Origin of the sequence: Dickeya sp. ws52, from assembly GCF_007210685.1 — a bacterium.
GTDB lineage: Bacteria > Pseudomonadota > Gammaproteobacteria > Enterobacterales > Enterobacteriaceae > Dickeya > Dickeya chrysanthemi.
Genome location: NZ_SZVX01000015.1, coordinates 57,672 through 115,342 on the forward strand (window position 1 = coordinate 57,672; position 57,671 = coordinate 115,342).

Annotated in this window: 51 protein-coding genes and 1 pseudogene (2 of these 52 cut by a window edge); 16 read left to right on the forward strand and 36 right to left on the reverse strand. The window is 54.3% G+C overall.

Annotated features, from left to right (window positions below; all coding sequences use genetic code 11):
- A protein-coding gene (locus FDP13_RS15090) for a DNA adenine methylase (protein ID WP_143839807.1) crosses the window boundary here: on the reverse strand, nt 1-854 show its 5' portion. Its footprint begins 40 nt before the window's first position; only the first 854 of its 894 coding nucleotides appear in the window; it begins with the start codon at nt 852-854; its stop codon lies off the left edge, out of view.
- Between the two features lies 1 nt (nt 855).
- Nucleotides 856-1,107, reverse strand: a complete 252-nt coding sequence (locus tag FDP13_RS15095; RefSeq protein WP_196808444.1) for an HTH domain-containing protein — start codon at nt 1,105-1,107, stop codon at nt 856-858.
- Between the two features lie 278 nt (nt 1,108-1,385).
- Here FDP13_RS15095 and FDP13_RS15100 point away from each other — a divergent pair.
- From FDP13_RS15100 to dinD, 3 genes and pseudogenes are all read left to right on the forward strand, one after another.
- Nucleotides 1,386-1,696: pseudogene (locus FDP13_RS15100) on the forward strand (helix-turn-helix domain-containing protein).
- A gap of 77 nt (nt 1,697-1,773) precedes the next feature.
- Nucleotides 1,774-1,947 carry a host cell division inhibitor Icd-like protein gene (locus tag FDP13_RS21935; protein ID WP_143839841.1) on the forward strand — a complete coding sequence of 58 codons (174 nt, stop codon included), beginning with the start codon at nt 1,774-1,776 and terminating at the stop codon, nt 1,945-1,947.
- 150 nt (nt 1,948-2,097) lie between these two features.
- Nucleotides 2,098-2,934 carry a DNA damage-inducible protein D gene (gene dinD / locus FDP13_RS15110; protein ID WP_143839808.1) on the forward strand — a complete coding sequence of 279 codons (837 nt, stop codon included), beginning with the start codon at nt 2,098-2,100 and terminating at the stop codon, nt 2,932-2,934.
- Nucleotides 2,935-3,234: 300 nt separating this feature from the next.
- On the opposite strand, the gene aguA is transcribed toward dinD, so the two are convergent.
- The 5 genes from aguA to FDP13_RS15135 form a co-directional block, all read right to left on the reverse strand.
- Entirely contained in the window at nt 3,235-4,332 is a 1,098-nt protein-coding gene (aguA, locus tag FDP13_RS15115; protein WP_143839809.1) for an agmatine deiminase, read from the reverse strand.
- 3 nt (nt 4,333-4,335) lie between these two features.
- Nucleotides 4,336-5,220 (reverse strand): N-carbamoylputrescine amidase, encoded by an 885-nt coding sequence (aguB, locus tag FDP13_RS15120; protein WP_143839810.1) that lies wholly within the window; start codon nt 5,218-5,220, stop codon nt 4,336-4,338.
- Between the two features lie 311 nt (nt 5,221-5,531).
- Complete coding sequence (gene pfkA, locus FDP13_RS15125) at nt 5,532-6,494, reverse strand: 6-phosphofructokinase (RefSeq protein ID WP_015848311.1); 963 nt, start codon at nt 6,492-6,494, stop codon at nt 5,532-5,534.
- A gap of 246 nt (nt 6,495-6,740) precedes the next feature.
- Nucleotides 6,741-7,643, reverse strand: a complete 903-nt coding sequence (gene fieF, locus FDP13_RS15130) for a CDF family cation-efflux transporter FieF (RefSeq protein ID WP_015848312.1) — start codon at nt 7,641-7,643, stop codon at nt 6,741-6,743.
- A gap of 128 nt (nt 7,644-7,771) precedes the next feature.
- Nucleotides 7,772-8,242, reverse strand: coding sequence for a 2TM domain-containing protein (locus tag FDP13_RS15135; RefSeq protein WP_143839811.1), 471 nt, complete (start codon nt 8,240-8,242; stop codon nt 7,772-7,774).
- Between the two features lie 216 nt (nt 8,243-8,458).
- Between FDP13_RS15135 and FDP13_RS15140 the strand changes: the two genes are divergently transcribed.
- Nucleotides 8,459-8,899 carry an NUDIX hydrolase gene (locus FDP13_RS15140; RefSeq protein WP_143839812.1) on the forward strand — a complete coding sequence of 147 codons (441 nt, stop codon included), beginning with the start codon at nt 8,459-8,461 and terminating at the stop codon, nt 8,897-8,899.
- A gap of 10 nt (nt 8,900-8,909) precedes the next feature.
- Here the strand turns inward: FDP13_RS15140 and FDP13_RS15145 are convergent, their stop codons facing one another.
- From FDP13_RS15145 to FDP13_RS21820, 9 genes are all read right to left on the reverse strand, one after another.
- Nucleotides 8,910-9,305 carry a tail fiber assembly protein gene (locus tag FDP13_RS15145; protein ID WP_015848315.1) on the reverse strand — a complete coding sequence of 132 codons (396 nt, stop codon included), beginning with the start codon at nt 9,303-9,305 and terminating at the stop codon, nt 8,910-8,912.
- Complete coding sequence (locus tag FDP13_RS15150; RefSeq protein ID WP_143839813.1) at nt 9,302-10,660, reverse strand: phage tail protein; 1,359 nt, start codon at nt 10,658-10,660, stop codon at nt 9,302-9,304. Before FDP13_RS15150 ends, FDP13_RS15145 begins: the two co-directional genes overlap by 4 nt.
- Nucleotides 10,661-11,201: 541 nt before the next feature.
- Nucleotides 11,202-12,317, reverse strand: a complete 1,116-nt coding sequence (locus FDP13_RS15155; RefSeq protein ID WP_143839814.1) for a phage tail protein — start codon at nt 12,315-12,317, stop codon at nt 11,202-11,204.
- 287 nt (nt 12,318-12,604) lie between these two features.
- Nucleotides 12,605-13,225: a tail fiber assembly protein gene (locus FDP13_RS15160; RefSeq protein ID WP_143839815.1), complete on the reverse strand. Its 621-nt coding sequence runs from the start codon at nt 13,223-13,225 to the stop codon at nt 12,605-12,607.
- Nucleotides 13,225-14,205, reverse strand: a complete 981-nt coding sequence (locus tag FDP13_RS15165; protein WP_143839816.1) for a phage tail protein — start codon at nt 14,203-14,205, stop codon at nt 13,225-13,227. Before FDP13_RS15165 ends, FDP13_RS15160 begins: the two co-directional genes overlap by 1 nt.
- Before the next feature lie 287 nt (nt 14,206-14,492).
- Entirely contained in the window at nt 14,493-15,650 is a 1,158-nt protein-coding gene (locus FDP13_RS15170; RefSeq protein WP_143839817.1) for a phage tail protein, read from the reverse strand.
- A gap of 256 nt (nt 15,651-15,906) precedes the next feature.
- Nucleotides 15,907-16,284 carry a tail fiber assembly protein gene (locus tag FDP13_RS15175; RefSeq protein WP_015848322.1) on the reverse strand — a complete coding sequence of 126 codons (378 nt, stop codon included), beginning with the start codon at nt 16,282-16,284 and terminating at the stop codon, nt 15,907-15,909.
- Nucleotides 16,285-16,292: 8 nt separating this feature from the next.
- Nucleotides 16,293-17,552 carry a phage tail protein gene (locus tag FDP13_RS15180; protein WP_143839818.1) on the reverse strand — a complete coding sequence of 420 codons (1,260 nt, stop codon included), beginning with the start codon at nt 17,550-17,552 and terminating at the stop codon, nt 16,293-16,295.
- A gap of 453 nt (nt 17,553-18,005) precedes the next feature.
- Nucleotides 18,006-19,283, reverse strand: a complete 1,278-nt coding sequence (locus FDP13_RS21820) for a phage tail protein (protein WP_234424419.1) — start codon at nt 19,281-19,283, stop codon at nt 18,006-18,008.
- 359 nt (nt 19,284-19,642) lie between these two features.
- On the opposite strand from FDP13_RS21820, the gene FDP13_RS15190 reads away from it, so the two are divergent.
- A complete protein-coding gene (locus tag FDP13_RS15190) occupies nt 19,643-20,131 on the forward strand; it encodes a hypothetical protein (RefSeq protein WP_033576729.1) in 489 nt (162 codons plus the stop codon).
- A 226-nt stretch (nt 20,132-20,357) separates the two neighbouring features.
- Here FDP13_RS15190 and cpxP read toward each other — a convergent pair whose 3' ends face one another.
- Entirely contained in the window at nt 20,358-20,930 is a 573-nt protein-coding gene (cpxP, locus tag FDP13_RS15195; protein ID WP_033576730.1) for a cell-envelope stress modulator CpxP, read from the reverse strand.
- Between the two features lie 176 nt (nt 20,931-21,106).
- Between cpxP and cpxR the strand changes: the two genes are divergently transcribed.
- The 4 genes from cpxR (at nt 21,107) to FDP13_RS15215 (ending at nt 26,358) form a co-directional block, all read left to right on the forward strand.
- Nucleotides 21,107-21,805 (forward strand): envelope stress response regulator transcription factor CpxR, encoded by a 699-nt coding sequence (gene cpxR / locus FDP13_RS15200; RefSeq protein ID WP_015848325.1) that lies wholly within the window; start codon nt 21,107-21,109, stop codon nt 21,803-21,805.
- A 16-nt stretch (nt 21,806-21,821) separates the two neighbouring features.
- On the forward strand, nt 21,822-23,192 hold the full coding sequence (gene cpxA / locus FDP13_RS15205) for an envelope stress sensor histidine kinase CpxA (RefSeq protein WP_027713508.1): 1,371 nt from the start codon (nt 21,822-21,824) through the stop codon (nt 23,190-23,192).
- Nucleotides 23,193-23,425: 233 nt separating this feature from the next.
- Complete coding sequence (locus FDP13_RS15210; RefSeq protein ID WP_033576732.1) at nt 23,426-25,615, forward strand: hypothetical protein; 2,190 nt, start codon at nt 23,426-23,428, stop codon at nt 25,613-25,615.
- Entirely contained in the window at nt 25,585-26,358 is a 774-nt protein-coding gene (locus FDP13_RS15215; RefSeq protein WP_143839819.1) for a DUF3142 domain-containing protein, read from the forward strand. The genes FDP13_RS15210 and FDP13_RS15215 overlap by 31 nt, the downstream gene beginning before the upstream one ends.
- 16 nt (nt 26,359-26,374) lie before the next feature.
- Here FDP13_RS15215 and FDP13_RS15220 read toward each other — a convergent pair whose 3' ends face one another.
- Complete coding sequence (locus FDP13_RS15220; RefSeq protein ID WP_143839820.1) at nt 26,375-26,932, reverse strand: hypothetical protein; 558 nt, start codon at nt 26,930-26,932, stop codon at nt 26,375-26,377.
- Nucleotides 26,933-27,022: 90 nt separating this feature from the next.
- The gene (locus FDP13_RS15225) at nt 27,023-27,487 is read right to left on the reverse strand and encodes a tRNA (cytidine(34)-2'-O)-methyltransferase (RefSeq protein ID WP_143839821.1); all 465 of its coding nucleotides are present in this window, start codon (nt 27,485-27,487) and stop codon (nt 27,023-27,025) included.
- A gap of 169 nt (nt 27,488-27,656) precedes the next feature.
- On the opposite strand from FDP13_RS15225, the gene FDP13_RS15230 reads away from it, so the two are divergent.
- The gene (locus FDP13_RS15230; protein WP_143839822.1) at nt 27,657-27,938 is read left to right on the forward strand and encodes a DUF2756 domain-containing protein; all 282 of its coding nucleotides are present in this window, start codon (nt 27,657-27,659) and stop codon (nt 27,936-27,938) included.
- Nucleotides 27,939-27,995: 57 nt separating this feature from the next.
- Here the strand turns inward: FDP13_RS15230 and FDP13_RS15235 are convergent, their stop codons facing one another.
- From FDP13_RS15235 to ugpB, 6 genes are all read right to left on the reverse strand, one after another.
- Entirely contained in the window at nt 27,996-28,952 is a 957-nt protein-coding gene (locus tag FDP13_RS15235) for an AEC family transporter (protein WP_143839823.1), read from the reverse strand.
- Nucleotides 28,953-29,137: 185 nt separating this feature from the next.
- Nucleotides 29,138-29,881 (reverse strand): glycerophosphodiester phosphodiesterase, encoded by a 744-nt coding sequence (gene ugpQ, locus FDP13_RS15240; protein ID WP_143839824.1) that lies wholly within the window; start codon nt 29,879-29,881, stop codon nt 29,138-29,140.
- Nucleotides 29,878-30,954, reverse strand: coding sequence for a sn-glycerol-3-phosphate import ATP-binding protein UgpC (locus tag FDP13_RS15245; RefSeq protein ID WP_143839825.1), 1,077 nt, complete (start codon nt 30,952-30,954; stop codon nt 29,878-29,880). The genes ugpQ and FDP13_RS15245 overlap by 4 nt, the downstream gene beginning before the upstream one ends.
- Nucleotides 30,955-30,960: 6 nt before the next feature.
- Nucleotides 30,961-31,809 (reverse strand): sn-glycerol-3-phosphate ABC transporter permease UgpE, encoded by an 849-nt coding sequence (ugpE, locus tag FDP13_RS15250; RefSeq protein WP_143839826.1) that lies wholly within the window; start codon nt 31,807-31,809, stop codon nt 30,961-30,963.
- A gap of 26 nt (nt 31,810-31,835) precedes the next feature.
- Nucleotides 31,836-32,723 (reverse strand): sn-glycerol-3-phosphate ABC transporter permease UgpA, encoded by an 888-nt coding sequence (gene ugpA, locus FDP13_RS15255; protein WP_015848336.1) that lies wholly within the window; start codon nt 32,721-32,723, stop codon nt 31,836-31,838.
- An 88-nt stretch (nt 32,724-32,811) separates the two neighbouring features.
- A complete protein-coding gene (ugpB, locus tag FDP13_RS15260) occupies nt 32,812-34,131 on the reverse strand; it encodes a sn-glycerol-3-phosphate ABC transporter substrate-binding protein UgpB (RefSeq protein ID WP_143839827.1) in 1,320 nt (439 codons plus the stop codon).
- Between the two features lie 781 nt (nt 34,132-34,912).
- On the opposite strand from ugpB, the gene FDP13_RS15265 reads away from it, so the two are divergent.
- The 4 genes from FDP13_RS15265 to FDP13_RS15280 all read left to right on the forward strand — a co-directional run bounded on the left by FDP13_RS15265 (nt 34,913) and on the right by FDP13_RS15280 (nt 43,196).
- Nucleotides 34,913-36,598 (forward strand): methyl-accepting chemotaxis protein, encoded by a 1,686-nt coding sequence (locus FDP13_RS15265; RefSeq protein WP_143839828.1) that lies wholly within the window; start codon nt 34,913-34,915, stop codon nt 36,596-36,598.
- A 569-nt stretch (nt 36,599-37,167) separates the two neighbouring features.
- Nucleotides 37,168-38,847, forward strand: a complete 1,680-nt coding sequence (locus FDP13_RS15270) for a methyl-accepting chemotaxis protein (RefSeq protein ID WP_143839829.1) — start codon at nt 37,168-37,170, stop codon at nt 38,845-38,847.
- Nucleotides 38,848-39,514: 667 nt separating this feature from the next.
- Nucleotides 39,515-41,143 carry a methyl-accepting chemotaxis protein gene (locus FDP13_RS15275; protein ID WP_143839830.1) on the forward strand — a complete coding sequence of 543 codons (1,629 nt, stop codon included), beginning with the start codon at nt 39,515-39,517 and terminating at the stop codon, nt 41,141-41,143.
- Nucleotides 41,144-41,570: 427 nt separating this feature from the next.
- Nucleotides 41,571-43,196, forward strand: a complete 1,626-nt coding sequence (locus FDP13_RS15280; RefSeq protein ID WP_143839842.1) for a methyl-accepting chemotaxis protein — start codon at nt 41,571-41,573, stop codon at nt 43,194-43,196.
- Nucleotides 43,197-43,295: 99 nt separating this feature from the next.
- On the opposite strand, the gene FDP13_RS15285 is transcribed toward FDP13_RS15280, so the two are convergent.
- Nucleotides 43,296-44,201, reverse strand: coding sequence for a cell envelope biogenesis protein TolA (locus tag FDP13_RS15285; RefSeq protein WP_143839831.1), 906 nt, complete (start codon nt 44,199-44,201; stop codon nt 43,296-43,298).
- A 693-nt stretch (nt 44,202-44,894) separates the two neighbouring features.
- On the opposite strand from FDP13_RS15285, the gene FDP13_RS15290 reads away from it, so the two are divergent.
- Nucleotides 44,895-46,532, forward strand: a complete 1,638-nt coding sequence (locus FDP13_RS15290) for a methyl-accepting chemotaxis protein (protein ID WP_143839832.1) — start codon at nt 44,895-44,897, stop codon at nt 46,530-46,532.
- Nucleotides 46,533-46,611: 79 nt separating this feature from the next.
- Here the strand turns inward: FDP13_RS15290 and FDP13_RS15295 are convergent, their stop codons facing one another.
- The 6 genes from FDP13_RS15295 to FDP13_RS15315 form a co-directional block, all read right to left on the reverse strand.
- Complete coding sequence (locus FDP13_RS15295; protein WP_027713524.1) at nt 46,612-47,796, reverse strand: PLP-dependent aminotransferase family protein; 1,185 nt, start codon at nt 47,794-47,796, stop codon at nt 46,612-46,614.
- A gap of 85 nt (nt 47,797-47,881) precedes the next feature.
- Complete coding sequence (livF, locus tag FDP13_RS21690) at nt 47,882-48,583, reverse strand: high-affinity branched-chain amino acid ABC transporter ATP-binding protein LivF (protein ID WP_015848347.1); 702 nt, start codon at nt 48,581-48,583, stop codon at nt 47,882-47,884.
- 6 nt (nt 48,584-48,589) lie between these two features.
- Entirely contained in the window at nt 48,590-49,360 is a 771-nt protein-coding gene (livG, locus tag FDP13_RS21695; RefSeq protein ID WP_199886344.1) for a high-affinity branched-chain amino acid ABC transporter ATP-binding protein LivG, read from the reverse strand.
- Nucleotides 49,357-50,631 (reverse strand): high-affinity branched-chain amino acid ABC transporter permease LivM, encoded by a 1,275-nt coding sequence (locus FDP13_RS15305; protein ID WP_143839833.1) that lies wholly within the window; start codon nt 50,629-50,631, stop codon nt 49,357-49,359. The genes livG and FDP13_RS15305 overlap by 4 nt, the downstream gene beginning before the upstream one ends.
- Complete coding sequence (gene livH, locus FDP13_RS15310) at nt 50,628-51,554, reverse strand: high-affinity branched-chain amino acid ABC transporter permease LivH (RefSeq protein WP_027713527.1); 927 nt, start codon at nt 51,552-51,554, stop codon at nt 50,628-50,630. The genes FDP13_RS15305 and livH overlap by 4 nt, the downstream gene beginning before the upstream one ends.
- Nucleotides 51,555-51,632: 78 nt before the next feature.
- Nucleotides 51,633-52,745 carry a branched-chain amino acid ABC transporter substrate-binding protein gene (locus tag FDP13_RS15315; RefSeq protein ID WP_027713528.1) on the reverse strand — a complete coding sequence of 371 codons (1,113 nt, stop codon included), beginning with the start codon at nt 52,743-52,745 and terminating at the stop codon, nt 51,633-51,635.
- Nucleotides 52,746-53,148: 403 nt separating this feature from the next.
- Here FDP13_RS15315 and panM point away from each other — a divergent pair, with 403 nt between their 5' ends.
- Nucleotides 53,149-53,568: an aspartate 1-decarboxylase autocleavage activator PanM gene (gene panM, locus FDP13_RS15320; RefSeq protein WP_015848352.1), complete on the forward strand. Its 420-nt coding sequence runs from the start codon at nt 53,149-53,151 to the stop codon at nt 53,566-53,568.
- Between the two features lie 150 nt (nt 53,569-53,718).
- On the opposite strand, the gene rpoH is transcribed toward panM, so the two are convergent.
- The 4 genes from rpoH to ftsY all read right to left on the reverse strand — a co-directional run.
- On the reverse strand, nt 53,719-54,576 hold the full coding sequence (gene rpoH, locus FDP13_RS15325) for an RNA polymerase sigma factor RpoH (protein ID WP_015848354.1): 858 nt from the start codon (nt 54,574-54,576) through the stop codon (nt 53,719-53,721).
- 376 nt (nt 54,577-54,952) lie between these two features.
- Nucleotides 54,953-55,918, reverse strand: a complete 966-nt coding sequence (gene ftsX / locus FDP13_RS15330; protein WP_027713529.1) for a permease-like cell division protein FtsX — start codon at nt 55,916-55,918, stop codon at nt 54,953-54,955.
- Nucleotides 55,908-56,576, reverse strand: coding sequence for a cell division ATP-binding protein FtsE (gene ftsE / locus FDP13_RS15335; RefSeq protein ID WP_033577134.1), 669 nt, complete (start codon nt 56,574-56,576; stop codon nt 55,908-55,910). Before ftsE ends, ftsX begins: the two co-directional genes overlap by 11 nt.
- Before the next feature lie 5 nt (nt 56,577-56,581).
- Nucleotides 56,582-57,671 carry the 3' portion of a signal recognition particle-docking protein FtsY gene (gene ftsY, locus FDP13_RS15340; protein ID WP_143839834.1) on the reverse strand. It continues 269 nt past the right edge of the window, so only the last 1,090 of its 1,359 coding nucleotides appear in the window; the start codon falls outside the window, past its right edge — the gene reads right to left on this strand; the stop codon is at nt 56,582-56,584.

Genomic DNA, 57,671 nt, shown 5'->3' on the forward strand with positions numbered 1-57,671 from the left:
AACTCACTCCGCTCAATTAGGGCTGGAGATAGGTACAGGGATTCAATAGTAATATCATCTCTACCTAAAAGAGTTGCCTGGCTTGATCTGCCAGCATGAATCTCTATTCTTGTGAGTCCGAGGGCTATTGGCAGTTCATTGCCATAAGCTCTATCTCCGCATGTCCCGTCAAATGATAGGAGATAAGGAATACCGCGTTGATTGAGATTGTTAAGTCCATCGATTAAACTTTCCATGTCTAACAAGTATGCGTACCGAGGATCTTTTTTATTACTTGTTCCTTGCCAAGGTGGGTCCATATAAATAACATCATTAGATGTTGCATCTTCGAGTGTTTCCATGAAATCACCTGAGCGAAATTCAACCTTTCCAGCCAATAATCGAGATGCTTTATCCACTTCTGTCCTTACACGATCTGGCTTTGTTCCTAATCTCCGATTATCGGGAGACTGATTGAATTCACCCTGTGCATTGAACCTAATAGCATTTTTTACACAGCGAGCTACTAAATAAAGAAACTTAACAGGATCGTTATCAAGATTGAATTGAGTGCGGATTTTAGAAAAGAACGCCTTAGGATCATGAATCTGAGCATTCCACAGACTCTCATATTCATTAGAAACTTTCTCAGGAGAATCAATGATAGCCTTCCACAGATCAATTAGTGGTTCGTATTTATCACCTATGACATACCCATTCGCGATTTCCTGACTCGCCGCAGATAAGGTGATCGCAGCTGAACCAGCAAAAGGCTCAAAAAATCGTCCTTCCACCTCAAAGTTAATATTATTTAAGATTTCTCCTGCTATTTTTCTTTTACTTCCTTGGTAAGGAATTACATGAGGCACTCTCATTTTACATAGCCTTTTTATTTACTGAGTAATACTGTGTACCACCACGTTTATTTACTGTGAATATTGGTGTTTGACCTTTTTCTCTTCTCCTCTTTTCACGTCTATAAACTATCGAATAAAGTGATTTTTCCGGAGTTTTTCCTGTTAGACTTGTATTATCGATAACATTAATTGCTTCGACTATCTCAGTCAAATTAAGAGGTTGCGTGGCAGACTCTAAAACTTGGATCATAAGTTGTTCATTACGACTCATATTTCTGTCCCAAGGCATATCCAAACCATCTTGCTTAGCAATTCATGAGAACAAACTAGCATGCAATTGCATGCCAGGTCTACTATTTGCCGAAAAGAACCTTATAACAGGCGGCATGGCCGCAGAAGGGCAGACGGCCATGCCGCTCTGGATATACAGCGTGAGATTGGCTACTCGCAGACAGGTATGTCTACATACACCAGCATAAAACAATGCCTCAACCATAACTACGATAATCGTAGTATCTAAAACCCCTCATGATTACGAATATCGTAGCCATGAATACTTCCCAGCAACGCCACGATGTTTTCAGTCAACGACTTAAGCAAGCCCGGCTTGCAAAAGGTTTGTCACAGAAAAAACTCGGCATCGCTGCCGGAATTGATGAATTCGTGGCAAGCACCCGTATTAACCGCTATGAAAAAGGCGTAGCATCGATACCGCTCAGCAGCTCGCAGACGCACTTGATGTCCCACTGGCATTCTTCTATACCGCAGATGGCCAACTGGCTGAATTGATGCTGGCGTTTTGGGAGATGCCGCCAGAAAAACGGGCAGAGATTTTGGCGTTAGCGCAAACGGGTCAATGATATCCGCTCATCCAGAAAAGAGCGCCCTTAACGGTGGATGGCGCTAAAACGGCGGGTTTACAGCAGTCCGGAAGACGCTGGAGCAACATCGCCGCCAATTTACATGGTGCTTTCCGGCGCTGGGTATTTCATCGCAGAGCATTGTTCACATTGTCGCGTTTAACGAACGTGAAGCACAGGAACAATTCCCGGTTGACTACGTTATTGTTTTTGCCGACTACCTACCGATTCAGGAGGTGTGCCATGCCTAATCACCCCACTACATTCTCATGGCTGACTCCTGATTGTGGGATGGCTCTATCATGCAACAATCATGATGTGAGATATTGAGCAAGGTAACCAGCAGCAGTACCAATGACAGCAACCATCCTTGAACATCATGCAGATACATGGAGTGAGCAATGAATGAACACCACCAGCCTTTCGAGGAAATTAAGCAGGTTGATGACGAAGGGGCGGAATATTGGTCAGCTAGAGAATTAGCAAAGCTGCTGGATTACTCAGAGTATCGACATTTCACCCCTGTTTTAGAACGAGCTAAAGAAGCATGTCTAAACAGCGGACACAATATTGATGACCATTTCGAGGATGTCCTCGGTATGGTCAAAATTGGTTCAGGTGCGCAAAGAGAGTTAAAGGATATCAGGCTTTCTCGATACGCTTGCTACTTGGTAGTTCAAAACGGAGATCCTACAAAACCGGTAATAGCGGCAGGGCAAACATACTTTGCAATACAGACCAGACGGCAGGAACTGGCAGATGATGAGACATTCAAGCGGCTCCGTGAGGATGAAAAGCGTCTTTTTCTCCGGAACGAACTGAAAGAACATAATAAACAGTTAGTTGAAGCAGCGCAGCAAGCTGGGGTAGAAACAACTTTAGACTTCGCAATCTTCCAGAACCACGGGTATCAAGGGCTATACGGTGGATTAGACCAGAAAGCCATACATCAGCGTAAAGGGCTTAAAAAGAGCCAGAAGATACTTGATCACATGGGCTCAACTGAATTAGCCGCTAATCTGTTCAGGGCAACCCAGGCCGAAGAGAAGCTCCGCAGGGATAATGTTAAATCAAAGCAAAAAGCTAATGAAACTCACTTTGAGGTGGGACGGAAAGTAAGACAAACAATCAAAGAGCTAGGGGGTACTATGCCAGAGAACCTGCCAGTTCCAGAAAAAAGCATTAAGCAATTAGAATCTAACGCCAAAAAACCGGATAAAAAAATAATCAAAAATTGACCTGCATTCTGTTTGACGGTGTACACATAGGCGTGCCCGTAGAAAAAACGCATTAACAAGAATCCAGCAACCACGCGGTATCGAAATGCCCCCTCTATTACTGGCGTAACAAATCGAAAGCAGAGGGGAACCGGTGCCGGGAACAGAAAAACCAGAAACCAGTAAGGTCAATGATATCCGCTCATCCAGAAAAGAGCGCCCTTAACGGTGTATGGTGCTAAAACGGCGGGTTTACCGCAGTCTGGAAGACACTGAAGCAACATCGCCGCCCCCATCATACGGCAGGGGGCGGCGATGAGATTAGCGGTGTGCCGCCGGGATTTGCTGGGTAATACAGTGGATGTTGCCGCCGCCCAACAGGATTTCGCGTGCCGGTACGCCGCTTATCAGGTAGTCGGGGAACATCTGTTGTAACAGCGTATGCGCCTCGCCGTCGGTGCGTTCGTCCAGCAGCGGATAAATAATCTGCTTATTGCTGATCAGGAAATTGACGTACGACCCCGCCAGCCGAGACCCGGCGTTACGTTCAATCGCGTTGCCTTCGGTCACGCCCGCCGCTTCTTCCGGCGTGGCGTACAGCGGGCCCGGTGCCGGCAGTTTCCAGATTTTCAGCGACCGGCCTTGTGCGTCCTTCGCTTGCGACAACACCTGATACGCCGCCTGAGAGCGGGCGTACTGCGGGTCGGCTTCGTCGTCCGTCCAGTGCAGCGCCACTTCGCCGGGGCGGATAAAACAGCACATGTTGTCGATGTGGCCGTCGGTTTCGTCGTTATAGACACCTTCTTCCAGCCAGATAAACGCCGACACGCCGAGATAATCCCGCAGGTGTTGCTCAATCTGCGCTTTGCTCAGATGCGGATTGCGGTTCGGGTTCAGCAGGCACTCGGCAGTGGTCAGCAACGTGCCTTCGCCGTCGGTGTGGATGGAGCCGCCTTCCAGAATCAGCGGGGCGGCGTAGCGCGCATCGCCATGATGCGCCAGCACCTGCGCCGCGACTTTCTCGTCACGGCGCCAGTCTTCATACAATCCGCCCAGCACGCCGCCCCAGGCGTTGAATTGCCAGTCTACGCCGCGGCGTTCACCGGCCTCGTTCAGCACCACGGTTGGCCCGGTGTCCCGCACCCAGGCATCATCGCTTTCTATCTCCACCAGCGTCACGCCAGCCGGCATCACGCTTTTGGCCAGCGCCATCTGGTCACGCGGCACGCCCATGATAACGGGTGTGGTCTGCGCAATGGCGGCGGCGACGGCGGCAAAAGTGCGCTGGGCCGGAATGGCATCGCCTTGCATACGCCAGTTGTCGCGGCGATACGGCCACAGCATCCACACGGCGTCGTGCGGCGCCCATTCCGCCGGCATGGCGAAGCCGTCTTGCAACGGCGTGGTCAGTTCAGACATCACTTATCTCCAGGTCTTGCCGTCAGAGGTGCCGATGACGCCGTACATGTCCGGACGACGGTCGCGGAACAGGCCCCACGACGCACGTTGGGCTGCAATAGCTTGTAAATCAAAGGTATGTACCAGCACCGCTTCATCGGTCTTGTTGGCTTGCGCCACCAACGCACCGGTTTGATCGGCAATGAACGACGAGCCGTAGAAGGTCATTTCCAGACTGTCGATGTATTTGCTGGCTTCGGTGCCGATACGGTTGGAAGCGATAACCGGAACCAGGTTGGCGGCGGCATGGCCCTGCTGTACGCGGGTCCAGTGCGGCTGGCTGTCGATGTCCGGGTACGCCGGTTCGGAACCGATGGCGGTCGGGTAGAAAATCAACTCGGCGCCTTTGAGCGCCAGGCAACGGGCGGTTTCCGGGAACCACTGATCCCAGCAGATGCCTACGCCCACTTTAGCGTAGCGGGTTTGCCACACTTTGAAGCCGGTGTCGCCCGGAATGAAGAACTGTTTTTCCTGATAGGCCGGGCCGTTAGGAATATGGGTTTTACGGTACACATCCAGCACGCTGCCGTCGGCGTCAATCATCACCAGCGAGTTGTAGTAAGCGTTATTGGCGCGTTCGAAGAAGCTCAGCGGCAACACCACTTCCAGTTCGGCCGCCAGGGCGGAAAAGTGTTTGATAAGCGGGCTGGTTGCCAGTTCCTGCGCCAGCGCGTAATGCTCCGGGCTCTGGTCGATGCAGAAATAAGGCGCGGCAAACAGTTCCTGAATCAGAATGATTTGTGCCCCCTGAGCATGTGCCTGACGCACCAGCCTTTCGGCGTTTTCGATATTTTTTGGCAAATCCCAGGTGCAGGCCATCTGCGTGGCGGCAACGGTAACTTTTGTCATGCGAAAACCTCAATAATTTCTGTATGGGTGCTCATGCCTGCGCCACCAGCGGTGTGGGGAATAGCAAGAGACGGGTAAAAAGTGTAGGTAAACAACTCACCCGGCGCCCGGCGAACCAACGCCATCAGGCGTTGTCACCCAGAGCGGCGACATTATGCCAGCGAATGATGACGGTGAGGATGTGCGTTTCTCCTCGCCATCAACGACTGACGCACACGGCTCACCGAAAGGCGTCGTTTTCTGTTTCCCAATAAGAAATCCCGCCCAAAAGAGCGGGATTTGCGTGTTCAGCCCGGCATACCGGGCCGGCATCAGAACAGCTTCTTGGCGGTATTCAGCCAGTCGCCTTTGAACGGACGCTTCATGTTCTCGATGGCGTCGATAATATCATGGTGGACCAGTTTTTCATTCTGGATCCCGACGCAACGGCCGCCGTAGCCCTGCTGCAACAGTTCGATGGAATACGCGCCCATGCGGGAGGCAAGAATGCGGTCATACGCTACCGGCGAACCGCCGCGCTGGATGTGCCCCAGCACGGTGGCGCGGGTTTCGCGTTCGGTTTCCGCTTCAATATAGTGCGCCAGCTCATCCACGTCGCACACCAGCTCGGTAATCGCCACAATGGCGTGTTTTTTCCCTTTGGCGATACCGGCTTTGATCTCTTCCACCAGGTCTTCTTTTTTGAAATCGACTTCCGGCAACACGATGAACTCACAGCCCCCGGCGATCGCCGCGGCCAGCGTCAGGTCGCCGCAATGACGCCCCATCACTTCCACAATGGAAATACGCTGATGGGAAGAGGAGGTATCGCGCAGGCGGTCAATCGCTTCCACTACGGTTTCCAACGCGGTGAAGTAACCGATGGTGTAATCGGTGCCCGCCACATCGTTATCAATGGTGCCCGGCAAACCGATGCAGGGGAAACCCATTTCGGTCAAGCGCTTGGCCCCCATGTAGGAACCGTCGCCGCCGATAACCACCAGCGCGTCCAGATCACGCTTTTTCATGTTTTCCACGCACACCTGGCGCACCGCTTCTTCGCGAAACGCCGGGAAGCGGGCAGACCCGAGGAAAGTGCCGCCACGGTTGATCACATCCGATACGCTGTAGCGGTCCAACTGCACCATGCGGTCTTCGTACAAACCCAGATAGCCGTCATAAATGCCGTATACGTCCAGGTTTTCCGCTAACGCGGCACGCACCACACCACGAATGGCCGCATTCATCCCCGGCGCATCGCCACCGCTCGTCAGTACTCCGATTTTTTTAATCATGACAACCTCTGGATTTGTAGATGTAAATTCGCAGATTTTTCTATCTTAAGATGTAAAGCTCACAGGACAACGCCTGATTGTTTATCAACATAGTATAACAAATACACCTAGCTGAATTGATTCAGGTCAGGCATCAAGCCCCATAAAAATCTATTGCCTATCACATTTTTACAACACTTTTTGATACCGGCGGTGTTCCCCGCCGTGTTATTCGTCGCTCACAGCACACGGACGCGTACTCCGGTTCTACAGTATCCAGCGGCCACGCTGTTCCTGCGGCACCACCGACACCGGGTCCTGGTGAATGATAATGTCTGAACCGGGGAAACGTTTGAGCAACGCCTGCTCCAGCTCGTCCGCAATTTGATGTGATTCAACCAGCGGCAGGTTATCCGCCATTTCAAGATGCAACTGGATAAAGCGAGTCGGACCGGAACGGCGGGTGCGCAACTGATGTGCGCCGCTCACGCCCGGCCACGAAGACACAATATTGACGATTTCCTGTCGTTCCTCATCCGGCAGAGCCCTATCCAGCAACATCTGAATCGCCTCGTAAGCCATCCGTAGCGCGCTACCTAAAATATAGACGCCAATCCCCAGCGCGAATACCGCATCGGCCCAATTGATACCCTTCCAGCTTAATACTAACGATAGCAAAATAGCGCCATTCATCAGGACGTCGGACTGGTAGTGCAACATATCCGCCCGCACCGCCTGGCTATGCGTTTTGCGAATCACCCAACGCTGGAAGCTCACCAACAGGCCCGTCACCACCAGCGCGATAATAGTAATCCACATCCCCAGCTCAGGCCCTTGCAACGGCTGCGGGTTAATCAGATGTTGGGTGCCGGTCAATAATAAAAACAGCGCCGAACCGGAAATGAACATGCTCTGCGCCAATGCCGCCAGCGACTCGGCCTTGCCATGCCCGAACGCATGTTCCGTATCGGCGGGTTGCAGCGAATAGCGCACCACCAGCAGATTGACCAGTGACGCCGCGATATCCACCAGCGAATCCACCAGCGACGCCAGCAAACTGACCGAACCGGTGTACCACCAGGCGTACACCTTCATACCAAACAGCGATAACGCCGTGGCGGTAGCCAGAAAAGCGGCTGTCGTCACCAGACGCGCGTAATGAGAATTCATACACTATTCCATTCAAATGAGGGGGCCAGTATACCGAATTCCGCACGTGGGAAACCGTGACACTTTATTTCCATTTTGGCGTGACTACCGGTTTTCCGGCATCAGCACGGCGTTCAGCGACGACAAACTCAAGGCTTGCGCAGTATTTTCTGCAGCCGCTCCTGTTCCCAGCGCGACCAGCGATCGCGCAGCCAGAAAATCCGCGCCGCCCGCAGCGCCAGCACACCGCCCCAAATCAGCAACGGCCATAAAAACCAATGGGTTTGCGGATTAACCAGCAGATTGGCGACAACCAGCAGGCTATTCACCAGTACAAACAGCAGCAGACTGCGCCAGAAACGGCTTTCCTGCCCGACCCGCGTTCTGGCTTGTTCAATGCGTTGCGCCAGCGACTCGCCGCTCGCCGCCTGCTCGCCGTCTTCCGTCATCAGCGCCGCCACGTTGATGCCGAATGCCGCAGCAAGCGCGCTGAGCGTTTCCAGACTGGCGCGCTCCCCGTTTTCGATCCGCTGGATGGTTCTGACGCTCAACGCAGACAGTTCAGCCAGTTGTTCCTGAGACCAGGCGCGGGCAAGACGCTGTGATTTAATTGCATTCATGATGTACTCCTGTTTAATGGAAACCTGTCGGCAGACTGCTGCAACGCCCCGAGAAACACCACGACAGCAACCTGACGGCAACCCGACAAGTCCCCGACACACTCCGGAAATCCCGCCGTCACGCCCACGTCACCGCCCCACATCGACATGGCGCAGAGAATTAAGGGAAAATATAAGGGAAAATAGTAAAGGCTCAGATATACACCGGGAACCCTTATGAAACGACGACCTGCTTCACGCCTGCTGATTCTTGATCCTGAACAACGGGTGCTGTTATTTCTGTTCCATCATACTCAGGATGCCCTTGCCGGGCAGCGCTATTGGGCAACGCCGGGCGGCGCAGTGGAGGAGGGAGAAACCTTTGAGCAGGCGGCGGTGCGGGAGCTGTGGGAGGAGACCGGCATTCGCCGTCAGGACCCCGGCCTTTGCCTCGCCACCCGCACCTTCACCATGACGATGCCCAACGGAGACACCGTACTGGCCGATGAACGGTTTTTCGTCATCCCTATCACCGACAGCGCCATCCACACCGATGCCTGGACGGCGCATGAACGGGAAGTGATGCGGGAGCATCGCTGGTGGAGCCGCGATGAACTGCTCGCCACGCAGGATAAGGTCTACCCGGAACAGTTGGTTGAAATGCTGTGGCCGGGCTGAAATCGTCTGGTTACGCCGTAGGAGGAACAGGCCAGGTGATATCGGGTGCGCTCTGCGCATCAATGGCGTCAACCTGTTTCATATACTCACGCCAACGCACTAAGCGGCTTTTCTCATCATCAGAAATTACGCCCAGCATAAGATCGGTTTGCCAGTTTGCTATCATTTTTTGGGCTTCTGACAATAGCTGCGTTTTACGTAGCGTGGCGTCCGCAATATATTCATCACGGCGTTTCTCAGGTGGAGTAAACACGCCGTCAGAATACAAATAGCCGACACCGACACGCTCTGATGAAATATCGATTAACGCGCCATTCTGCGGCTTCCAGTCAGCCCCAACATCGCTATCCCAGACTACGGTATTAATCACCACCCCGTTTTCGATTACCGCGTATACCTTACTCATGCCGAATACTCCACAATCATAATGACGCCATTACCACCATTACCGCCTTTAGCATCGGCACCAGCAGGCACCGAATATCCGCCACTACCACCAGCACCATCCACGCTGTCAAATCCGTTGATCGAAGCATTGTGTGCAATTGGCGGCGCACCGAATGAAAAAACAGAATCACCGCCGGCACCGGATTCATAACCGCTATTAAAAAACATCGCGGGCGTGCCTGAGCCGCCAAAACCCGCGACCAGATTCCCACCGAATGCATTACCCCCACCGCCGTTACCCATCAGAACAGACATACCGATTGCAATCGCGATACCGTTAGCTCCCCTCGCTCCCCCGCTCGCCGTCATTAACGTTCCAAATTTCGTCGCACCACCAAACCCCGGCTCATTTTTTCCATCTACACCTCCCATACCGCCTGCGCCGACCTCCAGATAGATCAACGCAGGAATATCACCTTTATGGTAAAAAGATCGTGCCCAGCCGCCCGCACCACCGCCAGAGCCTGCCGAGTGATAATTCTGTGGTGATGCCGCCGCCGCGCCGCCGCCGCCGCCCGCACCACAAATGGTGACATCAATGGCGGACACATCATCAGGCCATTGATAATTTTGGCTTGAGGTAATCTTTTTTATGCGCAGGATACGGCCCGCAAAACGGTTTTCTAATCCCAGATTTTTGACAAACTGGACTGGATTCTGGATATCAGCGCCGTTCTGATTCTTATCCATTTTTCCTGATAACCCGGCGGCAACAAACGCCGTGGTGGCCAGTTGTGTCGTATTGGTTCCTGCTACGGCGGTCGGCGCAGTGGGGTTACCGCTAAACACCGGGCTTTCCAGCGGCGCATACTGCCTGTGTGGATTCGCCGCGGCGATATGGTCAGCCAGCAACGTATCCGCATAACGCCGTGTCGCCAGCGCCACCGTTGGGTCAAACTTCAACGTGATTGCATCGGTGCGGCTGACAATCAGGACCATACGCACCGTCTGTACCCGACCAGACCCCTCTTTTAGTTCCGGTTTATAGGTTTCCGGGCAGTTACCGACGGCTATCAGATCCCCATCCACGTCGTACAGACCGATTTCACGCAGCCAGAACCCGCCTTCATTTTCCGGGATCACCTGCTCGGCAATCATTTGGTTGGTGTTATTCTGATCAACCGTGAGCGCATTAATCACCCCACGCCGCCTTTCATTCACCAGTTTGGTTTGTAACGAATCCGGGAAAGGAAGCGTGCCGTTACCATCGCCCACCCCCATTTGCGCCAGCTCCAGCGCTTTTCCTGCGGCAATGGCTGCCGCCAGTTTTTTCTCACCCGCCTGGGTGAGCAAGGTAAAGTATTTAGCGCCCATCAATTTTCTCATCAGCATGAATACAAAGGAAAAGGTTAGGCAGCCGTAGGGAAAACCGGCTCACGCAAGCGCTCACGGTCCTGTCTGCCTTGTGACAACCATTATGCTGACGGCACGTCAAATCACCCGCGTATACGGGTGTCACGGCGATGGCACAACAGAGTGTGAGTATGGCTGCAAGCCATGAGAATTTGATAAGGCACCAAGAGGCCAGCGGTCAGCACGGGATAAAAACAACCCGCCCGGAATAACGGTACGTTGCTATTCCGGACGGGTATCGCTTCATATCAGGGGGAAAGGGCCGGCCAGTCGATAGCTGGCGCCAGAGGCAGGTCGATACGGCTTAACTGATGCGGGAGCATCGCTGGTGGGGCAAGTGATGGACCGCTCGCCACACGGGATAAGGTCTACCCGGAACAGTGGTTGAAATGCTGTGGCCGGGCGAGCCTTATCCCGTTAAGCAACCGGGGGAGCGGGCCAAGTGAGATTTCTTAACGACGAAGACCCGATTTTCCTGCCTTGACGGTCTGTGTAGATATCGTCACGCGGCTCTCACGATGTAGTTAAAGGCGATGTTGCGAGGGCGGGTAGCGCCGACATAGCCAGCGGCACTTACTGTTGTGATGTTGTATGCCGTGTACGACAGCATCACTCCGGCATACTCTGACGCACTGACGGCATCAGCTTGTGCTGCTGATACTGACAGCCGTAGCGAGTCCGAGGTCGGTGCTGAATCTGGACCATCGTAGTTAATTAAAGAGCCTCTCTGCTGCGAGAGCACTTCTCTCCCCGCATCCACCCCTCTCCCATCATCCCAGCCGCGAATAAACTCGCCACGCAGATCCGGCAGCACGCCTGACGGGTAAACCTGCGCCAACCGTGGATAGCGATTTTTATCAAATGACTGGCCGTTACATTTAAGCCAGCCACTCGGCGCTGTGGCTTGTGGCCACGGCTGTGGGATACCCACGATGTCATTAATATCCAGTTTGAGTTTGGTGCTGGCCTCGGTTTTACCAGACAACAAGCCAATAGCGTAAGCCACTGCATCCGCAACAAACGCCGTGGTGGCCAGTTGTGTCGTATTGGTTCCTGCTACGGCGGTCGGCGCGATGGGGTTACCGCTAAACACCGGGCTTTCCAGCGGCGCATACTGCCTGTGCGGATTCGCCGCGGCGATATGGTCAGCCAGCAACGTATCCGCATAACGCCGTGTCGCCAGCGCCACCGTTGGGTCAAACTTCAACGTGATTGCATCGGTGCGGCTGACAATCAGGACCATACGCACCGTCTGTACCCGACCAGACCCCTCTTTCAGTTCCGGTTTATAGGTTTCCGGGCAGTTGCCGACGGCTATCAGATCCCCATCCACGTCGTACAGACCGATTTCACGCAGCCAGAACCCGCCTTCATGTTCCGGGATCACCTGCTCGGCAATCATTTGGTTGGTGTTATCCCGGTCAACCGTGAGCGCATTAATCGCCCCTCGCCGCCTTTCATTCACCAGTTTGGTTTGTAACGGATCCGGGGTGGGGAGTAGGCCGTTGCCATCGCCCACCCCCATTTGCACCAGCTCCAGCGTTTTTCCTGCGGCAATAGCTGCCGCCAGTTTTTTCTCACCCGTTTGGGTGAGCAAGGTAAAGTATTTAGCGCCCATCGATTTTCTCATCAACATGAATACAAAGGAAAAGGTTAGGCAGCCGTAGGGAAAACCGGCTCACGCAAGCGCTCACGGCCCGGCCTGCCTTGTGACAACCATTATGCTGATAGCCCGTCAAATCACCCGCGTATACGGGCGTCACGGTGATGGCACAACAGGGTGTGAGTATGGCTGCAAGCCACATGAGAATTTGATAAGGCAGAGGAGACGGGGTCTGCATTGAATAAAAAACGCCCCGTTCGGAATAACCGCATCTCGTTATTCCGAACGGGTGCAGCATCTCATCAGTGTGATGGCGGGGTCGGCCAGTCGATATCCGGCAGTAAAGACAGGTCGATACGACTTAACTGCACCAAATAGATTTTCCAGTCCTTCAGCGACTGCGTTTCCTGTTCGGTGGCCATACCCAGTTCCTGCGCATAGGTCAGCTCGCGAATACGATCATGTGCCGTCTGGCGACGGGTTTCACACGCCTGTCGGGCCGCCTTTAACAGGCTCTCCTGATACGCCGCGTTATCCGTTATCCATTGTTCGCCATCCCAACGGTCAAACGCACCGGCAGGCGGCTGCAAGGTCAGATGGACGGGTAGCGGCCCCAGTTCATTCACGCCCTGTGGCTGACGCGTTTTCGTGTCGTAAACGGTCTGCCCACGCAAATCCGGCACCCATTCCCAATGTAGGCCATCAGACGAACGCCTCAGCGCCTGCCCTTCTGTTGCTGGCTGCGGCGGCTCATCGGCATAACTGTGAGCGGGGATCCCCGTTCCTGCCATCAGGTATTCATCACTGTAGCCATCGTATTCACGGGTTAGCGCATCCACATGGTACACCCGTAACCAACCTGCCTGAGCAGCCAGCCCATCCACCGCCAGCACGGCGCGCATTTCCGGTGTCGGTGTCATCATCACGCAGCCCTCACGATGTAGTTAAAGGCGATGTTGCGGGGGCGGTTTTCTGATGACGTTGGAACTACGCGTGACGCATCAAAACTAACACCTGCTGGTCCTTTATAGCTGCCAAGACTGTCGGTTATTCCGACATCGCCGAACTTGTCAGCAGAAATTGCACCTGATGTCCCCACAGTAGTCAATGACAAAGGGGTTGACATGCTAACGCCGATATAAAGAGAGCCGACGATATTTCTGATCGTATCGTTTTGCTTTGATAGCAGATCTCTACCAACATCCACCCCTCTTCCATCATCCCAACCACGAATAAATTCACCACGTAAATCCGGCAGCACGCCAGAAGGATAAACCTGCGCCAACCGCGGGTAGCGGGTTTTATCAAACACCTGGCCGTTACATTTCAGCCAGCCTGCCGGGGCGGTCGTCTGCGGCCACGGCTGAGGAATACCGACAAATTCACTGATCAGCAGATACTGCGAATGGGGGTTGGTCTCGGCAAGATGCCCGGACAACAGTGTGTCGGCATAGCGCCGGGTTGCCAGCGCCACCGTCGGGTCGAATTTCAGCGTGACTGCGTCGGTACGGCCGACAATCAGGATCATGCGCACCGTTTGTATCCGGCCCGACCCTTCCTTCAGTTCCGGTTTATAGGTTTCCGGGCAGTTAGCCACCGCTATCAAATTGCCGGCTGCATCGTACAGGCCAACTTCACGTAACCAGAACCCGCCCTCATTTTCCGGAATCACCTGCTCGGCAATAATCTGCCCGGGGTTATCAGCATCAACACTCAGGGAATTGATCGCCGCCCGGCGTTTTTCATTCACCAATGTAGTCTGCAACGGGTCCGGTGCCTGTAATACCCCACCGCCATCACCAACACCCATCTGGGCAACTTCCAGCGGTTTTCCGGTTGAGATCGCTTGCGCTAATTTAATCTCACCGATACGGGTGAGAATCGTAAAATATTTGGTTCCCATCGTTTCTCTCGTCTGCATTCATTAAAAAGCCAGGCAGAAAATATTGCCGTCACACAAGCATTCAATGTTTGTTCTGCTTTCTGACAACCATTATGCAAAGACACCCCAATAATTACCTGTTAATGGCGCTGTATCAGCTGTGACACAACAATAATGAAAAATACATTTTAATTTTTATAAAAAGAACATTTGAGCCATGAAAATACAATCACCGTTTGAAAAGACACACTTCTATTAAATTAGTCATGTCATCACATCAAAAATAAATAACGGAATTTTTATATCTATTACGCAGCCCTCACGATGTAACTAAAGGCGATGTTGCGGGGGCGATTATCTGGCGCGGTAGGAACGACCTTCGACACGTCAAACATGATCAATTGACCGTACCCACCAACAGCAGCGCCAACATGTAACGACTGAGTATTTTCAACGAAAGTAAAAGCCCCCGTGGGAGCTGGCTGTTTTGACGCGCCCCCGGCAAATAGCGCCTCCGATCCGAACGATCCCAAAATATTACGTATGCCATCTTGCTGAGAAGACAAAAGTGCCCGCCCTGCATCTACCCCGCGTCCATCATCCCAGCCACGAATAAACTCGCCGCGCAAATCCGGTAACATGCCCGACGGGTAGACCTGCGCCAGCCGCGGATAGCGGTTTTTATCGAATGACTGACCGTTACATTTCAGCCAGCCACCTGGGGCAGTAGCCTGCGGCCAGGGCAAGGGAATACCCACAATGTCATTAATATCCAGCTTGAGCTTGAAGTTGTCGTCAGTCTTACCGGACAAGGAATCAACAGCGCCGGCCACAAATGCCGTGGTTGCCAACTGTGTAGTACGGGTGCCGGCCACCGCTGTCGGTGCCGTAGGGTTCCCGGTCAACGCTGGGCTTTCAATCGGCGCATACTGTTTGTGCGGATTCGCGTTGGCGAGGTGTTTCGCCATCAGCTCATCGGCGTAGGCTTTCACCTCAATCGCCTTGTCATCAACCGACTTACGGGTTGCCATCACCACCGACGGGTCAACTTTCAGAATGACCGCACTGGTGTTACTGACCACCAGAATCATACGTATGGTTTGTACACGTCCCGAGCCTTCCTGCAACTGCGGTTTATAGGTATCCGGGCAATTGGCCACGGCGATTAAATCGCCATCGTCATCGTACAGGCCGATTTCACGCAACCAAAACCCACCTTCATTTTCCGGGATCACCTGTTCGGCAATAATTTGATTCGGATTCGACGGGTCAACTCTCAGGGCGTTCAACACCGCCCGGCGCCGTTCATTAATCAATGCCGTCTGGGCCGGATCAGGCGTGGTCGGATTCCCGCCGCCATCCCCCACCCCCATGTGGGTAATATTCAGCATTTTCCCTAATGCGGCGGCATTCGCCAGCTTTGCTGTCCCCGCCTGGGTGAGCAATGTCATGTATTTCACCGTCATACTATTTTCCTTTTGTATCGCCTTAAACCGTCATCTGACATTGCAATCCCCACCGCGCAAATCGCCGTCTTTTTTGCAAGCCATTCCATTTTGTTGCTGCCTCTGACAACATTATGCAAAGAGAGTGACGGCAAATCGTCCGGCCGACGTTGTTTATGCCATGGCACAACAAGCAGGTTAAAAAAAACCCGCCATCAAGGCGGGGAAAATAAAATAAGACGATGAAAATGAATAAAAAAATAGCGGGTATAACTGCTTATTTTTCTGGTTGTACCGGCCATGCAATATTTAACGGGAACCCTGCCTGCTCAGGAACTTGACGTAATATCTCACGGTATGTACGCCAGGCCTGTTGATCTACCGGTGCATCCGACACTTGCGTCCAGTCACTGGCGGTCAGTAAATTATCTCGCTGACGCCGGGCATCTTCAGCCAACTGAGTATCTGACAAAGGCACGGGAGTCACCGCAATCGGTTTTTTTGTCGACTCATCAAAAATAATAACATTACCCCTGACTTGCTGGTCTAATAAATATTGATAATAATCATCGCTGATCTCAATAGCGTCATTAGGAATATTAACACCATTAATTTCGTCACTATAAAAACCACTAGTTGATTTAGAATAAAACATATGACACCTCAATTTCCTATTGCAATAAACTGATAAGAGATACCAGAAGAAAAATCAACAGAACCACCGTTTCTGACAAATGCGCCATATCCCTTCAACATTTCTTTAGTACTATTACTTTGCCCATATACTGTCACCCCCGTATAGTTCCAACCAACAGAATTATTTTCCGTAATGACAGCAGCAAAAAAATTATTAGGATAGGCAATAGGGAATGACTGATTAATAACGCCAGCACCTAACGTTGCTCCTACTCCCCATTGAATAATAATACCTGACGGTAAAATCTGGTAACCATTCACTCCTGAGCCAGCAGCACCCACTCCACCAATCGCACGCCACTGTGGCCCCGTGGAAAGGAATCTTATATTCGTCCCACTTTTAACCGTCATCGTATTTGAACCGGATGGATTATTGGGCCCCAGAATATTCACCCCTGCACCAGAAATCGTCACAGCCCCGTTGGAGATATTATTAAACTCAATAACCCCACCCACACAAAGGGAAGCGTTCGGTAATGTAATCGTAATCCCCGCTATTTGGGCTTCAACAAAACAGCCAAATGCATCACTGGTTAACACCTGATTTTCTCTGACGCCAAATGCCGACTTCATATTACCTAAAGCTCTTTGCACGAACGCCGTGGTCGCGATACTACTATCCGCATCAAATAAAGGTGGCGTCGGTGCCAGGGGATTCCCGGTCAATACCGGGCTTTCAATCGGCGCATACTGCTTGTGCGGATTCGCGTTGGCGAGGTGTTTCGCCATCAGTTCATCGGCGTAGGCTTTCACCTCAATCGCCTTGTCATCAACCGACTTACGGGTTGCCAGCACTACCGCCGGGTCAACTTTCAGGGTGACCGCACTGGTGTTACTGACCACCAGAATCATACGCACGGTTTGCACACGACCAGAACCTTCCTGCAACAGCGGTTTGTAGGTATCCGGGCAATTGGCCACGGCGATTAAATCGCCATCGTCATCGTACAGGCCGATTTCACGCAACCAAAACCCACCTTCATTTTCCGGGATCACCTGTTCGGCAATAATTTGATTCGGATTAGCCGGGTCCACACTCAGGGCGTTTAAGACTGCCCGACGCTTTTCATTAATCAATGTCGTCTGGGCCGGATCAGGCGTGGTCGGATTCCCGCCGCCATCCCCCACCCCCATGTGGGTAATATTCAGCATTTTCCCTAATGCGGCGGCATTCGCCAGCTTTGCCGTCCCTGCCTGGGTGAGCAATGTCATGTATTTCACCGTCATACTATTTTCCTTTTGTATCGCCTTAAACCGTCATCTGACATTGCAATCCCCACCGCGCAAATCGCCGTCTTTTTGCAAGCCATTCCATTTCGTTGTTGCCTCTGACAACATTATGCAAAGAGAGTGACGGCAAATCGTCTGATGGGCGTTGTATCGGCTATGGCACAACAAACAGGTTAAAAAAACCCGCCATCAAGGCGGGAAAATAAAATAAGACGATGAAAAAATAAGGCGTATAGCCACTTATTTTACGGCAGTGGCAACGATTCAATGTTTAATGAAACTCCCTGCCTATTCATAAATGTGATACGATATTAAAAACGCAGACATAATGACACAAAAAATTCACCATGAGTCACTCACTATATTATCTACCAAAAAACAATTTGTTAATGGAGCCAATTAACAACCTTGTAAATATCAATTTTATGAAAAAGCATCTCCATGTATGAATTATATTAAATATCTAGAAACATAAGCATCAAATGTTGGATTTCCTGATGTTGCATTACTTGTTGAAATAGAAATATAACCATCATTAACCATTACAATATCAGCATAATTCTGTGAGATAAGTCCATTCTCCGTAACATAGCCTGTCATTTGCTGTCCAGATAACACATTTTTACTACTGGCAATTGTCATCGATAACACCCCAGAAGCCGTACTAGTTTGCCGAACATACCCACTTAGAGATTTAGTATTTAATGGGGTAAAACTACTAATTGAAATATTAAAATCCGTTGTTGTTTTTAAAGTAGAATATACTCTCTTTGGTGATATATATACGTATCGCTCTCGAACAGATAATACGGTAAAATTACCCGCCTTAACCGGCACAACCGTCAATAATGCCGATGCTGTATATCCATCCGGCATATTGGTTCCGCTATAAATCTCCGGCAATTTGACTGAGGTGGCGTTAACCGCGAGCAAGCCAGACAGCATCGTCACCGGATTATAAATGGCATAAACCCCGACGAACCCTTCATCAGGAACGGTTCCGGTATCCATTCCTCCAACGCCATTCTTTGCCAGATCGATCATCTGCCTGAATAAACCTATTCGATATTGGTCTCCACCCAGAACCGTCCCAACAATAATCTCATCGGCAGTATATGTGGCACTGGAAGAAACGGAGGGAATATTCATCGTGGCATTGCGTGTCATGCCAATCACACCGGAAAATGAGCTCCTTACGCCCAAATTCTCGATAAATTGAGCTTTATCCACAATGTCTGCACCATTTTGAGCTTTAATCAGAGCTTTATCATCCACATACTGCCGACTGGCCAGCACCACCGCCGGGTCGATATTCAGCGATACCGCCTGCGTCTGACTGACAGCCAGAATCATGCGCACCGTCTGCACGCGGCCCGATCCTTCCTGCATCTGTGGTTTATAGGTTTCCGGACAGTTGGCTACGGCAATCAAATTATCGTCCGCATCATACAAGCCGATTTCCCGCAGCCAGAATCCACCTTCATTCTCCGGGATCACTTGTTCGGCAATAATCTGATTGGCATTAGCAGGGTCGATGCTCAACGAATTAAGCGCGGCACGACGTTTTTCATTGATCAATTTAGTCTGGGTTGCGTCCGGCGTTGGCAATACACCACCACCATCCCCTACGCCCATCCGGGCGATTTCCAGTTGTTTTCCCAGTGCGATCGCATTAGCCAGCCTGTCTGCTCCCACCTGGGTAAGCAAGGCCGTATATTTCGTGCTCATAACATGTCTCATCAGAATTAGCGATAAAGGGGCCCATACTCAGGCATGGAACACATCCCGCCACACTTGTCGACACACGCTTTTCCAAGCGATTTCAGCCCGTTGTGGCAGTATCGGACATTATGCTGATAGGCCAGCAACAGCGCGCGCAGCGAGGGTTGGAACAGCGATAGCACAACAAACCCCGTTCAGTTTTTTTATAACTATGGAGATCGGGAAAGTGAATGATGATTAGTAACATCATTGGCATGACAGAAATATCACTCCCCCAGAAAATAACCGGGCTGAAAATAGCAACTAAGTCAGCACTCATTATTATTTCTCAGACACAATATGAAGAAAGGTGAAGGAGATAAGACATGAAAATGAATTTTCCATTTCTCTTCCTGGGGCTTATGGCAATAAGCTCCAGTCAGGCAAGCTCATTAACAACGGATAATAATGAAAAAAAACTTGAGGTTGGCTTTGGTAAACCGACCTACAGGCAAACACTGCACTACCGTAAACTCTATGAGAAAAAACCGTTCCCCGATGCAGAAATATTCTATTACGACAACGGTATTTATAAAATAATATCGCAAGGTGAAGAACATTATGGCGTTTACGTCATGCAGGGAAATTTTCAGGATCAAACCTATACCATCAGATATATCTCATTGCCTTCAGAAGATTGGGGGAAAAAGACTGCATTTCATCAACTCACATTCATTAATGGCGACAAAGAAAAGTATTTTATACAAAATGCGATCGTTGAAACGGGAGAGGCAATAGCGCAACAGAATGGGACCTTTTCCCTGGAAGAGAACAAAATCAGTAATCCCATCACACAAAAATGGCATAAAAATTAGGATATCCGCCATCCTGCAGAAAACGAATGGCTTACGATCAGGGCAGGATAGTCACACAATCCTATAGCTCGCCCCAAAAAAAACCCCGCCATCAAGGCGGGGAAAAAGACAGGGATGGTGTCTATGGCAAGGAAAACAGGTTACTTCTTTAACACACTACTCTCGGCACTACTCTCACTACTCGGATCTCACTACTCGGAAAAACACGCTCTACTCGTTACGGTCATTACTCGGTACTCTCATCCTGCCCCTGACGGGACAATTCCAAATTCTGGTTACCTGACGCCGACATCCGCTGACGCACCGTCTGCATTGCCTGCTCATGTTTCTGGTTCAAAACCGATTTCTGCTCCGGCGTCAGCATGTTGTACATCTGGTTGCTCACCCGGACCATCTCAACCTGACGTGCAATTTGCGCCTGGACCATTTTGGCGACCTGCGCTTGCACCGCCGGTGCATCAAATTTTTCTGCCGTTATCAACTGATGCATCATCTCCACATCATTAGCATCATAAGCGGGTTGCTCGTGGCGGACTTGCCGCATCAAATCACGCATTTGCTGGCGCTGATGTTCCGTCAACCTCACACCATCAAATATCCCTTGCTGACTCTCCGTGCGTTTCGTGGCAGAGTCATCGCGATAACAGTTGCCCAGTTCGGGGGCATTATTTTCGGTGGATAAATTGTTTTCGGTGGATAAATTCTCTTTGCCGGAAAACATGTTTTCAGTGGCCATCGCAGTACCGGTGACCAACATCAGCAGTGAAGTAAAAGATAACGTGATGATGGTGCCCCGCATCTCATGACCCCTCTGTGTTCACGCACGGCTTGCGTTGGTACGCTGTACTGGCTGGCTAATCAATGGACTCAGTCTAATTGCCTTGCTGCAAACATGCGTCAGACGATGTAAAACTACGTAAAGTCATGGAATAGCGGCGATCTATGACGTATTTTGCCCGAGGAGGTAGGTAAATCATGAATAAAATCCTGTTGGTTGATGACGATCGCGAGCTGACGTCCCTGTTGCGGGAATTGCTCGAAATGGAAGGTTTTAACGTCGTTGTCGCCCATGACGGCGAACAGGCGTTAAGCGTACTGGATGACTCGGTTGACCTGTTATTGCTGGATATCATGATGCCGAAGAAAAACGGCATCGATACACTCAAGGAAGTGCGCCAACGCTACCAGACGCCGGTAATCATGCTTACCGCCCGCGGCAGCGAACTGGATCGCGTGCTCGGTCTGGAACTGGGCGCAGACGACTATTTGCCGAAACCCTTTAACGACCGGGAACTGGTCGCCCGCATCCGCGCTATTCTGCGCCGTTCTAATTGGACGGACCAACAACAGGCAGGCGAAGCCAGTGCGCCCACCATCGAGGTAGATGCGCTGCGGCTTAACCCCGGCCGTCAGGAAGCCAGCTTTGACAATGAAGTGCTGGATCTGACCGGTACGGAATTCACCCTGCTCTACCTGCTGGCGCAGCGGCTGGGCCAGGTGGTATCGCGCGAACATCTCAGTCAGGAAGTGTTGGGTAAACGCCTGACGCCGTTCGATCGCGCTATCGACATGCATATCTCCAACCTGCGGCGCAAACTGCCTGAACGCAAAGATGGATTGCCCTGGTTTAAAACCTTGCGCGGCAGAGGCTACCTGATGGTATCTACCGCATGATGCAGGTTGTCGCCGTATGATTAACAGCCTTACCGCCCGTATTTTCGCCATTTTCTGGCTGACGTTGGCACTCGTGCTGATGCTGGTGCTGATGCTGCCGAAACTGGATTCCCGGCAACTCACGCCGCTGCTGGAAAATGAACAGCGGCAGGGACTGATGCTGGAACAGCATATTGAGGCTGAGCTGGCGAGCGACCCCGCCAATGATTTGCTGTGGTGGCGGCGTTTATTTCGCGTCATCGAAAAATGGGCGCCGCCCGGCCAACGCCTGCTGCTGGTGACCAGCGAAGGGCGTGTGATTGGCGCGCAGCGCAATGAAATGCAGATGGTGCGCAATTTCATCGGCCAATCCGACAGCGCTGATTTCCCGCAAAAGAAAAAATACGGTCGGCTGGAATTGCTGGGGCCATTCGCCGTGCGCGATGGCGAAGACAGCTACCTGATGTACATGCTGCGCCCCGCCAGCAGTCCGCAATCCGATTTCATCAACCTGCTGTTCGACCGCCCGCTGTTGCTGTTGATAGTCACCATGCTCACCAGCTCGCCGCTGCTGCTGTGGCTGGCCTGGAGCCTGGCAAAACCGGCGCGTAAGCTGAAGAATGCGGCCGATGAAGTCGCGCGCGGCAACCTGAAGCAACACCCGGAGCTGGAATCCGGCCCACAGGAATTCCGTGCGACCGGCGCCAGCTTTAACCAAATGGTGAGTGCGCTGGAGCGGATGGTCACCGCGCAGCAGCGCCTGTTGTCCGATATTTCCCACGAGTTGCGTACGCCGCTGACCCGCTTGCAACTGGCTACCGCGCTGTTACGCCGCCGTCAGGGCGAAGGCAACGAACTTAACCGCATCGAAACCGAAACCCAGCGTCTCGACGGTATGATCAACGACTTGCTGGTGCTGTCGCGTAACCAGCATAAGAATGAATTGTTACGCGAAGAGCTGCGGGCGGATGAGCTGTGGAACGATGTGCTGGATGACGCGCGCTTTGAAGCCGAGCAGATGGGTAAAACACTGGACGTGTTATCGCCGCCCGGCCCCTGGCCGTTGTTCGGCAACCCCACCGCGCTCGACAGTGCGCTGGAAAATGTGGTGCGTAATGCACTGCGTTATTCGCACAGCCATATTACCGTATCGTTCTCGGTCGATGCTCAGGGCGTGACCATTGTGGTCGGCGATGACGGCCCCGGCGTCAGCCCGGAAGATCGGGAGCAAATTTTCCGGCCGTTCTACCGCACTGACGAAGCCCGCGACCGCGAATCCGGCGGGACAGGACTGGGGCTGGCTATCGTCGAGACGGCGCTGTCACAACATCGCGGCTGGGCTAAAGCCGATGAAAGCCCGCTGGGTGGTTTACAGCTTACGTTATGGCTACCGCTCTATCAGCGTTAATCGATATTGCGCTCCACCCGGGCGCGGCATACCGCGCCCGGCGTCACATCCATACCGTCAATTAATTGAGTTTTTCCTCTGGTCGGGTAGAGTGTGAACCTGTGCCATGGGCGACAACCGCGGGAAACAGCCTCGGCTGCCCTGTGACAACCCGTTATCCCTTCAGTCATGCCTGCACATGTTTGATGGAATACGTTCTTGATGTTGCCTGACACCCTGCACAGGAAAAGGACATGAAAGGATTAGCCTTACTGGCTGGATTCGTCGCTACTCTGGTACAACTACCGGCGTATGCTTCCAGCGATGGTGTATGTGGTTTTTCCGATGCTGATTGCGGTATGCCCGCACTTCCTTATCTCTTGCCGGATAACGACACCCGCACCAATTTGATGTTGCTGCAAAGCAGCCGTAACCATATTCCGTTGCCGATACCCCAGCCTGAGCCGGATCAAACCCGCTCCCGCGTCGATCCGTTCACCGCATACCGCGTAATGGGGCTGGATGCAGCCGAAGAAAACAGCGACGACACGCAAACCGACCCTGCCGCCCCCACCGACGATAAAGCCGACGAAGAAAATGCCTCGCTGCTGCAAAAAGCCGTCCAGTTGCATTTTTCCGATACCGAACTGGGCCAGTTGCGCGAGATGACGCCGGTCGATCTGGATGGCCGTTGGGTTTCCAACGACCTCACCACGCTGGAAAGCTTTTTCGATCTGCTGCTGGCAGATAAAACGCTCAATGACGCCCAACGCACGCAGTTGGCACAAGTGCGAACGAAAATGCTGTCCAGCGACTATAGCCTCGACGACGCGAAAACCGATCTGGCCGGCGTGCCGGAAACCGGCCATGCCGGCGAGTTACGCCGCTACCTGACGAACGCCACGGCATTTTATGAAGGGCAGTTAGATCAAGCGGATAACGGCTTCCAGCAACTGCTGCAAGCCAGTCAGCCGTGGGTCGCGGAAACGGCTCGCTACATGCTGATTCGGGTGTCGATTAATCAGGCGATGAAAGACGCGCAGGACGAATACAACATGTTCGACCCCCGCAAGATGGATAAGGCCGCCGGGCAGCAGGCTATCCAACGTATCAACGACTACCTGAAACAGTATCCGCAAGGGAAATACGTCGACTCCGCTGAAGGTCTGTACCGCCGCGCTGAGTGGGTCAGCGGTGATACCGCTGCACTGGCCGGTCGTTTCAGCAAGGCGCTGGCGTCGGCCAACAGCGTGAATCAATTACAGGCCATCAGCAACGAAATCGACAACAAATTGCTGGAAGACAACCGTTTTGTCGCCTCAGCCGATACGCCTATCCTGATGCTGGTGCAGGACATCAAGCGCCTGCGCAGCCCCGACGGCTGGATGACGTTACCCGCGTTGACGCAAGAGGAGTTAACCCGCCAGCAACCGCTATTTGAAGCAGCGGGTATGCAGGATGCATTTAGCTATCTGCAGGCGGCGTTTCAGTACTACCAACTGCGCGACGACGCGGCGGTATTGAAAACGCTGCCGATGACCACGGCACAAGATATCTCCGATGTAACCGTATTCAGCAGCCAGGTGTTGCGTGGGCTGGCGATGCAACGGCAGAAACAGTGGGACGACACGGAAGCGCACTGGCGTCACCTGCTGATGCTGAAGACGACGTATACCCAGCAGCAATACCTGCAACTGGCACTGGCGCAAACGCTGGTGGACAGCGGTCATCCGGAGCGGGTATTTACACCGGAAAGCCCGGTCAAAAACTTGCGCTTCCGCTCTGCCATTCTGAAAGTCAGCGCCGATGCCGATTTATTGCACCGGCAGACCGGCCCTCAGCAAACGCCGGAAGAGCGGGCTATCGCCCTGCACACGCTGCTCACCAAGCAACTGACGCACCGCGATTACGCCGGTTTTCTCAAAGACAGTGCCCTGCTGAAAACCATCGCGCCGCTGAAAAGCACGGAAAATATGAGCTGGAACGAAGAGGATCTGACGGTATTCGGTTGGGACGGCAGCGACACCGAAGAGGGGTACGAATGCCCGACGTTGCAGGAAACGGTGACCACGCTGAGCCAGAACGCCAAGGATGCCCATGCCTTGAATTGCCTGGGCGAGTTCGTGCTGCGCACCGGCAACGGCGTCGGCTTCGACTGGGGTGAGAGCAACATGCTCAACGGGTTGACGGATGCCGCCGCCCATTATCCAGGCCAGGAATTCAACCGTCTGGACAACTACATGCAGGTGATTGCCGACGCGAAAGCGCCGCCGGAAGATAAAAGCTATGCGCTCTACCGCGCCATCTATTGTTACGCGCCCAGCGGCTACAACGACTGCGGTTCTCAGGATATCGGCAAGGAAACGCGCAAGGCGTGGTTCCGGCAGCTCAAAACCGAGTTTAAAGGCAGTCAATGGGCACGGCAGCTCAAATACTATTGGTAGCCCGCTGTAGCGTTGTGCTGTTCGGTCTGCTGTGCCTGAGTTTCACGGCGTACAGCGCCACCGTCGATGCCGCCCGCTATCATGCTTTCTGGTTGTGGGCGGCGGTACAACCGCAGCCGGTGCTATCCCGGGCCGATACGCTCTACTTGCATCAAGGGGAAATCACCCGTCGGCACGGTAAATCCGTGTTTCTGCGTCAGGGGATCCCGGTCAGTACGCTGCCGGTACGAAATCTTTGGCTGTCGTTTCGGGTGTCTGAGTTGCATATCGGGGAGCAGCAAGTGCAGCACCTGCTGCATCTGCGCCAACGCTGGGTCGCCGCCGGCAATCAGGTTGAGGGCATCCAGATTGATTTCGACGCGAAGAGCTACAATCTGGCGAGTTACGTTGCCTTTTTACAGGCGCTGCGCCAGCAGTTGCCGCCCGGTTGTCGCCTGAGCGTCACCGGCCTGCTGGATTGGGCAAAAACCGGCGACGTCCGGCAACTCAATCGTCTGAGCGGCGTCGTGGATGAACTGGTAGTGCAAACCTATCAGGGGCGGCATACGGTGGACAATTACACGGCCTATCTGCCCGCACTGATGAAGCTGACGTTACCGTTCCGCCTGGGGTTGGTACAACACGGCAAGTGGGACGAACAGTGGCAGCGACGGCTGATTGCATCGCCCTTCTACCGGGGTGAAGTGGTATTCCTGCTTAATCCGACACCGGCGCGCCGCACCCCGATACTGCAACAACGCTAACCTCGCTTACGCTGAGTCACGCGACAAGGCCCGCCAGCCAGTCCCCGATCTCCTCACGGCTATGCAGCACGATGCGTTGCGACGGTGGACACTGCTCAAACACCCGCAGGTGCCCGCTGTACGAGCTATTGCTCCGGCGCTCCCGGTATTCGCCCGCCCAGCGCAGCAACTCGGCCAGCGCGGCGTCGTCACCACCCCGGCGCAATCCACGCCGACGAATATTACTCAGGCACTCCTCCACCGGAATATCCAGCCAGATCAATGCCGTCGCCTGCAGCACCGCTTCCTGCATCAACCAGCCGTAAACTCCTTCCATGATCCAGCAATCGGCTTGCGCCAGCTCTCGCACTTGCGCCTTAACCTGCGCCCGATCGCGCGCTTTACCGTAACCGCCCGGCTCCCAGTTGATCAAATCCAGGTCAATGACCGGCAGTTGAAGCCGGGTTGACGGCTGTAGTCGGGTTGACAGCTGAAGCCGGGTTGACAGTTGCTCCGCCAGCCAGCTTTTTCCTGAGCCGCTGTTGCCCATGATTAGGGTGCGTTGCAAGGCAGACGCCGGTATCGAACGGTTCATCGCATACTCTCCTGTTGATCGGCGGGCGGGCGAATCCAGAGGCGGGCGGTAGATCAGCGGCGGCCGCCGAACCCAGAGGCGGGCGGTAGATCAGCGGCGGCCGCCGAACCCATTCTGTCGCCAGGCTTCATAACTGATGATGGCCACCGAGTTGGACAAGTTCAGGCTGCGGCAATCCGGCTCCATCGGAATGCGGATACGATTTTCAGGCGCAAAACCATTGCGAATCGCATCCGGCAGACCGGCGGTTTCCGAGCCAAACAGCAGCACATCACCCGGCTGATAGTCAGGTTCGTCGTAAGGGCGGCTGCCTTTGGTGGTACAGGCGAAAATCCGCTGGCCTGCCACGGCCTGCAGAAAATCCTGATAATTGCGGTGACGGCTGATATTCGCCAAATCGTGATAATCCAGCCCGGCGCGACGTAATTTTTTCTCTTCGAAATCAAAGCCAAGCGGCTCAATCAGGTGCAACGAGCAACCGTTGTTGGCCGCCAGGCGGATAATATTGCCGGTATTGGGTGCAATCTGTGGCTCATAGAGCGCGATATGAAACATGATAAGGTCAGGAACAAAAAAAGGTGGAGCCAGTATAGCCGATTCCGCTTCCGCGCCCCAGCCGCGGTCAGTACGACGAATCGTCCGATGTGTGGACGCAGGCAGGGACGACGCCCCGATTAACCGCTAGAATAAAGCCATATCCGACAGCCGTTTCCCTGGAGGAATCATGAAAATAATCTCTTCCCTGATGGTGCTGCTGAGCCTGCCTTTGCTGGCCCAGGCCGCTACACAACCCATCTCGCCCCAGCAACAGCAATTTGAAAACGGCATCAGCAGCCAGCAGCGGTTGTTGCAACAGATGCAGCAAAACCAGCAGCTCCAGCAGCAACTGTTAAATCAGGAAATCCAGCAGCGCAGCCGTGAACAACAGCAGCAACTGCAACAGCAACTGGAACAGAATCGCCAGCGTATTCAGCAATCTGCCCCTGGCAATACCAACCGCTACTGATCCCTTCCAGCCGTACCCGCCGCTCACTGCAGAATGACCGGCGGGTTACGAATAGCGTTATACCCGCACCCCCATCAGCGTCAGGATCACCGGCGTGGTAATCCCCGCCAGCGCGGTCGACATCAGCAGGCTGGCGGCGACCGGCCCGCCCAGCACATTAAACTGTCGGGACATCAGATAGATATTCACGCCCACCGCCATCGACCCCAGCAGCACCACCACACGGGTTTCCATCTCCGGCAGGCCAAGCGCCACCGCCAGGACCCACACCACCAGCGGCTGCACCACCAGTTTGATAAGACAGATAGCCACACTGATTTGCCAGCCGTCGCGAATGCGGTATTCCGCCAGCCCCATCCCCAACGCTATCAGCGACAGCGGGACGGCGATTTGCCCCAACATGCCTATCGGCTTGTCCACCACGTCCGGCAGCGGCAGGCCGGTAAGACTGTAAAACGTACCGGATAAAATGCCGATGATCAGCGGGTTCTTCAGCACGCCGACCGCCGTTTTGGTAAACCCCTGCATCGACAGCGACCCGTTGCGCGCCCACTCCACCGAAACCGTCACCAACGTCCATAAAATCAAGCCATTGAACACCAGCACCAACGCCACGGACGGAACGGCCTGCGGGCCAAGCATTAGGGTGGCTATCGGCAGGCCGAGCATCACGTTGTTGGAGAAAATACCGCTGAGTGAAAACACCGAGCCGGAAACGCCGTCTAACCGAAACACCCGGCTGGCGATAATCCGTCCGAGCACAAACACGATAAGACAACTGCCGAAAAAGGCGATCAGCAGCCGCGCATCCACCGCCGGTCGTTTGGAGAAGTCGCACATCATGCGGAACAGCATGGCAGGCAGCGCCACGGAAAAGACGAATTTGCTTAGCGCATCGGTCACCGTGGACGGCCAACGGCCGAAACGGATCAAGCCATACCCCAGCGCAATCAGCACAAACAGCGGCAGGGAAAGAAAAATCTGGTGCCAAAGAGAAACAATAAACGTGGGCATCGCCCTTCCTTAAAAAACGCGCAGCTCACCCGGGCGAAGGCTGATGGCTTGTCACGACGGCAAGGCGGCAAGCCTTACCGGGGAGCGGGCCGAGCGGCCCGGGGTCATACAGGAAACGCCTGACGAAACACGCCTGGTTTATCTTTCAGCGCGATTGCCGTCAGGAAAGGCGACATCCGCCGACGTTAATTAAATTGCGGTCCAATCAAATCTATCCGGTCGGTGCAGATGCAGTCAACGCCCCACTGTAACAGGGTACGCGCACGTTCAGGCTGGTTGACGGTATACACCAGAATGCGTAACCCGGCGTCTTTCAACATCCTGACCCGCGCCTCATCCAGCAGTTGGTGATTGAGGTGAATCGACACGCAACCCAGCCGCCCGGTCAGGGAACGCCAGTCATCGTCCCATTCGTCCAGCAGCAGGCCGCGCGGTAATTCCGGCGCCGCCTGTTGCGCCGCGTCCAATGCCGCTACCGAAAACGACGACAACAGCGGCGCGACAGGATGGCTCTGCCACAGCTCGCGGGCGGCCAGCGCCACCACACGGCCGGTCTGCTCATCACAGCCGGTGGTCGGTTTGATCTCAATATTGGCCGCCATGCCATACTGCGCGCAACGCTTCGCCACTTCCGACAGCAGCGGCAGGCGTTCACCGTGAAACTGACGGCTGTACCAGCTACCGGCGTCCAACCCCACCAGTTTGTCCCACGGCAGCTCGCCCGCCACGCCCCAGCCGTTGCTGGTGCGCTCCAGCGTGTCGTCGTGCAGCAGGAAAATCTGCCCATCCTGCGACAGCTTGGCGTCAAACTCGATCATCCGGTGACCGTGTTGCGCGCCGACATCAATCGCCGCCAGCGTGTTTTCCGGCGCCAGAGAGCCGCCGCCGCGGTGGGCGACGATAGCGGGATAAAGCCAGTTCGGGGTCATGCTTCCATCCGTAATCCGCTTTGCGAATCAAATATATGCCAGGATACGGCCGGCAGAGTGAGCCACAGGGTTTCCCCCACCGCCGGACAATGCTCGTGCGACAGGCGCACCACGATATTCTGCCCCGCCCATTTGCCGTGCGCCAGATTATCCGCGCCCAGCAATTCCAGCGTTTCCACCACCAGCGGTACGCCGCCGGCGTCGGCGGTGGACTGCAAAATGTGCTCCGGGCGCATCCCCAGCGTGACGGCGCGCCCCTGCCATTCCGGCTTCGCCACCGGCAGCGGCAGCGAGAAATCCGCCGACAGCGCGACCCGGCAACCGTCGGCGTTCACCTGCCCGGCCCACAGATTCATGGAGGGCGAACCGATGAAGCCGGCGACGAACAGCGACGCCGGTTTGCGGTAAATCTCCGCCGGCGCGCCGATCTGCTCCGCCACGCCTTTGTTCATCACAATGACGCGGTGCGCCAGCGTCATCGCTTCCACCTGATCGTGGGTGACGTACAGGCTGGTGGTTTTCAGCCGTTTGTGCAGTTGTTGCAGTTCAAGGCGCATCTGCACCCGCAGTTTGGCGTCAAGGTTGGACAGCGGCTCATCAAACAGGAACACCGCCGGCTCGCGCACAATGGCGCGCCCCATCGCCACACGCTGACGCTGGCCGCCGGACAGCTCGCGCGGCTTGCGATGGAGCAACGGTTGCAGTTCCAGAATCCGCGCCGCTTCTTCCACGCGCTGGCGGATCTGTTCTTTACCAAAACCCCGAATTTTCAGGCCGTAGGCCATGTTGTCGTAAACACTCATATGCGGGTAGAGCGCGTAATTTTGGAACACCATCGCAATACCGCGATCTTTAGGCTCTTTGTCGGTCACGCGTTCATCGCCGATGTAAATATCGCCGCTGGTGGTCTGCTCCAGACCGGCCACCATGCGCAGCAGGGTCGATTTGCCACAGCCGGACGGACCGACCATCACCACGAATTCGCCGTCCGCCACATCGAGGTCAATCGGCCGAATCACCTGGGTTTTGCCGTCGTAGGATTTGGTGACGGCCTGAAGTTTTAAACATGCCATAAGGTTCTATTTCTCACTATCAACCAGACCACGAACAAACCAGCGTTGCATCAGCAACACCACCAACAGCGGCGGCAGCATCGTCATCAGCATCGCCGCCATCACCTGATGCCAGGGCGTGGCGGTATCGCCGGTGGCGATCATGCTTTGGATACCCGCGACCGCCGTCCCCAGACGAGGGTCATTGACGATCAATAGCGGCCACAGATACTGGTTCCAGCCGTAGATAAACGTGATGACGAACAGCGCCGCCAGATTGGTTTTAGACAGCGGCAGCACCATGTCGAAGAAAAAGCGCATCGGGCCGGCGCCATCGATACGCGCCGCCTCCAGCAGTTCGTCCGGCAGCGTCATGAAGAACTGGCGGAACAGAAATGTGGCGGTGGCGGACGCCATGGCCGGCAACGTCAGCCCGACATAACTATTGGTCATGTTGAGGTGCGAAATCACCTCAACCGTTGGGAAAATACGCACTTCCACCGGCAACATCAGGGTGGAAAAGATCATCCAGAAAAACAGGTTCCGGCACGGAAAACGGAAATAGACGATGGCGTAGGCCGACAGCATCGACACGCTGATTTTGCCGACGGTGATCGTAAGCGCCATCACAAAGCTGTTAAACAGCATCAGGCCGAACGGCGCGCTGTTGTTGTCGCCCACGCCGTGCCGCCAGATATAGGTCATGTTTTCCCACAGGTGCCCGCCGGGGATAAGCTGCATCGGCACCTGCGACATCTGCTCCTGGCTCAGGGTGGCGGCGACGAACGCCACATACAGCGGGAACAGCACCACCAGAATAGCGACCGCCAGCATGGTGTGGCTGAAGAAATCCAGCCCGCGGCGATTTTCAATCATGCGGCTCCCTGCGATTGCAAACCGGCTCATTGATAGTTCACCTTACGCTCGACAAAACGGAACTGAATCACCGTCAGTACGGTGACCACCAGCATCAGCACCACCGACTGCGCCGCCGAGCTGGAGAGGTCAAGACCGGCGAACCCTTCACGGTAGATTTTATAAATAAGCGTGGTGGTGGCCTGAACCGGTCCGCCGCCGGTGGCGGCGTCGATCACCGGGAAGGTGTCGAAGAAGGCGTAAGTCAGATTGACCACCAGCAGGAAAAAACTCACCGGTGAAATCAGCGGCAGCACCAAATTGAAAAAACGGCGCACCGGGCCGGCGCCGTCAATCGCCGCCGCTTCGATCAACGAACGGGGAATAGACTGCAACGCGGCGAGGAAAAACAGGAAGTTATAGCTGATTTGCTTCCAGACCGACGCCAGCACCACCAGAAACATCGCCTGACCGCTGTGTTGCGCGTGGTTCCAGTCGTAATCCCACTGGTGCAATAGCCAGGTAATCAGCCCCAGACCGGGGTTGAACAGAAACATCCACAGCACCGCCGCCACGGCGGGCGCCACCGCGTAAGGCAGAATCAGCAACGTCTGGTACAGGCGGCTAAAGCGCAGGGTGTAATCCACCAGCGCGGCCAGAAACAACGACAGCAACAACCCCGAGGCCGCCACCAGAAAACTGAACAACAGCGTGGTGTAAAACGAGCCAAGGTAATAGCTGTCCTGGAATAGATTGGTGAAGTTATCCAGCCCGACGAACTGACTGGAAAGGCCGAACGGGTCAACGCTCTGCACCGAATACCAGAGCGCCTGCCCGGCCGGCCAGAGAAAGAAGATCGCCGTGATGGCCAGTTGCGGCAGCACCAACAGGTAAGGCAGCAGGCTACGGCCAAAAACAGGACGGGAAGCAGTCATGCACAAGGCTCTCAGAAAACAGAATTCTCAGAAAACAGGGTTCTCAGGAAAAAACAGGGATGGCCGAATCCCTTCGGCCCGGAATAAGTTACTTGTTCGCCTGTTCAAAACGACGCAGCAGTACGTTACCGCGTTCCACAGCGGCATCCAGCGCCTGCTGCGGGGTCTTTTTGCCGGTCCAGACGCTTTCCAGCTCTTCGTCCACGATGGTGCGAATCTGCGGCATATTGCCCAGACGTAACCCCTTGGTGAACGGCAGCGGGTCTTTGTTCAGCATCTGACGGGTGGCGATGTCGGAACCGGGGTTCTTGTCATAGAAGCCCTGCTGTTTGGTCAGCTCGTAAGCGGCGGTGGTGATCGGCAGATAACCGGTCTTCTGGTGCCACTCGGCGGCGATTTCCGGCGTAGACAGGAACTGCATGAACTCCGCGACACCTTTATAGGTTGCGGCGTCTTTACCGCTCATCACCCACAGGCTGGCACCACCGATAATAGCGTTCTGCGGCGCGCCTTTCACGTCGGCGTCATACGGCATCATCGCTACGCCGTAGTTGAATTTGGCGTACTGGCGGATATTCGCCAGCGAACCGGATGACGCGGTGGTCATGGCGCAGTCGCCGTTATAGAACTTCTCGGTCGGTTCGTCTTTACGACCGTAGTAGGTGAAATCCCCTTTCTTGTTCATGTCTTCCAGCATCTGAATATGCTTGACCTGAACCGGCTTATTGAACTCCAGTACCGCATCAAAACCGTCGAAACCGTTGTTTTGGGTGGCGATCGGCAGGCCGTGCCAGGCGCTGAAGTTTTCAATCTGAATCCAACCCTGCCAGCCGCTGGCGTAGCCGCACTTCATGCCGGATGCGCGCAGTTTAGCGGTGTACTCGGCCATCTGCTGCCAGGTTTTCGGCGGCTGCTCCGGGTCCAGCCCGGCTTTTTTAAAGGCGTCTTTGTTGTAATACAGCACCGGCGTGGAGCTGTTGAACGGCTGAGACAGCAGGTGTCCGGTTTTGGAATCGGTGTAGTAACCGGAAACGGTCGGCACGAAAATCGTCTCATCGTACGGCACACCGGCGTCTTTGAAGACCTGGTATACCGGTTTGATAGCCTTACTGGCCATCATGGTGGCGGTGCCGACTTCATACACTTGCAGGATAGCCGGGGCGTTGCCGCTGCGGAACGCCGCAATACCGGCCGCCAGGCTCTGCTCGTAGTTGCCTTTGTACACCGGCACGATTTTGACGTCGCTGTGTGTCTGGTTGAAACGGTCAGCCAGAGAATTAACGGTCTTACCCAGTTCCCCTTCCATCGAATGCCAGAACGGGATTTCGGTAACCGCCTGCGCCTGTGCGCTGGCGGCTAACGCCATAATGACGACGGCGGCGGTTTTACGGATAGCGTGCTGAAACATGCTGTCTCCTGAGATCATTGAGGGGCGACATGGTGAGCGCCATGAGCGAAAAAGCGCGTTTTATGTTCGGCAGGTAACATGACACGCCCGGATGACAGAAAAATAACTACGACATGACAGCCAGATGACAATGCATACGATTGCACTGACGGGCGAGACGTGAGGATGACGGTACTGAAAATATGATTTTATTAATTTAAATCATTATCTTAAATTAAAAGCGCATTGGCGGACCGTTGGTGCCGTGCGCATCCGGAGCATGGCCGTTGATACCCGAGCAAGCGGTATTCAACAGTGGGCGCCGCGGCGGGAATAGCCTGAAAAATGGCGGCCAGTCAGGAAGATATTACAGTGGGATTCCAACATTATTAAAACACCGTTTTTATTTGAACGTAATTGATAGCAACAGCGATTAATTAAGCAAAAAAACATCACCATAAGTCATAAAATGGTGTTTTTATGACAGCACGCACATTATATTCGACAAATAAATTTATATTCCTTAATCTATATTGTTACCGAATGACAGATAATTTTATATCTTGTTATTTCATCGATTTACTTATCGATTTTAAACAATCTTGTTACCGGATTTCATAAACCGTTATCTTTCTATTTATTTAGAAATTATACGTCATTAACAGGAGATTAATCGGTCAATGCGAAAAATTATTCATATGGAATAGAACTAATCCAAATTATACAGCTGTAGAACTATCTTATTTACCTCCCGGACGAGGTCCCGAATGAACGCATGGAATACACGACGTTAAGGACATCTATGAACGCGCTAAAAAAAATGAAGCTGGGCACCATGCTGAGTGCCGGATTCGCCCTGGTCATCGTGATCGGTTTGCTGGTAGCGACATTTGGTCGAACCCAACTGGTGGGGTTAGGTGACGACATCGATCATCTCTCTGCGACCACCCTCACCAACATGATGCTGATTCAGGAAGCCAAAACCGGCTTCGATACCAATTCCCGTCTGGTGCGCAATATCGCACTGAGTAACGATACCTCGCGCATCGCCAGCGAAAAGCAGCAGATCGACCGGCAGATCGCCCGCAATACCGAAGTGCTGAAACAACTCTCGGAACGGCTGGATACGCCGGAAACGCGCGATCAGCTCAATCAACTGACGCTGGCGCGCCCGGCTTATCTGCAAGCCTTCAATAAAGCGGTCGCGCTGGGGATGTCTACCCAACCGGAACAGCGCAGTCAGGCGAGTGAGCTGATTCTCAATGACATGCAGACCGCTCAAAACGGCGTGTTCAACGCGCTGGACAACATGCTCGACTTTCAAAAGAAAATCACCATGAATGTGGTGTCGGAGTCGATGCAGAACGCCCATGATCATGGCGCGGTCATGCTGGCGCTGGCGCTGGCCGCGGCGGTACTCGGCGCGCTGACCGCCTGGCTTATCACCCGTACGGTTAAAGGACAACTGGGTGGCGAGCCGGCTTATGCCGCTGCGGTGGCGCAGCAAATTTCCGATGGTAATCTGGCCTTTCGGGTCGAACTGCGCGACGGCGACACGAAGAGCGTGCTGGCGGCCATGAACGAAATGCGGGAAAAATTGGGGCAAATCGTCACCCAGGTGCGCCAGAGCAGTGAATCCATTGCGACCGGCGCCAGTGAAATCGCCGCCGGCAGTACCGACCTGAGCCAACGTACCGAAGAGCAAGCCGCCAGTCTGCAGCAAACCGCCGCCTCAATGGAACAAATGAGCCAGACCATCCGCCAGAACGGCGATACCGTGCGTACCGCCACCACGCTGGCGCAATCAGCCAGTTCAACCGCCGCCAAAGGCGGCGAAGCCGTCGGCAACATCGTCCGAACCATGGAGGATATCTCCGCCAGTTCGCACAAGATTGGCGACATTATCAGCGTTATCGACGGCATCGCCTTCCAGACCAACATTCTGGCGCTCAACGCCGCGGTGGAAGCCGCCCGCGCCGGCGAACAGGGCCGCGGCTTTGCCGTTGTAGCGGGTGAAGTGCGGAATCTGGCGCAACGCTCCGCCTCCGCCGCCAAAGAAATCAAAGAATTGATTACTGCCAGCGTCGAAAAAGTGGAAATAGGATCGGCGCAGGTGAGCGAAGCCGGTTCCACCATCGACGAACTGGTGAAGCAGGCGCGCCACGTGGCGGATTTGATCGGCGAAATCGGCGTGACCACCCATGAACAGGAATCCGGTATTTCGCAGATTAATGATGCGGTAAACCAGCTTGATCAGGTTACGCAGCAAAACGCTGCGCTGGTGGAAGAATCGGCCAGCGCCGCCGACAGCCTGAGCGATCAGGCGGCAAAACTGGTGGAACTCATGAGCGTCTTCACGACCCAGCATACGGTTAATCACCAGCCACCCACTCTACAAAGACCAGGGATCGCACCGAAAAAATCGATGCCGTCCAGGCTGGCGTTGGCGAACGACGCCGGCGGCGGCAGTAACTGGGAACAGTTCTAAATTCACCTCACCGCCACGGCAACGTGGCGGTATTCTCTTAACACACACCGCTCGTCACCCGTCTTATTTCAACTTATACCCGTCATACTTCAAGTTGCAGGTGCGTTGGCTGCGTTCGTTCACCCGAATCACTTACCTGAGTAAGCTCATCGGGATTCTCTCTCTTGCCGCCTTCCTGCAACTCGAATTATTTTGGGTATAAACACGCTTTTTTTTGAAAAATCCCCTTCACGGTTTAAAAGTCGTTAACCAATATAAAATAACGCACATAACTATTATTAATAATCGTTATTCGAGATAATAAAAAACCAACGGCAATGCATTGATAATAAAAAACAAAAAAATAAAAAATCACAATCAGGTAATTTTTTTAGTTCTTAAGATATAACAAAGATTCATCGATTAGATTAATTCCCGACATCACAAATAACCTGGCATTTTTAATGCCCGTATTTACACCCTCAATAATTCGACTAGCGGGAAAGCAAACAATGCACCGGCAATCGAGAAATAACAGGGATATAAGCACAGGTTTGTTGTGATGAAACATAACATTCGGGGGATAATCCATGAGTATTCTGAAGAACATGAAACTTGCCACCATGCTTGGCGCCGGTTTCGCCATCGTGCTGGTCATCAGCTTTTTTGTCTCTGGGTATGGTCAACTGCAATTACGGCAACAAAGCAGCAATATCAATACGTTGGCTAATGACCAACTGGAAGGGTTATTGCTGGTGCAGGAACTGAAAGATAACCTGAACATCCTCGCCATTTCGGTACGCAACCTGACGCTGTTTACCGCACCGGACCAGGTGGTTCAGGAAAAACAACTGATTACCAAAACCATTGCGCGAAACGGCGACATTATTAAACGCATAGGTGAACTGGCGAATTCGCCAAAAGAAAAAGCGTTATTTGATGGCATCAATCAAGTTCGGCCCGCCAGTCTGGCCGCCACACAAAAAGCGATGGCATTCAGCCAGGAAAATAAGCTGGATGAAGCCAAAGCCGTCATCATGAATGAAGTGAGACCCGCGCAGGAAAATTACTTCAAAGCCATCGGTGATATGGTGAGTTACCAGAAAAGCGACACCCGCCGCTCAGCTGACGATGCCGGCCAGTCTGCCAATTTCGCCGGCGTCCTGATGCTGATACTCACCGGCCTATCTACCGTACTGGGTATTGCGATCGCCTGGGCGATTACCCGCCGCATCAAAAAACTGCTGGGCGGTGAACCGGCATACGCTTCCGATATCGCGCGTCAAATTGCCGGCGGTAACCTGGTCATCAACGTCGAGCTGCAAGCGGGCGATAGCTCCAGCCTGCTGGCTGTTATGGAGGATATGCGCGCCAGGCTGCGCGGAATTGTGCAGCAGGTACATGACAGCAGTTCGTCTATTTCCACCGGCTCGCGCGAAATTGCTATCGGCAGCAACGACCTGAGCCGTCGCACCGAAGAACAGGCCGCCAGCGTGCAGGAAACCGCCGCCTCGATGGAGCAAATCAGCCAGACTATCCGCCAGAATGGCGACACGGTGCGCGAAGCGGCTCAGCTCGCCACCGCCGCCAGCCAGACGGCGACGAAAGGCAACGACGTGGTAAACAATGTTATCAATACCATGGACGACATCAGCACCAGTTCCCGCAAGATTGGCGACATCATTACCGTGATTGACGGCATCGCCTTCCAGACCAATATTCTGGCGCTCAATGCCGCGGTGGAAGCCGCCCGCGCCGGCGAACAGGGCCGCGGTTTCGCCGTCGTCGCTGGTGAAGTACGCTCACTGGCGCAACGTTCTGCGTCTGCAGCGCGCGAAATTAAAGAACTCATCACCACCAGCATGGAAAAAGTGGAAAGCGGCTCCAGGTTGGTAGGACATGCCGGTGAAACTATGTCCGATATCGTCACCCAGGCACAGCATGTTGCCGATTTGATTAGCGAAATCGGCGTCACCACCCAGGAACAGGAATCGGGCATTTCGCAAATCAATCAGGCGATTACCCAAATGGACAGCATCACCCAGCAAAACGCCGCGCTGGTTGAAGAGTCTGCCAGTGCGGCCGACAGCCTGAGCGAGCAGGCCGAAAAACTGGTGGAACTGATGGGCGTATTCACCATTGGGCACACGTCGGCAACACCGCCGCCTCGTCGGCAGAGTCGCCCGGCACCCGCCTTGAAAAAACCCGCCGTGGCACCCAGAGCCGCGCTGGCCAGCAACGCCAATAACAACGACTGGGAACAATTCTGACGTTTCGTCATCCCCCACCAACCGCCACGACAACGTGGCGGTTTTTTTATTCCCTTCGCCGCTAACGCATCCACCGCCGCAGGAAAACATCAGAAAGCCGTCAACGCATCGGTTGACGAATTATTTTGGGTATACCACCACAAATATTATGCCTTTTAACCGCCTATTTATTTTTTGTAACTTTCATTAATAAAATGAATCTAATTACACTAATTAAAAAACCATTAAACAATAAGAAAAAGTTTCATTACATTTTATCGACAAGTCAGCAAAAAGCCGACATACTGCAATTTGTTCAGGAAGAGCATTCATTTCAGGTAATTAAAATACCCGAATACAATTTGTTATCTATTTCTCGTCTTAATTAGCACTCTTAATCAATTAGCACATTAACGGTTTAATACACGCCTGCAGGCCAACCATTCCCTGACGGAGCAACTTTCGCCAGAGGTCTTGTTATTGCCTGAAATACGCTACGGAAGCCAATAGTTATACCCGACACGCATTCGATTAGCAGGAAGGATATTGCGTTAAATGCGTCGTACCGCGCCCTGAAAAGGGAGAAACCACGCATGGTCGGGCAATACGCCGGCGCACCTGCAATCTGAAGCCTGACGGGTATACATCAGGGATAAAAAAATAAATCTTATATAAAAAAGGTGACGTTATGCGTTTTTTAAAAGAAATGAAATTGGGTTCGATGTTAGCTACTGGGTTCACAATGGTGATCGTTATCGGCTTTCTGGTCGCGATTTATGGTCAATCTCAGTTACGTCAACTTAGTGTAGATATTCAAACGCTTTCAAAAGAGCGGCTTACCAATCTATTACTCATACAGGAATATAAAGACAACCTGAATATTGCCGCACGGGTTATCAGGAATATTGCATTGCTTGCCGACCCACAACAAATGGCGGTAGAGAAACAACGGCTTGATAATATGGCCCCCAGAAACGACGCCATTCTCGCCACTCTTCATAACGTGGCCGTCACCCCTGAACAGAAAGCCCTGATTGCCCAGTTAGACCAAAACCGCCCTGTTTATGAGGACGCCGTCAGAAAGGCGGTCGAGAAAGGGATGGAAAATAAAGACGACGAGGCAAGAAACCTGCTCCTCACCGAGGTGCGCCGCGCTCAGGATGGCATGTTCAAGGCCATCGACAGTATGCTGGCTTACCAGAAGAACGCCACCGCCGCCACCGCCGACGATTCGGAATCACAAGCCGAAAACGCCGGTATCCTGATGTTATCGCTGGCGGTGTTGATCGCCGTCGCCGGCAGTCTGGTAGCCTGGCTGATTACACGCCGAATCAAAGGGCAACTGGGGGGCGAGCCGGCTTATGCTTCGCATATCGCCCGGCAGGTGGCGCAAGGCGACCTGTCTGTGCATGTGATGCTGAAAACCGATGACGATACCAGCCTGTTGGCCGCGATGCGCACCATGCGCGACAGCCTCGGCCATATCGTCAATCAGGTCCGTCAGAGCAGCGAATCCATCGCCACCGGTTCGCAACAAATCGCCATGGGCAACGCCGATCTGAGCAGCCGTACCGAAGAACAGGCCGCCAGTCTGCAACAAACCGCCGCATCGATGGAGCAAATCAGCCAGACCATCCGCCAGAACGGTGAAACGGTGCGTGAAGCCGCCCAGCTTGCCACCCATGCCAGCGATACCGCCGCCAACGGCCGCGAAGTCGTCGGTAACGTCATCCGCACCATGGACGGCATTACCGCCAGCTCGCGCAAAATCGGCGATATTATCAGCGTTATCGACGGCATCGCCTTCCAGACCAATATTCTGGCGCTGAATGCGGCGGTGGAAGCCGCCCGCGCCGGTGAACAGGGCCGCGGCTTCGCGGTAGTGGCCGGAGAAGTCCGTTCGCTGGCGCAGCGCTCTGCTTCCGCCGCCCGTGAAATCAAGGAACTGATCACCGAAAGTGTGGAAAAAGTGGAAAACGGTGCGCAGTTGGTCGCCAACGCCGGCACCACCATGGATGATATCGTGATGCAGGCACGCCGCGTCGCCGAGTTGATCAAGGAAATCGGCGTCACGACAACCGAGCAAGAATCCGGTATTTCACAAATTAACCAGGCGGTGAACCAGCTCGATCAAGTCACCCAGCAGAACGCCGCGCTGGTGGAACAATCCGCCAGCGCCGCCGACAGCCTGAGTGCTCAGGCCAGCCATCTGGTGCAGTTGATGAATGTGTTCGTGGTTGAAGAACATCGCCGGCAAAATGAGCACGTGACATATCATGCCAATACTGATTTACGGCTGGCGTTTGCGTCGCACTAATTTGCCGAATAACACGTCAATCTGATTAATACGTCGGGGAAGCGGAAACGGACTCCCATTCCCCTTGTATACCCGTCATGTACCACATCGCAGGCGCCATGATTTATCCATGCATACGCGCCAATCGCTCCATAATGATTAACAATGCTAACTGCTTTATCGGATGATTTTTTATCATGTAATCAATAGCCTACTGTATATTTCGCTCGTTATTACGGTAAACGGGATGCATATATTTTGTTAAAAAGTTAATTAACTAAAAAATCATTTCTTCACGTAACGATAACAGGTTGAGATCAACTCCTGATGGGCTGTTTCGGTGGTGGCTTGCTGCCGGCGCCCATCATTAACCCATACACACAGTTCGCCTCACACCAGGGATGCGAAACTACTCATGACGGCAATACTTAAATAGAAAAGGCACATGATGCAGATACTAAAAAATATGAAGCTCGGCGCTATGCTCGGCTCCGGTTTTATACTGGTGATTCTGATCGGTTTTATCGTCGCGATTTTCGGGCGCAGCCAGCTGATTCATGTGGGCAATAATCTGGATTACCTGTCCAATATTCGCCTGAATAACCTGATTGCCATGCAGGATATTAAAGACAATCTCAATGCGGCGGCCCGCATTATTCGGGAAAGCGCGATACAAACCGACGCGGCCCACCTCGCTCAGGGAAAACACGAACTCGAACAGTTGATCGACCGCAACAATACGTTGCTCCAGTTGCTGGATGAAAAACTGAAGCTGAAAAAGTCACGTGAATTGCTGGCGCAGATCAATCAGGCGCGTCCGCCCTATTCCGCTGCGGTGCGAAAAGTCATGGACTTGAGTCTCGCCGGCCAGCAGGAACAGGCTCGCACGTTGATTCTGGGCGACCTGCTGACGACGCAAACGACGCTGTTCAACGCGATGGACACCATGATCACCGAACACAAGAATGATACTGTTGCCATGTCCCAGCGTTTCATGGACGATGCTCGCGATGCCGGCACCCTGCTATTGATTGTCACCGCCATCAGCGCACTGCTGGCTGTGGTCGTCGCCTGGCTGATTACCCGCCGGGTCAAGACGTTGCTGGGCGGCGAGCCAGCCTATGCTTCACATATCGCCCAGCAGGTCGCGCAGGGTGATTTATCGGTGGATGTCGCGCTGCAAACCGATGATCGCAATAGCCTGCTGGCCGCGATGCGCATCATGCGCGACAGCCTCAGCCATATCGTCAATCAGGTACGTCAGAGCAGCGAATCCATCGCCACCGGTTCGCAGCAAATCGCTATCGGGAATGCCGATCTCAGCCAGCGCACGGAAGAGCAGGCCGCTAGTCTGCAACAAACCGCCGCGTCGATGGAGCAGATTAGCCAGACCATCCGCCAGAACGGTGAAACGGTGCGTGAAGCCGCCCAGCTCGCCACCACCGCCAGCCAGACCGCCGCTAAAGGCAGTGATGTGGTGAGCGCCGTTATCCACACCATGGAAGAGATCACCAACAGTTCGCGGAAAATCGGCGATATTATCAGCGTGATCGACGGCATCGCCTTTCAAACCAACATTCTGGCGCTGAATGCGGCGGTGGAAGCCGCTCGTGCCGGCGAACAGGGCCGAGGCTTCGCGGTGGTAGCCGGAGAAGTGCGTTCGCTGGCGCAGCGCTCCGCCTCTGCCGCCAGAGAAATCAAAGAACTGATCACCGAAAGTATGGAAAAAGTGGAAAGCGGCTCGCAGCGTGTCGGCCATGCCGGCGTCACCATGCAGGAGATTGTTGCTCAGGCTCGCCACGTCGCTGACCTGATCAGGCAGATAGGCGTCACCACCAGCGAACAGGAATCCGGCATCGGCCAGATCCATCAAGCCGTCAGCCAGCTCGATCAAGTCACCCAGCAGAACGCCGCGCTGGTGGAACAATCAGCCAGCGCCGCCGACAGTCTGAACGCCCAGGCCAGTCATCTGGTGCAGTTGATGAATGTGTTCATCCTCGCCGGCCATGCTGGCCAGACTCAGCGCGCACCGCATAACAACGGCACCTTGCGCCTGGCGTTGGCGTCGCACTAACCACCGCAGAAGCGGCATGTTGACCGCATCATCGGGGAGGCGGAAAACATGCCGACTCCCCGCATCATTGCGCGCACGTAGCAACAGTCTGACCATTAATTAAACCTGCACATCAATCGATATCTGGCCTGCGGCGCTAACCGTCAGGTCAATGCTGATGTCTGCTCCTTGCGTCATGCTCATCTCCTGGGCCGTCTTCTCGGTATCGGCAAGCGCCTGGTTGATCGCCTGCATGTACTTCTGGGCTTCCTGGTCGCCGTTTCTGACTGCACTTTTTACCATCGCAAGCAGCGATTTCAGCTCGCGCACGGCATCCTGCACCGATTTTGCGTCCTCCCGGCGCTGTGACGTACCGCTCCCCCGCTCACTGAGCGCCGCCGCCACATTCTGCCAGTGCTGCGCTTCCTGCACTGAGGCGTCGTCACCGTTTTTTGCCGCCGGCGACGCACCGCCGGCATCTTCCCCGCTATCGGGTCCGGCGGAAGTATTATCACTCACCGCGGCATCGGCCATCGCGCCGGAAAGCCCAGCGGTATCGCCGTCGTTTCCTGCTGCAACGCCTGAGGCATTTTCGCCTCCCGCCCCGCCTGCCGTAACGGCCGCCGCCATACCGCCCCCGCCGCCTTCGTTCAATGTGTTCGCCGCCTGACCCAGCTCTCTGGCCAACTGGCGGATTTCGCGCATGATACCGGGCGGCACCGCCTGACCGGCCAGCGACAGCAGCATCATCTTCAGCATCTGGATACGTCGCTTGATTTGCTCAATCCGCCCGCGCGCCAAATCCTGGTCGGCATTGTCGAGTTTGCTCATATTAATCCGCATCGCGGCATCAATACGTTTACGCACCTCGTCGCTGAATTGCACCAGCACAGAGGTGAGCGACTGCTGCTCGCGGGATGTATCGGCTTCGGTGCCGGCCTGCGCCGAGCCAGCGTCACTATCGGTTCCTGTATAGGGCGCTGACGAGCCCGCAACAGTACGGTTGAAAGAAATGGGAGATGTCATGCGAAGTCCTGTGCCGTGTCTGTCATGATCCATCAGTAAAAATTAAGCATGGGCGCCATCAGACACCCTCAGGCAGAATTTTTCTGACATATATTGAAACATAACGGCACCGCACCCGACGTCTTTAGACCCAATGGATTCACAACCGGTCAAACGTCGCCAAAACCCACTTAATCGATTGATATTAAAATTAAAGTACCGAAGGTATTTTTACAGACAACCCAGGCAGGTATCTCTCCCTCGGCCATACAAAAATTTGCGATTAGACAAAACGTAATTCTCCACACATAGTTAAACCATCAGCTGAAGAAACAATCATCATGGAAGGAATATTTAGCCCAACGGCACCCATCAGGATGGCACTTACGCTGCTCCCCACACTTTTCTGCCCTCCATCGTGTAGTTATGCATGTGACGGCTCGACACCAGTGCAAACGCTTATTCAACAAGCGAGACAGCAAGCGATGTAACCGTGTTTTTATCACGGGTAACACTCTATTTCTGACACTTAGAGCCATTCAATGGACCATGGCTCCAGGGAGTGTTTTCTCTGAAATATCGGGTATCCGCTCGATGCCTGTATGAAAAAACATGGTGGACGTTAACGGGTATGCCGGCATCTGCACGATCAACACGGCCGTCATATACCCTCATTCTGGCTAAGACCGTTGCATCACACAGGCAGGGGATATTATGCACATTCTCAATAACATGAAATTGAGCACCATGCTCGCTTCCAGTTTCGCCATCGTCATACTGATTGGCTTTATCGTTGCGGGATTCGGCCGCATACAGCTTTGGCAGTTAAGCAGCAATATCAAAGATTTGTCTGACAATCGGGTGCCAAAACTGATTATGATGCAGGCTTATCAAAGCAACATCATGACCGTTTCTAACGCGGCTCGTGATCTCGTGCTGTCGTCTGATTCGGCCCACATGCAGGTGGAAAAACAGCGAATTGATGACGCGGTCGCCAAAAGTACCGCACTGCTTCAGCGCTACAACGAGTTGACGGTATCCCCCGCAGCCAAAGCATTGTTAAAAAACCTGGAAGATGCGCGACCAGAAGCGATCAACGCCCTGAAAAAAGTGATTGAGCTTGGCCTCGCCAATCGTGATGACGAGGCGAAAAGCACCATTCTTAACGAATTTCAGCCCTCACAGGTGAAACTGATGAAGGCGATTGACGATATCATCACCTACCAGAAAAACAGCACCAACGATCTCTCGGCCAATTCGGTACAACTTGCCAGCGACTCCGGCAGCATGATGTTTGCGTTGACCATTATGGCGCTGGTATTAGGCAGCCTGATCGCCTGGTTCATTACCCGACAGGTAAAAGGTAAGCTCGGCGGCGAACCGGCTGAAGCGGCGTATATCGCACAGCAAATCGCGCAGGGCAATCTGGCCATCAACATCGCACTGAAAGAAAACGACACCCGCAGCGTGCTGGCCGCCATTGAGGTGATGCGCCAGAATTTATGCCACATCGTTGATCAGGTGCGCCAGAGCAGCTACTCCATCGCGCTGGGTTCGAATGAAATCGCTAGTGGCACCAGTGATTTGAGCCAACGCACCGAGGAGCAAGCCGCCAGTTTGCAACAAACGGCGGCGTCAATGGAGCAGATCAGCAATGCGGTGACTCACAATGTTGAGATAGTCAAACACGTCACCGACCTGGCCAATACCGCGACGCAAACCGCGCAAACCGGTAATGAGGTATTCAGCCAGGTCATCACGATGATGAACGATATCAGGAGCAGTTCCCAAAAAATTGTCGATATTATTCAATTCATTAACAGTGTTGCCTTTCAAACCAACATTCTGGCGTTAAACGCCGGCGTGGAAGCGGCACGGGCGGGAGAAGAAGGGAAAGGCTTTGCCGTGGTCGCCAGCGAAGTACGTTCACTGGCGCAACACTCCGCCAGCGCCGCCCACGACATCAACACCCTGATTACCGAAAGTGTACAAAAAATTGCGGCGGGCGCGGAGCTGGTTACTCACGCCGGCGGCACGATGGGCAACATTCTGGAACAAACCCGTCAGGTTGCTCATTTAATTAATGAAATCAGCCTCTCGACCAGCGAACAGCAACTGGGTATTTCGCAAATCAATACGGCGGTCGCCCAGCTTGATCAGGTCACGCATCAAAACGCCGCACTGGTGCAGGAATCCGCCACCGCGACGGACAGCCTCAGCAGCCAGGCCACACATCTGGTTGATTTGATTAAAGTGTTTATCGTCGAAGACATGATTTCCCGCCAGCGACTCGATATGGTCACGCAGGATCAGGTCGTCAATATGGACAGCAATCAGTTCATCATGCACTGAATACGGCAAGTCCCATCGCAGGAAGTGTCATCCTGACCGCTGCCAGACGGCAGCGGTCATCATCGTTTGAGGTATCCGGTTACAACGCGCGACGCAGACGGGCGACCGCCTCGTGCATCTGCTCTTCGGTCGCGGTAGCGAACGACAGGCGCAACGTTGACTGGTCCGGCTTATCGGCGAAGAAGAACTCGCCGGGCACGAACACCACCCCTTGCTCCAGCGTTTTTTGCAGCCAGGCGGTGGTATCGAACGGCTGCCGGAAACGCGCCCACAGGAACATGCCGCCTTTCGGCTGGTTGAAGCTGATGACATCACCCAGCTCATGCTCCACCAATTCGGACAGCAGTTCGCCTTTCCGGCGGTAAGCCTGACGAATTTTGTCAATCTGTGCCGGTAAACGCCCGGTTCCCAGGTAGTATTCGACGATAGTCTGCGACAACGAGCTGGCGTGCAGGTCGGCGGCTTGTTTGATGATCGCCACTTTATGCAGCAACCATTCCGGCAGAATCGCCCAGCCTAAACGCAACCCCGGCGCCAGGACTTTAGAGAACGACGAGGTATAGACCACACGGTCGGCGTGCCCGGCCTCTTTCGCCAGTTGATAAAGGGTGGCGTGGCGTTCTTCGGTGAAGCGCAGTTCACCGTACGGGTCGTCTTCCACGATCAGAAAATCGTGGCGGGCGGCCAACGCCACCAATTGACGGCGACGCGCCTCGCTCAGGGTCACGCCGCTCGGGTTACCGAAGTTCGGCACCAGATAGACGCCCTTGATGCGCGTGGTTTCCAGCAGGGTAGCCAACTCGTCCACCACCATGCCGTTTTCGTCGGACGACACCGACATCACCTGCGCTTCCGCCAGTTCCAGCGTTTGCAGCGCCGCCAGATAGGTCGGGCGCTCTACCACAAAAATATCCTGCGGATTGGTGGTGGCGCGCATCACCAGATCCAGCGCCTGCTGGGAACCGGCCGTCACCACGATGTCCTGCGCCTGCGTGAGCACGCCACGCAGCGCGCACAACTCGGCGATACGCTCGCGCAGCAGCGGGCTGCCTTCGGTCAGGCCATACTGAAACGCCGATTTCGGCTGCTCGGTAATCGCCAACTGGGTCGCTTCATTCAGTCCCTGGAAATCAAACAACGCATCAGAAGGAATGCCGCCCGCCAACGAAATCACGCCGTCCATTTTGCTGTGCTTGAGCAATTCACGAATCGCGGAGCTTTTCAGGCGCGCCATGCGCTGCGCCAGTAACCCATCCGTTGACATGTCGAATCTCACTTATTTTTTTGAAAAAATGATAGAAAAACGGGCCGGTGAAACCCGGCCCGGTAAGGTGTCTCACGTGAGCAGTTTAACCGCCAAGGTAGGCCGAACGCACGGCTTCGTTAGCTAACAAAGCATCACCGGTGTCTTCCAGCACCACGCGACCGTTCTCCAGCACGTAGCCGCGATCGGCCAGGCGCAGCGCCTGATTAGCATTCTGCTCCACCAGAAAGATGGTCATGCCTTCTTCACGCAACTGCTGGATGGTGTCGAAAATCTGCAAAATGATGATCGGCGCCAGCCCCAACGAGGGTTCGTCCAGCAGCAGCAAGCGCGGCTGGCTCATCAGCGCACGGCCGATAGCCAGCATTTGCTGTTCGCCGCCGGACATCGTGCCGGCGCGCTGGGCACGGCGTTCATACAACCGCGGGAACAAGTCGTACACGCGCGCAATGCGTTCCTGATACTGTTCGCGGCTGGCGAAGAACCCGCCCATCGCCAGATTCTCTTCTACCGTCATGCGGGAAAATACCCGGCGGCCTTCCGGCACGATAGCGATGGCTTCACGCATAATGCGCGCCGTCTGCCAGTCGGTAATATCTTTGCCGTCGAACACGATAGACCCTTGCGAGGCACGCGGCTCACCGCACAGTGTGCCCAACAGGGTGGTTTTACCGGCACCGTTGGCACCAATCAGCGTCACGATCTCACCCTGATTAATATGCAAGCTGACCTGATGCAACGCCTGAATTTTGCCGTAGTGCGCAGAAACCTGATTCAATGACAACATAACGTTTTATCCTTCACCCAGATATGCACGGATAACATCCGGGTTGTTACGAATTTCAGCCGGGGTACCGTTTGCCAGTGGCGTACCTTGGTTCACCACGTAAATCCGGTCAGAAATCCCCATCACCAGCTTCATGTCATGCTCAATCAACAGCACGGAAACCTGATGATTGCCGCGCAGGTCGATAATCAGCTCGTTAAGCTCTTCCGTTTCTTTCGGGTTCAGACCGGCGGCCGGTTCATCCAGCATCAGCAGTTCCGGGCGGGTCACCATGCAGCGGGCGATCTCCAACCGACGCTGCTGACCATACGCCAGATTCCCCGCCTGACGGTTCGCCAGCTCGAGCAAACCCACCCGTTCCAGCCAGACGGCGGCGCGCTGCCGGGCATCGGCTTCGGCGCGGCGAAAGCCCGGCGTTTTTAACAGGCCGGCGAACACACCGCTCTTGAGGTGCTGATGTTGCGCCACCAGCAGGTTCTCAATCACCGTCATTTCACGGAACAATCGCACGTGCTGGAAGGTACGCACTACGCCCATGCGGGCTATTTGCTGTCCCGGCAAGCCTTCCAGATGCTGGGAGCGCAGCAAAATGGTGCCGCCGGTGGGGCGGTAGAAACCGGTCAGGCAGTTGAATACCGTGGTTTTACCCGCGCCGTTGGGGCCGATCAGCGACACTACCTCGCCCTGGTGCAAATCCAGCTCGACGTTGTTGACCGCCAGCAGGCCGCCGAAGCGCATCATCAGGCCCCGGACCGACAATAATGGCTGCGTACTCATGCCTGCTCTTCCTTCTTCTCAACCTGCAACTTGATCTGCGTACGCTTCATCGGCAGCAGCCCCTGTGGACGCCAAATCATCATCAGTACCATCAGGGCGCCCAGCAGCAACATGCTGTATTCGTTCAGGTCACGCATCAACTCACGCGATACCACCAGCAGAATGGCCGCCAGAATCACCGCAAACTGCGAGCCCATTCCGCCCAGTACCACAATCGCCAGCACAAAAGCCGACTCCACAAAGGTGAAGGATTCCGGGCTGACGAACCCCTGACGGGCGGCGAACAGCGTACCGGCGAAACCGGCGAACGCGGCGCTGATGGTAAACGCGGTCAGCTTGATTTTGGTGGGGCTCAGACCTAGCGAACGGCAAGCGATTTCGTCTTCACGCAGCGCTTCCCAGGCACGGCCCAGCGGCATACGCAGCAAACGGTTGATGACGAACAGCGTCAGCATCACCAGCAACAACGCCACCATGTACAGGAAAATGATGCGGTCGCTCGGGTCATAGTTCAGGCCAAAGAAATGGTGAAAGGTATCCCAGCCGCCTTCGCGCGGGGCACGGTTAAACTCCAGCCCGAAGAACGTCGGCTTGGGAATCTGGCTGATACCGTTCGGCCCACCGGTAAAACCGGTGTTATTCAGCAGCAGAATACGCACGATTTCGCCAAACCCGAGGGTGACTATCGCCAGATAGTCGCCGCGCAAGCGCAGCACCGGGAACCCCAGCAGGAAACCGGACAGCGCCGCCGTCAGGCCCGCCAGCGGCAGACACTGCCAGAAGCCAAGGCCATAGTAGTGGCTCAACAGCGCGTAGGTGTAAGCGCCGATAGCGTAGAAGCCGCCGTATCCCAGCACCAGCAGACCGGACAACCCCACCACCACGTTCAGGCCAAGGCCCAGAATGATGTAAATCATCGTCAGCGTGGCGATATCCACCGTACCGCGCGACACCACGAACGGCCAGACTACCGCAACGATAACCAACGCCAGCGCCAGCAGTTTCTGTCGCGGCGTACTGCCGTCAAAACTCGGCAGCACAAAACCGGGTCCGGAGACTTTCTTTGCCCCTTGCGCCAGCGCCGGACGCAGCAGTTGAAACAGGAATACCAGCGCGCAGGCGGCGATAATCCACATCCAGCGTACTTTTTCCGCGCCGTGCACCACCAGCCGGGTCCCATCCAGACTCAGTTGCATCCCCATCACGAACGTGGCCAGCACCAGCAGTACCAGCGCCGAGACCACGGCATTAACCAGCGTGTGCAGTTTCATACTTTCTCCACCTCCGGACGGCCCAGAATCCCGGTCGGCATCACCAACAGCACCCCAATCAACAGCGCGAAGGAAACCACATCTTTATATTCGGTACTGAGGTAGGCGGAGGTCAGCGACTCGGCAATCCCCAGAATCAGACCGCCGATCATCGCCCCCGGAATACTGCCGATACCACCCAGCACCGCAGCGGTAAACGCTTTCATACCGGCCATGAAACCGATATAGGGGTTAATCACGCCATAGAACTGGCCCAGCAGTACCCCGGCCACCGCCGCCATCACGGCGCCGATGACGAAAGTCAGCGAAATCACTCGATCAGTGCTGATGCCCAGCAGGCTGGCCATTTTCAGGTCTTCCGCGCAAGCGCGGCAGGCGCGCCCCATGCGGGAGTAACGGATAAACAGCGTCAGCGCCAGCATCGCCAGGAAGGTGACTACCCAGATGGTGAGCTGCATGGAAGAGAGCGTGGCGGCGAAGCCGTTGCTTTCACCCAATACCCACTGGCCGTGGATCAGGCTCGGCAACGCCACGTCGCGCGACCCTTGCGTCAGGCTGACGTAGTTCTGCAGGAAAATCGACATACCGATGGCGGAAATCAGCGCGATCAACCGCTTGGAATTACGCACCGGCTTGTAGGCGACGCGTTCGATGCTCCAGCCATAGGCGCTGGAGATCACCACCGCCGCGATGAACGCGACGCTAATCAACAGCCAGCCGGCGTCGATGCCCATCATCATCAGCGCGGCAATCACGATAAAAGAAACATAGCTACCGATCATGTAGACCTCGCCGTGGGCGAAGTTAATCATGCCGATAATGCCGTAAACCATGGTGTAGCCAATGGCGATCAGCGCATAAGTGCTGCCCAACGTTACGCCGTTGAACATCTGCTGAAGGAAATAGAGGAACTGCTCGGACATACCTTAACCTTAGATATTGCCCCCGCAGCCTGACGGCTGAGGGGGCATCGGTATTGGGAGTAATACGGGTACGGTCAATTACTTCGCAGAAGAAGAAGTACCGTCTGCGTGCCACTCGAATACGCCAAATTCAAACCCTTTCAGGTCGCCTTTTTCGTCCCAGCTCAGCGGGCCCATTACCGTATCCGCCGATTTGGCTTTCAGGTCGGCCGCCAGTTTGGCCGGCTCGGTGCTGCCGGTACGCTGCATCGCGGTAGTGAGCGACTGCAACGCGGCGTAGGTCGTCCATACGAATGGGCCGGTCGGGTCCAGTTTCTTGGCTTTCAGCGCATCGACGATCGGCTGGTTGGTCGGCACCTGGTCATAACGCTTCGGCAACGTCACCAGCATACCTTCAGACGCCGCGCCCGCGATGTTGGACAGCGACGAGTTACCCACGCCTTCCGGCCCCATAAACTTGGTGGTCAGGCCGGCTGCGCGCGCTTGACGCAGAATCTGCCCCATTTCCGGGTAGTAGCCGCCAAAGTAGACGAAATCGACGTTTTCTTTCTTCAGGCGCGCCACCAGCGTGGAGAAATCTTTATCCCCGGCGGTTACCCCTTCGAACAACACCACATTCGCATTGGCTTTTTTCAGGCTATCCTGCACGGCGCGAGCCAGCCCTTCGCCATACTGCTGCTTGTCGTGCACCACGGCGATACGCTGCGGTTTAACGTGCTCAAGAATGTATTTCGCCGCGGTCGGGCCCTGGTCGGAATCCAGACCGGTGGTGCGCATAATCAGTTTGTAGCCGCGGGTGGTCAGGTCAGGCGCAGTGGCTGCCGGTGTAATCATCAGCACGCCTTCATCTTCGTAAATGTCGGATGCAGGCTGGGTGGACGACGAGCACAGGTGACCAATCACATAGTGAATACCTTCGTTAATCACCTTGTTGGCGACGGCGACGGCCTGTTTCGGGTCGCACGCGTCATCGAATTCCACACCCACCAGTTTGTTACCGTTAACGCCGCCCTTGGCGTTAATGTCGGCGATGGCCTGACGCGCGCCGGTAAATTCCATGTCGCCGTACTGCGCTACCGGGCCGGACATCGCACCGACGATCGCCACTTTGATATCTGCCGCATTCGCCGCGTGGCCCATTGCCGCAGCCAGGCACCCCATCAGTAATGCGTTACCTTTGCTTAATTTCATCCGTTTTACCCCATCTGTCATTTTTGGATATTGCTATAATTATTGTCATCAACTGTTATTACCCGCACTTTTCCATACGTAATAACGAGTTAGACTCTATTATAAGCAATAGTTTGTAATAAGGCTTTATTATTCATGATATTAAACAGGAGTTTTATGCTGTAAATCAACTAGGTTTCTCAGTAAAACACGGTGTAAACAGCATAAAATACCGTATTTAAAAACCGTATTTTGTTTCAAAAATAGTCAGTTATGCTGGTTTTACCACAAAGGAATAATTGATTACTCGAAAAATTAATGGCAGAGAAACCTTTTTCGCTGTTAACCGTACAGAAAAAGTTACACAACCCTTTTTCTACAAGATCACTACAATATTCTTAAGAATCAACAGGAGTACCCGCGTATGAGACTCTCGGTTGAACGCCTCACAACAATTAACGAACAGGACAGGCATGATCTGGCTTTCATTTGGCCCCACCAGAATTTCGACGCACTGGAGCGTGACCTGAACCATGAGCACCGTCTGTTTGCCGCCCGCTTTAACGGCCATCTGTTGGCGGGGGTGATTGTCGAAATCGACAGTAACAGCGACAGCGCAGAGTTAACCGACCTGCAAGTCAGAACCTCCACCCGGCGGCATGGCGTCGGCAAATATTTGCTGGAAGAGGTGCTGCGTGCCTGCCCCGATGTGAAAGAGTGGTGGCTGGACGCCGCCGACCATGCCTTGGTCAGCGAAGCCGTAATGGACACATTCATGCAGTCCTGCGGTTTTTACCCGGTGTCCGGCGGCTGGGAATATATCGTTAATCAGGAAGGGAAATAAGCAAAGAAGGAAAGTAGTGGCATGTCCCAGGACGTGGCGACACAAACCTGGGGTATAAAACAGAACGACCGGGCGGCTTGCGGCTGTCCCGGTCGTTCATCGTTCAGGTTAAATCACGTGGTCAATCCGGCCGGCATTACGCCTCGATAATTACGCCTCGATAGCCGCACGCAATTTCTTCATCGCGTTCTTCTCTAGCTGACGCACACGCTCGGCAGACACACCGTAATGATCCGCAAGTTCCTGCAACGTAGACTTATTGTCGTCATCCAGCCAGCGAGCACGGATAATATGCTGGCTGCGTTCGTCCAGCCCTTCCAGCGCATAGGTCAGTTTATCCGCGGCGTGGGTTTCCCAGTTGTCCTCTTCAATGCCATCGGCAAAGTCGGAAGACTTATCCTGCAGATAGAGCATCGGCGCCATCGGTTGGCCCGGCTGCGCGTCATCTTCCGGCGACGGATCAAACGTCATATCCTGCGCCGCCATACGGGATTCCATTTCACGGACATCTTTGCTGGTCACACCCAGCTCACGCGCCACCATTTCCACTTCGTCTTGATTAAACCAGCCAAGGCGCTGTTTAGTCTTACGCAAGTTGAAGAACAGTTTACGCTGCGCTTTCGTCGTCGCGACCTTCACGATACGCCAGTTGCGCAGTACGTACTCGTGAATTTCAGCTTTAATCCAGTGTACGGCAAACGACACCAGACGAACGCCGACATCAGGATTAAAGCGGCGCACGGCTTTCATCAGGCCGATATTGCCTTCCTGAATCAAATCCGCCTGCGGCAAGCCATACCCCGAATAATTACGGGCAACATGAATAACAAAACGCAGATGCGAAAGAATCAGCTGCTTGGCGGCGTCCAGATCCCCGTGATAATGCAGCCGTTCGGCCAGCGCCCGCTCTTCCTCCGCCGTCAGCATCGGATAGGCATTGGCGGCACGGATGTACCCTTCCAGACTGCCTTGGGGAACTAAGGCGAAAGTTTGCATATCTTTGGTCATTCCACCCCTCTCATCGATCATTCATAAGGTTGCACATCATCGGATAGCATACCGGTATTTGCTGCACATTCTGTGCCTAAAAACTCAATTACCGCGCCTAAACAGGGTTTAGGCGCCAACACCGGTTTAGAGTGTGACGGGCTGCACAAGTTCCACTATTTTTAACCATCTTATTTTTCATATCAAGATGGGAAGAACAGGTGCAGTGGTGTGACGAAATAGGCGAGGAAAGCGAGCGTTGAAGGCATTGGCCATCACGACCTTGACCATCACAACATTGGCAATCGCGACATCAGCAATACGCTTCCCCCGAAGTCGCCGGCCGACACGAGGGAAGAGTATACCAGAAAACGTCGGTGCCGGACGGTGATACAGACTATTCCGGTGTAAAACGGCGTAAATGTTGTACCGTCGCCAGCCAGGCGGCCAGCCAGCCAATCATCCCGGCAATCAGAACCAGCAACAGCGCTTCATCCCAGCTCAGCCCACGCACCATAAAGGTGGTGCCGAATACCGCCGCCACCTGTGCCGCCGCGCCCGCCAGTTTCCAGACCAGCGCTTGCGACAGGATCAACGACAGCACCGCGCCGCAAAAGCCGAGCAACGCGCCGCCATGCAGGAAGGGCCGCAGGATGAAACCGTCCGTCGCGCCAATCAGCTTCATCACATTGATGGTTTCGCGACGGCTGAAAATACTGAGTCGCACACTGTTGCCGATCACCAAAAATACCGCGACCACCATCAGAATACCGATCATCGCCGCTATCTGGCCCACCAGCCCGGTCAGCGCCACCAGGCGAGAGAACCAGCTATCATCCATGCGTACCTCGCTCACTCCCTGAATCGCGGCGATGCGATCACGCAGCGTATTGAGCGTCTGGTTATTTTGAAAACCCAGCTTCGGTGAGACGACCGCCACCGCCGGCAGCGGGTTTTCCTCCAACATATCCAGCGCACCGCCGAAACCAGACCAGTTGCGGAATTCCCCCAACGCCTCGCTGCGGGACAGATAGTTCACCTTATCCACCCCCTCTTCCGCCTTGATTTTGCCAATCACCGCTTCGGCAGCGTTATCATCCAGCGACTTATCCAGATATACCGTCAGTTGCGGCGTGGGATACCACTGCGACGCCGCCTGACTGACGTTTTTCCACACCAGATAACAGATGCTCGGCAACGTCAGCGAGATGGCAATCACCATGATGGTCAACAACGTCGCCAGCGGTTGACGCAACATGTCGCGCAACGTATTGGCCCAGGCATAACGCCACTGTTCCTGCCAGCCGCCTTGCAGAGCCCGCGTTTTGCTGCCGGGCCGCTGCGCACGGGAATTACTCGCCATCGTGACCTCCCAGCATACGCCCTTGCGATAACGTCAGCACTCGATACTGGCGGCGGGCGATAAGCCCGGTATCGTGCGTCGCCATCAACACCGTAACGCCCACGCGATTAAACTCCTCAAACAGGCGCAAAATGCCTTCGGACAACGCATCGTCCAAATTGCCGGTCGGCTCGTCCGCCAGCAATACCGCCGGTTTGTTCACCACCGCCCGGGCAATGCCGACACGTTGCTGCTCACCGCCGGAGAGCTGAATCGGGTAGCTGCGCGCCTTGTCGAGTAGCCCGACTTTATCCAGCGCCGCCGACACGCGACGGCGGATATCCTCGGCACTGGCGCCGGAGATAATCAGCGGCATGGCGACGTTTTCATACACCGTGCGATCCATCAGCAAATGATGATTCTGAAAGATCATGCCGATCTGCCGACGCAGAAACGGCACCTCGCTTTTCTTCAGGCGACTGATATCGTGACCGCCAAACAGGATGTGGCCCGCGCTTGGGCGTTCAATTCCGCAAATCAGCTTCAGCAGGGTACTTTTCCCTGCGCCAGAGTGACCAGTCAGAAATACCATCTCGGCCGGGCGGATATGAAAATCCACCCCTTGCAACGCCTGGCGACCGCCGAGATAGGCTTTGCTGACCTGCTCAAACCGAATCATCCGTTTTAATCCTCACGGGCGAACAAGGCTTCAATAAAATCGTCCGCCTTGAACGGCCTCAAATCATCGATACTTTCCCCCACCCCAATGTAGCGGATGGGAATGCCGAACTGATCGGCGATGGCGAAGATCACGCCGCCCTTGGCGGTGCCGTCCAGTTTAGTCAACGTGATGCCGTTCAGCCCGACTGCTTCATTGAACAGTTTGGCCTGGCTAACCGCGTTTTGACCGGTGCTGGCATCCAGCGTCAACATCACTTCATGCGGCGCGTCTTCATCCAGCTTCTTCATGACGCGCACGATCTTCTTCAGTTCTTCCATCAGGTGCGCTTTGTTTTGCAGACGCCCTGCGGTATCGGCAATCAGCACGTCGATGCCACGCGCTTTGGCGGCCTGCAACGCATCAAAAATGACCGAGGCGGAATCCGCGCCGGTGTGCTGCGCCACCACCGGCACATTGTTGCGCTGGCCCCATACCTGCAACTGCTCTACAGCCGCCGCACGGAACGTGTCGCCCGCCGCCAGCATCACCGATTTACCTTGCGCCTGATACTGACGCGCCAGTTTGCCGATGGTGGTGGTTTTCCCCACCCCGTTGACGCCGACCATCAGAATGACGAACGGCGTTTTACCGTCGATAGCCAGCGGCGCATCCACTTTCGCCAGAATGTCGCTCATTTCCGCCTTCAGCAACGCGATCAGCGCTTCGGCGTCTTTCAGTTGTTTGCGGCTGGCATGTTCGGTCAATCGGTCGATAATTTTCCGGGTAGTTTCGACGCCGACGTCGGCGATCAGCAGTTGTTCTTCCAGCTCATCAAACAGATCGTCGTCGATTTTCTTGCCGCGGAACAGACCGACAAACCCGGACCCCAGATTCTGGCGGGTTTTTATGAGGCTACGCTTCAGGCGGGCGAAAAAGCCTTCTTTGGTCGGGCGTTCCTGCTCCTGCGACACCACCGGCGCAGCCGGAACATCCACGGCTACAGGCTCGGACTCGACGTCATCGTCCGCGTCGGTGTCCGACGTTTCAGTATCCGCTTGCGATTCAGTGACGGGGGCGAACGCCGTTTCCGGCACGGCCTCGGCCACCTGCACC

What these genes read in the sequence shown, in the direction of transcription:
- FDP13_RS15095 (WP_196808444.1), bottom strand. Translation starts at nt 1,107, where the DNA reads ATGAGTCGTAATGAACAACTTATGATCCAAGTTTTAGAGTCTGCCACG.
- dinD (WP_143839808.1), top strand. Translation starts at nt 2,098, where the DNA reads ATGAATGAACACCACCAGCCTTTCGAGGAAATTAAGCAGGTTGATGAC.
- aguA (WP_143839809.1), bottom strand. Translation starts at nt 4,332, where the DNA reads ATGTCTGAACTGACCACGCCGTTGCAAGACGGCTTCGCCATGCCGGCG.
- aguB (WP_143839810.1), bottom strand. Translation starts at nt 5,220, where the DNA reads ATGACAAAAGTTACCGTTGCCGCCACGCAGATGGCCTGCACCTGGGAT.
- pfkA (WP_015848311.1), bottom strand. Translation starts at nt 6,494, where the DNA reads ATGATTAAAAAAATCGGAGTACTGACGAGCGGTGGCGATGCGCCGGGG.
- fieF (WP_015848312.1), bottom strand. Translation starts at nt 7,643, where the DNA reads ATGAATTCTCATTACGCGCGTCTGGTGACGACAGCCGCTTTTCTGGCT.
- FDP13_RS15135 (WP_143839811.1), bottom strand. Translation starts at nt 8,242, where the DNA reads ATGAATGCAATTAAATCACAGCGTCTTGCCCGCGCCTGGTCTCAGGAA.
- FDP13_RS15140 (WP_143839812.1), top strand. Translation starts at nt 8,459, where the DNA reads ATGAAACGACGACCTGCTTCACGCCTGCTGATTCTTGATCCTGAACAA.
- FDP13_RS15145 (WP_015848315.1), bottom strand. Translation starts at nt 9,305, where the DNA reads ATGAGTAAGGTATACGCGGTAATCGAAAACGGGGTGGTGATTAATACC.
- FDP13_RS15150 (WP_143839813.1), bottom strand. Translation starts at nt 10,660, where the DNA reads ATGGGCGCTAAATACTTTACCTTGCTCACCCAGGCGGGTGAGAAAAAA.
- FDP13_RS15155 (WP_143839814.1), bottom strand. Translation starts at nt 12,317, where the DNA reads ATGGGCGCTAAATACTTTACCTTGCTCACCCAAACGGGTGAGAAAAAA.
- FDP13_RS15160 (WP_143839815.1), bottom strand. Translation starts at nt 13,225, where the DNA reads ATGATGACACCGACACCGGAAATGCGCGCCGTGCTGGCGGTGGATGGG.
- FDP13_RS15165 (WP_143839816.1), bottom strand. Translation starts at nt 14,205, where the DNA reads ATGGGAACCAAATATTTTACGATTCTCACCCGTATCGGTGAGATTAAA.
- FDP13_RS15170 (WP_143839817.1), bottom strand. Translation starts at nt 15,650, where the DNA reads ATGACGGTGAAATACATGACATTGCTCACCCAGGCGGGGACAGCAAAG.
- FDP13_RS15175 (WP_015848322.1), bottom strand. Translation starts at nt 16,284, where the DNA reads ATGTTTTATTCTAAATCAACTAGTGGTTTTTATAGTGACGAAATTAAT.
- FDP13_RS15180 (WP_143839818.1), bottom strand. Translation starts at nt 17,552, where the DNA reads ATGACGGTGAAATACATGACATTGCTCACCCAGGCAGGGACGGCAAAG.
- FDP13_RS21820 (WP_234424419.1), bottom strand. Translation starts at nt 19,283, where the DNA reads ATGAGCACGAAATATACGGCCTTGCTTACCCAGGTGGGAGCAGACAGG.
- FDP13_RS15190 (WP_033576729.1), top strand. Translation starts at nt 19,643, where the DNA reads ATGAAAATGAATTTTCCATTTCTCTTCCTGGGGCTTATGGCAATAAGC.
- cpxP (WP_033576730.1), bottom strand. Translation starts at nt 20,930, where the DNA reads ATGCGGGGCACCATCATCACGTTATCTTTTACTTCACTGCTGATGTTG.
- cpxR (WP_015848325.1), top strand. Translation starts at nt 21,107, where the DNA reads ATGAATAAAATCCTGTTGGTTGATGACGATCGCGAGCTGACGTCCCTG.
- cpxA (WP_027713508.1), top strand. Translation starts at nt 21,822, where the DNA reads ATGATTAACAGCCTTACCGCCCGTATTTTCGCCATTTTCTGGCTGACG.
- FDP13_RS15210 (WP_033576732.1), top strand. Translation starts at nt 23,426, where the DNA reads ATGAAAGGATTAGCCTTACTGGCTGGATTCGTCGCTACTCTGGTACAA.
- FDP13_RS15215 (WP_143839819.1), top strand. Translation starts at nt 25,585, where the DNA reads ATGGGCACGGCAGCTCAAATACTATTGGTAGCCCGCTGTAGCGTTGTG.
- FDP13_RS15220 (WP_143839820.1), bottom strand. Translation starts at nt 26,932, where the DNA reads ATGAACCGTTCGATACCGGCGTCTGCCTTGCAACGCACCCTAATCATG.
- FDP13_RS15225 (WP_143839821.1), bottom strand. Translation starts at nt 27,487, where the DNA reads ATGTTTCATATCGCGCTCTATGAGCCACAGATTGCACCCAATACCGGC.
- FDP13_RS15230 (WP_143839822.1), top strand. Translation starts at nt 27,657, where the DNA reads ATGAAAATAATCTCTTCCCTGATGGTGCTGCTGAGCCTGCCTTTGCTG.
- FDP13_RS15235 (WP_143839823.1), bottom strand. Translation starts at nt 28,952, where the DNA reads ATGCCCACGTTTATTGTTTCTCTTTGGCACCAGATTTTTCTTTCCCTG.
- ugpQ (WP_143839824.1), bottom strand. Translation starts at nt 29,881, where the DNA reads ATGACCCCGAACTGGCTTTATCCCGCTATCGTCGCCCACCGCGGCGGC.
- FDP13_RS15245 (WP_143839825.1), bottom strand. Translation starts at nt 30,954, where the DNA reads ATGGCATGTTTAAAACTTCAGGCCGTCACCAAATCCTACGACGGCAAA.
- ugpE (WP_143839826.1), bottom strand. Translation starts at nt 31,809, where the DNA reads ATGATTGAAAATCGCCGCGGGCTGGATTTCTTCAGCCACACCATGCTG.
- ugpA (WP_015848336.1), bottom strand. Translation starts at nt 32,723, where the DNA reads ATGACTGCTTCCCGTCCTGTTTTTGGCCGTAGCCTGCTGCCTTACCTG.
- ugpB (WP_143839827.1), bottom strand. Translation starts at nt 34,131, where the DNA reads ATGTTTCAGCACGCTATCCGTAAAACCGCCGCCGTCGTCATTATGGCG.
- FDP13_RS15265 (WP_143839828.1), top strand. Translation starts at nt 34,913, where the DNA reads ATGAACGCGCTAAAAAAAATGAAGCTGGGCACCATGCTGAGTGCCGGA.
- FDP13_RS15270 (WP_143839829.1), top strand. Translation starts at nt 37,168, where the DNA reads ATGAGTATTCTGAAGAACATGAAACTTGCCACCATGCTTGGCGCCGGT.
- FDP13_RS15275 (WP_143839830.1), top strand. Translation starts at nt 39,515, where the DNA reads ATGCGTTTTTTAAAAGAAATGAAATTGGGTTCGATGTTAGCTACTGGG.
- FDP13_RS15280 (WP_143839842.1), top strand. Translation starts at nt 41,571, where the DNA reads ATGCAGATACTAAAAAATATGAAGCTCGGCGCTATGCTCGGCTCCGGT.
- FDP13_RS15285 (WP_143839831.1), bottom strand. Translation starts at nt 44,201, where the DNA reads ATGACATCTCCCATTTCTTTCAACCGTACTGTTGCGGGCTCGTCAGCG.
- FDP13_RS15290 (WP_143839832.1), top strand. Translation starts at nt 44,895, where the DNA reads ATGCACATTCTCAATAACATGAAATTGAGCACCATGCTCGCTTCCAGT.
- FDP13_RS15295 (WP_027713524.1), bottom strand. Translation starts at nt 47,796, where the DNA reads ATGTCAACGGATGGGTTACTGGCGCAGCGCATGGCGCGCCTGAAAAGC.
- livF (WP_015848347.1), bottom strand. Translation starts at nt 48,583, where the DNA reads ATGTTGTCATTGAATCAGGTTTCTGCGCACTACGGCAAAATTCAGGCG.
- livG (WP_199886344.1), bottom strand. Translation starts at nt 49,360, where the DNA reads ATGAGTACGCAGCCATTATTGTCGGTCCGGGGCCTGATGATGCGCTTC.
- FDP13_RS15305 (WP_143839833.1), bottom strand. Translation starts at nt 50,631, where the DNA reads ATGAAACTGCACACGCTGGTTAATGCCGTGGTCTCGGCGCTGGTACTG.
- livH (WP_027713527.1), bottom strand. Translation starts at nt 51,554, where the DNA reads ATGTCCGAGCAGTTCCTCTATTTCCTTCAGCAGATGTTCAACGGCGTA.
- FDP13_RS15315 (WP_027713528.1), bottom strand. Translation starts at nt 52,745, where the DNA reads ATGAAATTAAGCAAAGGTAACGCATTACTGATGGGGTGCCTGGCTGCG.
- panM (WP_015848352.1), top strand. Translation starts at nt 53,149, where the DNA reads ATGAGACTCTCGGTTGAACGCCTCACAACAATTAACGAACAGGACAGG.
- rpoH (WP_015848354.1), bottom strand. Translation starts at nt 54,576, where the DNA reads ATGACCAAAGATATGCAAACTTTCGCCTTAGTTCCCCAAGGCAGTCTG.
- ftsX (WP_027713529.1), bottom strand. Translation starts at nt 55,918, where the DNA reads ATGGCGAGTAATTCCCGTGCGCAGCGGCCCGGCAGCAAAACGCGGGCT.
- ftsE (WP_033577134.1), bottom strand. Translation starts at nt 56,576, where the DNA reads ATGATTCGGTTTGAGCAGGTCAGCAAAGCCTATCTCGGCGGTCGCCAG.